The organism is Marinobacter vinifirmus, assembly GCF_002258215.1.
GTDB classification, from domain to species: Bacteria; Pseudomonadota; Gammaproteobacteria; order Pseudomonadales; family Oleiphilaceae; genus Marinobacter; species Marinobacter vinifirmus.
In genome coordinates this window covers 1-56,518 of sequence record NZ_NEFY01000005.1, presented here as the reverse complement: position 1 = coordinate 56,518, position 56,518 = coordinate 1, and the positions used below count along the sequence as shown (strand labels likewise).

At 59.5% G+C, this 56,518-nt stretch carries 56 protein-coding genes (1 of these 56 cut by a window edge); 31 read left to right on the top strand and 25 right to left on the bottom strand.

What is annotated here, in order from left to right; translation table 11 throughout:
• The 4 genes from B9Q17_RS08105 to B9Q17_RS08090 form a co-directional block, all read left to right on the top strand.
• Positions 1–1,194, top strand: partial view of a heavy metal translocating P-type ATPase gene (locus tag B9Q17_RS08105; RefSeq protein ID WP_094624828.1) — the end only. The gene continues 1,419 nt to the left of window position 1, outside the view; only the last 1,194 of its 2,613 coding nucleotides appear in the window; its start codon lies off the left edge, out of view; its stop codon occupies positions 1,192–1,194.
• A gap of 126 nt (positions 1,195–1,320) precedes the next feature.
• On the top strand, positions 1,321–1,770 hold the full coding sequence (locus B9Q17_RS08100) for a DUF411 domain-containing protein (protein WP_036220175.1): 450 nt from the start codon (positions 1,321–1,323) through the stop codon (positions 1,768–1,770).
• 135 nt (positions 1,771–1,905) lie between these two features.
• On the top strand, positions 1,906–3,624 hold the full coding sequence (locus B9Q17_RS08095) for a sensor domain-containing diguanylate cyclase (protein ID WP_094624827.1): 1,719 nt from the start codon (positions 1,906–1,908) through the stop codon (positions 3,622–3,624).
• A gap of 71 nt (positions 3,625–3,695) precedes the next feature.
• On the top strand, positions 3,696–5,681 hold the full coding sequence (locus B9Q17_RS08090) for a ribonuclease R family protein (RefSeq protein ID WP_094624826.1): 1,986 nt from the start codon (positions 3,696–3,698) through the stop codon (positions 5,679–5,681).
• A gap of 14 nt (positions 5,682–5,695) precedes the next feature.
• Here the strand turns inward: B9Q17_RS08090 and B9Q17_RS08085 are convergent, their stop codons facing one another.
• Positions 5,696–6,589 carry a 1-acylglycerol-3-phosphate O-acyltransferase, YihG family gene (locus B9Q17_RS08085; RefSeq protein WP_094624825.1) on the bottom strand — a complete coding sequence of 298 codons (894 nt, stop codon included), beginning with the start codon at positions 6,587–6,589 and terminating at the stop codon, positions 5,696–5,698.
• Between the two features lie 182 nt (positions 6,590–6,771).
• Here B9Q17_RS08085 and B9Q17_RS08080 point away from each other — a divergent pair, with 182 nt between their 5' ends.
• From B9Q17_RS08080 to B9Q17_RS08060, 5 genes are all read left to right on the top strand, one after another.
• The gene (locus B9Q17_RS08080; RefSeq protein WP_094624824.1) at positions 6,772–7,923 is read left to right on the top strand and encodes an alpha/beta fold hydrolase; all 1,152 of its coding nucleotides are present in this window, start codon (positions 6,772–6,774) and stop codon (positions 7,921–7,923) included.
• Between the two features lie 321 nt (positions 7,924–8,244).
• Positions 8,245–9,156: a LysR family transcriptional regulator gene (locus B9Q17_RS08075; protein WP_094624823.1), complete on the top strand. Its 912-nt coding sequence runs from the start codon at positions 8,245–8,247 to the stop codon at positions 9,154–9,156.
• A 222-nt stretch (positions 9,157–9,378) separates the two neighbouring features.
• On the top strand, positions 9,379–10,596 hold the full coding sequence (locus tag B9Q17_RS08070; protein ID WP_094624822.1) for a Bcr/CflA family multidrug efflux MFS transporter: 1,218 nt from the start codon (positions 9,379–9,381) through the stop codon (positions 10,594–10,596).
• 97 nt (positions 10,597–10,693) lie between these two features.
• Positions 10,694–11,194: a thiol peroxidase gene (tpx, locus tag B9Q17_RS08065; RefSeq protein ID WP_094624821.1), complete on the top strand. Its 501-nt coding sequence runs from the start codon at positions 10,694–10,696 to the stop codon at positions 11,192–11,194.
• Between the two features lie 324 nt (positions 11,195–11,518).
• Positions 11,519–12,841 (top strand): MATE family efflux transporter, encoded by a 1,323-nt coding sequence (locus B9Q17_RS08060; RefSeq protein ID WP_244177345.1) that lies wholly within the window; start codon positions 11,519–11,521, stop codon positions 12,839–12,841.
• A gap of 6 nt (positions 12,842–12,847) precedes the next feature.
• Here B9Q17_RS08060 and B9Q17_RS08055 read toward each other — a convergent pair whose 3' ends face one another.
• Positions 12,848–13,273: a thioesterase family protein gene (locus B9Q17_RS08055; protein ID WP_022989316.1), complete on the bottom strand. Its 426-nt coding sequence runs from the start codon at positions 13,271–13,273 to the stop codon at positions 12,848–12,850.
• A 288-nt stretch (positions 13,274–13,561) separates the two neighbouring features.
• Here B9Q17_RS08055 and B9Q17_RS08050 point away from each other — a divergent pair, with 288 nt between their 5' ends.
• Positions 13,562–15,199, top strand: coding sequence for an MBL fold metallo-hydrolase (locus B9Q17_RS08050; protein WP_094624820.1), 1,638 nt, complete (start codon positions 13,562–13,564; stop codon positions 15,197–15,199).
• Between the two features lie 8 nt (positions 15,200–15,207).
• Here the strand turns inward: B9Q17_RS08050 and B9Q17_RS08045 are convergent, their stop codons facing one another.
• Complete coding sequence (locus tag B9Q17_RS08045) at positions 15,208–15,366, bottom strand: YqaE/Pmp3 family membrane protein (RefSeq protein WP_022989318.1); 159 nt, start codon at positions 15,364–15,366, stop codon at positions 15,208–15,210.
• A 185-nt stretch (positions 15,367–15,551) separates the two neighbouring features.
• On the opposite strand from B9Q17_RS08045, the gene B9Q17_RS08040 reads away from it, so the two are divergent.
• Entirely contained in the window at positions 15,552–16,796 is a 1,245-nt protein-coding gene (locus B9Q17_RS08040) for a succinylglutamate desuccinylase/aspartoacylase family protein (protein WP_425268612.1), read from the top strand.
• 39 nt (positions 16,797–16,835) lie between these two features.
• Complete coding sequence (locus B9Q17_RS08035; protein ID WP_244177344.1) at positions 16,836–17,774, top strand: DMT family transporter; 939 nt, start codon at positions 16,836–16,838, stop codon at positions 17,772–17,774.
• A gap of 3 nt (positions 17,775–17,777) precedes the next feature.
• Here the strand turns inward: B9Q17_RS08035 and B9Q17_RS08030 are convergent, their stop codons facing one another.
• Positions 17,778–18,956 (bottom strand): MalY/PatB family protein, encoded by a 1,179-nt coding sequence (locus tag B9Q17_RS08030; protein WP_425268613.1) that lies wholly within the window; start codon positions 18,954–18,956, stop codon positions 17,778–17,780.
• A 127-nt stretch (positions 18,957–19,083) separates the two neighbouring features.
• Here B9Q17_RS08030 and B9Q17_RS08025 point away from each other — a divergent pair, with 127 nt between their 5' ends.
• The 3 genes from B9Q17_RS08025 to B9Q17_RS08015 all read left to right on the top strand — a co-directional run bounded on the left by B9Q17_RS08025 (position 19,084) and on the right by B9Q17_RS08015 (position 23,483).
• Positions 19,084–19,971: an AEC family transporter gene (locus B9Q17_RS08025; protein WP_094624984.1), complete on the top strand. Its 888-nt coding sequence runs from the start codon at positions 19,084–19,086 to the stop codon at positions 19,969–19,971.
• 44 nt (positions 19,972–20,015) lie between these two features.
• A complete protein-coding gene (locus B9Q17_RS08020) occupies positions 20,016–20,906 on the top strand; it encodes a prenyltransferase (protein WP_094624818.1) in 891 nt (296 codons plus the stop codon).
• A gap of 78 nt (positions 20,907–20,984) precedes the next feature.
• On the top strand, positions 20,985–23,483 hold the full coding sequence (locus B9Q17_RS08015) for an acyl-CoA dehydrogenase (RefSeq protein ID WP_094624817.1): 2,499 nt from the start codon (positions 20,985–20,987) through the stop codon (positions 23,481–23,483).
• 341 nt (positions 23,484–23,824) lie between these two features.
• On the opposite strand, the gene B9Q17_RS08010 is transcribed toward B9Q17_RS08015, so the two are convergent.
• Positions 23,825–24,772 carry a LysR substrate-binding domain-containing protein gene (locus B9Q17_RS08010; protein WP_094624816.1) on the bottom strand — a complete coding sequence of 316 codons (948 nt, stop codon included), beginning with the start codon at positions 24,770–24,772 and terminating at the stop codon, positions 23,825–23,827.
• Between the two features lie 244 nt (positions 24,773–25,016).
• Between B9Q17_RS08010 and B9Q17_RS08005 the strand changes: the two genes are divergently transcribed.
• Entirely contained in the window at positions 25,017–25,946 is a 930-nt protein-coding gene (locus B9Q17_RS08005; RefSeq protein WP_094624983.1) for a DMT family transporter, read from the top strand.
• Here the strand turns inward: B9Q17_RS08005 and B9Q17_RS08000 are convergent.
• Positions 25,927–26,355, bottom strand: coding sequence for a hypothetical protein (locus tag B9Q17_RS08000; RefSeq protein WP_094624815.1), 429 nt, complete (start codon positions 26,353–26,355; stop codon positions 25,927–25,929). The genes B9Q17_RS08005 and B9Q17_RS08000 overlap by 20 nt on opposite strands.
• A gap of 140 nt (positions 26,356–26,495) precedes the next feature.
• On the bottom strand, positions 26,496–27,080 hold the full coding sequence (locus tag B9Q17_RS07995; RefSeq protein WP_094624814.1) for a gamma-glutamylcyclotransferase: 585 nt from the start codon (positions 27,078–27,080) through the stop codon (positions 26,496–26,498).
• Between the two features lie 32 nt (positions 27,081–27,112).
• Here B9Q17_RS07995 and B9Q17_RS07990 point away from each other — a divergent pair, with 32 nt between their 5' ends.
• The gene (locus B9Q17_RS07990) at positions 27,113–27,910 is read left to right on the top strand and encodes a transporter substrate-binding domain-containing protein (protein ID WP_094624813.1); all 798 of its coding nucleotides are present in this window, start codon (positions 27,113–27,115) and stop codon (positions 27,908–27,910) included.
• On the opposite strand, the gene B9Q17_RS07985 is transcribed toward B9Q17_RS07990, so the two are convergent.
• On the bottom strand, positions 27,899–28,525 hold the full coding sequence (locus tag B9Q17_RS07985) for a MarC family protein (protein WP_022990652.1): 627 nt from the start codon (positions 28,523–28,525) through the stop codon (positions 27,899–27,901). The genes B9Q17_RS07990 and B9Q17_RS07985 overlap by 12 nt on opposite strands.
• An 88-nt stretch (positions 28,526–28,613) precedes the next feature.
• A complete protein-coding gene (gene rluF / locus B9Q17_RS07980; protein ID WP_094624812.1) occupies positions 28,614–29,543 on the bottom strand; it encodes a 23S rRNA pseudouridine(2604) synthase RluF in 930 nt (309 codons plus the stop codon).
• Positions 29,544–29,826: 283 nt separating this feature from the next.
• Here rluF and B9Q17_RS07975 point away from each other — a divergent pair, with 283 nt between their 5' ends.
• Entirely contained in the window at positions 29,827–31,338 is a 1,512-nt protein-coding gene (locus B9Q17_RS07975) for a succinyl-CoA:acetate CoA-transferase ScpC (RefSeq protein WP_094624811.1), read from the top strand.
• A gap of 44 nt (positions 31,339–31,382) precedes the next feature.
• On the opposite strand, the gene B9Q17_RS07970 is transcribed toward B9Q17_RS07975, so the two are convergent.
• Positions 31,383–32,966, bottom strand: coding sequence for a flavin-containing monooxygenase (locus B9Q17_RS07970; protein WP_094624810.1), 1,584 nt, complete (start codon positions 32,964–32,966; stop codon positions 31,383–31,385).
• Positions 32,967–33,566: 600 nt separating this feature from the next.
• Between B9Q17_RS07970 and B9Q17_RS07965 the strand changes: the two genes are divergently transcribed.
• Positions 33,567–34,208 (top strand): TetR family transcriptional regulator, encoded by a 642-nt coding sequence (locus B9Q17_RS07965; protein ID WP_094624809.1) that lies wholly within the window; start codon positions 33,567–33,569, stop codon positions 34,206–34,208.
• Between the two features lie 39 nt (positions 34,209–34,247).
• On the opposite strand, the gene B9Q17_RS07960 is transcribed toward B9Q17_RS07965, so the two are convergent.
• Positions 34,248–35,360, bottom strand: coding sequence for an NADH:flavin oxidoreductase (locus B9Q17_RS07960; RefSeq protein ID WP_094624808.1), 1,113 nt, complete (start codon positions 35,358–35,360; stop codon positions 34,248–34,250).
• Between the two features lie 91 nt (positions 35,361–35,451).
• Between B9Q17_RS07960 and B9Q17_RS07955 the strand changes: the two genes are divergently transcribed.
• Together B9Q17_RS07955 and B9Q17_RS07950 are read left to right on the top strand one after the other, a co-directional pair.
• Positions 35,452–35,916: a winged helix-turn-helix transcriptional regulator gene (locus B9Q17_RS07955; RefSeq protein ID WP_094624807.1), complete on the top strand. Its 465-nt coding sequence runs from the start codon at positions 35,452–35,454 to the stop codon at positions 35,914–35,916.
• A 158-nt stretch (positions 35,917–36,074) separates the two neighbouring features.
• On the top strand, positions 36,075–36,740 hold the full coding sequence (locus B9Q17_RS07950; protein WP_094624806.1) for an OmpW/AlkL family protein: 666 nt from the start codon (positions 36,075–36,077) through the stop codon (positions 36,738–36,740).
• 117 nt (positions 36,741–36,857) lie between these two features.
• On the opposite strand, the gene B9Q17_RS07945 is transcribed toward B9Q17_RS07950, so the two are convergent.
• Positions 36,858–38,189, bottom strand: a complete 1,332-nt coding sequence (locus B9Q17_RS07945) for a DEAD/DEAH box helicase (protein WP_094624982.1) — start codon at positions 38,187–38,189, stop codon at positions 36,858–36,860.
• 345 nt (positions 38,190–38,534) lie between these two features.
• On the opposite strand from B9Q17_RS07945, the gene B9Q17_RS07940 reads away from it, so the two are divergent.
• On the top strand, positions 38,535–39,374 hold the full coding sequence (locus B9Q17_RS07940) for a TlpA disulfide reductase family protein (protein ID WP_094624805.1): 840 nt from the start codon (positions 38,535–38,537) through the stop codon (positions 39,372–39,374).
• Here B9Q17_RS07940 and B9Q17_RS07935 read toward each other — a convergent pair.
• The gene (locus B9Q17_RS07935; RefSeq protein ID WP_094624804.1) at positions 39,349–40,656 is read right to left on the bottom strand and encodes a hypothetical protein; all 1,308 of its coding nucleotides are present in this window, start codon (positions 40,654–40,656) and stop codon (positions 39,349–39,351) included. The two genes, B9Q17_RS07940 and B9Q17_RS07935, sit on opposite strands and share 26 nt — an antisense overlap.
• Before the next feature lie 191 nt (positions 40,657–40,847).
• Between B9Q17_RS07935 and mltF the strand changes: the two genes are divergently transcribed.
• Positions 40,848–42,218, top strand: coding sequence for a membrane-bound lytic murein transglycosylase MltF (gene mltF / locus B9Q17_RS07930; RefSeq protein WP_094624803.1), 1,371 nt, complete (start codon positions 40,848–40,850; stop codon positions 42,216–42,218).
• A gap of 1 nt (position 42,219) precedes the next feature.
• On the opposite strand, the gene B9Q17_RS07925 is transcribed toward mltF, so the two are convergent.
• Entirely contained in the window at positions 42,220–43,746 is a 1,527-nt protein-coding gene (locus B9Q17_RS07925) for a flavin-containing monooxygenase (protein ID WP_094624802.1), read from the bottom strand.
• 145 nt (positions 43,747–43,891) lie between these two features.
• Entirely contained in the window at positions 43,892–44,434 is a 543-nt protein-coding gene (locus B9Q17_RS07920) for a YgjV family protein (RefSeq protein WP_094624981.1), read from the bottom strand.
• Positions 44,435–44,596: 162 nt separating this feature from the next.
• On the opposite strand from B9Q17_RS07920, the gene B9Q17_RS07915 reads away from it, so the two are divergent.
• Positions 44,597–45,268: a transglutaminase-like domain-containing protein gene (locus B9Q17_RS07915; RefSeq protein WP_094624801.1), complete on the top strand. Its 672-nt coding sequence runs from the start codon at positions 44,597–44,599 to the stop codon at positions 45,266–45,268.
• A 79-nt stretch (positions 45,269–45,347) separates the two neighbouring features.
• Here B9Q17_RS07915 and ahpF read toward each other — a convergent pair whose 3' ends face one another.
• From ahpF to B9Q17_RS07890, 5 genes are all read right to left on the bottom strand, one after another.
• Positions 45,348–46,913 carry an alkyl hydroperoxide reductase subunit F gene (ahpF, locus tag B9Q17_RS07910; RefSeq protein WP_094624800.1) on the bottom strand — a complete coding sequence of 522 codons (1,566 nt, stop codon included), beginning with the start codon at positions 46,911–46,913 and terminating at the stop codon, positions 45,348–45,350.
• 371 nt (positions 46,914–47,284) lie between these two features.
• On the bottom strand, positions 47,285–47,848 hold the full coding sequence (ahpC, locus tag B9Q17_RS07905; protein ID WP_094624799.1) for an alkyl hydroperoxide reductase subunit C: 564 nt from the start codon (positions 47,846–47,848) through the stop codon (positions 47,285–47,287).
• 272 nt (positions 47,849–48,120) lie between these two features.
• Positions 48,121–48,360: a sulfurtransferase-like selenium metabolism protein YedF gene (yedF, locus tag B9Q17_RS07900; RefSeq protein ID WP_173637056.1), complete on the bottom strand. Its 240-nt coding sequence runs from the start codon at positions 48,358–48,360 to the stop codon at positions 48,121–48,123.
• 1 nt (position 48,361) lies between these two features.
• Positions 48,362–49,549, bottom strand: a complete 1,188-nt coding sequence (gene yedE, locus B9Q17_RS07895; protein ID WP_094624798.1) for a selenium metabolism membrane protein YedE/FdhT — start codon at positions 49,547–49,549, stop codon at positions 48,362–48,364.
• 66 nt (positions 49,550–49,615) lie between these two features.
• Complete coding sequence (locus B9Q17_RS07890; RefSeq protein ID WP_094624797.1) at positions 49,616–50,017, bottom strand: GFA family protein; 402 nt, start codon at positions 50,015–50,017, stop codon at positions 49,616–49,618.
• A 168-nt stretch (positions 50,018–50,185) separates the two neighbouring features.
• Here B9Q17_RS07890 and B9Q17_RS07885 point away from each other — a divergent pair, with 168 nt between their 5' ends.
• The 4 genes from B9Q17_RS07885 to vapC all read left to right on the top strand — a co-directional run bounded on the left by B9Q17_RS07885 (position 50,186) and on the right by vapC (position 51,357).
• Positions 50,186–50,431 (top strand): type II toxin-antitoxin system CcdA family antitoxin, encoded by a 246-nt coding sequence (locus B9Q17_RS07885; RefSeq protein WP_082641119.1) that lies wholly within the window; start codon positions 50,186–50,188, stop codon positions 50,429–50,431.
• Positions 50,432–50,443: 12 nt separating this feature from the next.
• The gene (locus B9Q17_RS07880) at positions 50,444–50,635 is read left to right on the top strand and encodes a CcdB family protein (protein ID WP_227508365.1); all 192 of its coding nucleotides are present in this window, start codon (positions 50,444–50,446) and stop codon (positions 50,633–50,635) included.
• Positions 50,636–50,764: 129 nt separating this feature from the next.
• Complete coding sequence (locus B9Q17_RS07875; RefSeq protein ID WP_022990190.1) at positions 50,765–50,959, top strand: type II toxin-antitoxin system VapB family antitoxin; 195 nt, start codon at positions 50,765–50,767, stop codon at positions 50,957–50,959.
• Positions 50,956–51,357 (top strand): type II toxin-antitoxin system VapC family toxin, encoded by a 402-nt coding sequence (vapC, locus tag B9Q17_RS07870; RefSeq protein ID WP_094624796.1) that lies wholly within the window; start codon positions 50,956–50,958, stop codon positions 51,355–51,357. The genes B9Q17_RS07875 and vapC overlap by 4 nt, the downstream gene beginning before the upstream one ends.
• Positions 51,358–51,439: 82 nt before the next feature.
• Here the strand turns inward: vapC and B9Q17_RS07865 are convergent, their stop codons facing one another.
• The 5 genes from B9Q17_RS07865 to B9Q17_RS07845 form a co-directional block, all read right to left on the bottom strand.
• The gene (locus B9Q17_RS07865) at positions 51,440–51,727 is read right to left on the bottom strand and encodes a type II toxin-antitoxin system RelB family anti-toxin transcriptional regulator (protein ID WP_094624795.1); all 288 of its coding nucleotides are present in this window, start codon (positions 51,725–51,727) and stop codon (positions 51,440–51,442) included.
• On the bottom strand, positions 51,720–52,037 hold the full coding sequence (locus B9Q17_RS07860; protein WP_244177341.1) for a type II toxin-antitoxin system RelE/ParE family toxin: 318 nt from the start codon (positions 52,035–52,037) through the stop codon (positions 51,720–51,722). The genes B9Q17_RS07865 and B9Q17_RS07860 overlap by 8 nt, the downstream gene beginning before the upstream one ends.
• Before the next feature lie 122 nt (positions 52,038–52,159).
• Complete coding sequence (locus B9Q17_RS07855; protein WP_094624794.1) at positions 52,160–53,443, bottom strand: DUF6602 domain-containing protein; 1,284 nt, start codon at positions 53,441–53,443, stop codon at positions 52,160–52,162.
• A 103-nt stretch (positions 53,444–53,546) separates the two neighbouring features.
• Entirely contained in the window at positions 53,547–54,164 is a 618-nt protein-coding gene (locus B9Q17_RS07850; RefSeq protein WP_154707623.1) for a hypothetical protein, read from the bottom strand.
• Between the two features lie 118 nt (positions 54,165–54,282).
• Entirely contained in the window at positions 54,283–54,729 is a 447-nt protein-coding gene (locus B9Q17_RS07845) for a hypothetical protein (RefSeq protein ID WP_094624792.1), read from the bottom strand.
• A 93-nt stretch (positions 54,730–54,822) separates the two neighbouring features.
• Here B9Q17_RS07845 and tnpA point away from each other — a divergent pair, with 93 nt between their 5' ends.
• The 3 genes from tnpA to tnpC all read left to right on the top strand — a co-directional run.
• Positions 54,823–55,197 (top strand): IS66-like element accessory protein TnpA, encoded by a 375-nt coding sequence (gene tnpA / locus B9Q17_RS07840; protein WP_094624791.1) that lies wholly within the window; start codon positions 54,823–54,825, stop codon positions 55,195–55,197.
• Entirely contained in the window at positions 55,194–55,529 is a 336-nt protein-coding gene (gene tnpB, locus B9Q17_RS07835; RefSeq protein WP_022990718.1) for an IS66 family insertion sequence element accessory protein TnpB, read from the top strand. Before tnpA ends, tnpB begins: the two co-directional genes overlap by 4 nt.
• 75 nt (positions 55,530–55,604) lie before the next feature.
• A partial coding sequence (gene tnpC / locus B9Q17_RS07830; protein WP_154707622.1) for an IS66 family transposase occupies positions 55,605–56,518 on the top strand: 914 nt, incomplete at its 3' end.

Below are 56,518 nucleotides of genomic sequence, written 5' to 3'. Positions count from 1 at the left end.
TCGGCGCTGGTCTGGTACAACGTCGGGCCGGAGCCGGCGGTAGTGCACATGATGGTGGCCGCCACCACAGTACTGATCATTGCCTGCCCCTGTGCGTTAGGCCTGGCCACGCCCATGTCGGTGATGGTCGGTGTCGGCAAGGCAGCAGAGTACGGTGCCCTGATTCGCCAGGGCGATGCCCTGCAGACCGCCGGCAAGATTGACCTGGTGATTCTGGACAAGACCGGCACCATCACCGAAGGCCATCCGGCGGTCACCCGGGTGCATGCCGTCGATGGCGATGAAAACCGGTTGCTGGCGCTGGCCGCCGGGCTGGAGCAGCATTCCGAGCACCCTTTAGCGGAGGCGATTCTGGCGCGTGCCAAAGAAGATGAGGTCTCCGTGGAAGCCGTCAACGGCTTTGAAGCGTTGAACGGTAAAGGTGTTCAAGGTGAATTTAACGGCGAAACAGTGCGTCTGGGTAACCGGCGCTGGCTGGAAGCCGAAGGGCTGTCTGTAGACGCCCTGAATGAAGCCGCCCAAGCCATTACCCGGGAAGCCGGCACACCGCTGTTCCTCGCATCAGGGCAACAAGTGCTGGGTGTTATCGGCGTGGCCGATGCCATCAAACCGGATTCCGAAGCCGCTATCCGGCGACTACACGACGCCGGCATCAAGGTGATGATGGTCACCGGTGATGTCGACGCCACCGCCAAAGCCATTGCGGCCAAGGCTGGCATCGATGACTACCGGGCCGAGGTGCTGCCCGAGGACAAGGCCGAGGTGGTGAGCGAAATGCGGGGCAAAGGCTACACCGTGGCCATGGTCGGCGATGGCATCAACGATGCCCCGGCACTGGCGGCGGCCGATGTCGGCTTTGCCATCGGCACCGGTACCGATGTGGCCATTGAAAGCGCATCGATCACCCTGATGCGCGGCTCCCTGCACGGGGTACCGGACGCTATCGAGATCTCCCGGGCGACGGTGAAGAACATTCACCAGAACCTGTTCGGCGCCTTCATCTATAACTCCTTGGGTATTCCGGTGGCTGCGGGCCTGCTCTACCCTGTCTGGGGCATCCTGATGAGTCCGATCCTGGCCGGCGCCGCCATGTCACTGTCGTCGGTCACCGTGGTGACCAACGCCAACCGGCTGCGGTTGTTCAAGACCAGCCACAAACCGGCACACTCGTCTGAAAAAAGGGAGCAGAACTGATGGCAGCGTTTCTGGTCAATGCCACAGGAGTCGCCCTGATGGCCGCCATTGTCTGGTGGTTCTGGCTGCCCGGCTCTGGCAGAAAATCTGGCAATAACGAAGAACACCAACACTGAGGTAACCGCCATGAAAAAACACACCCTGGCCCTTGGCCTGATTGCTGCAATGGGTTTTTCCACAACCGCCCTGGCTGGCGGTGCCGCCCAGAGCATCCATGTATACAAATCGCCCACCTGTGGCTGCTGCGGCGACTGGATCGACCATCTGGAAGAGAACGGCTTCGAGGTAACCGCCACCAACAGTAACGACATGGGCAAGATCAAGGCCGAAGCCGGGCTGATTCCGGGCCTGGGCAGTTGCCACACCGCCTTTGTGGACGGCTATGTGATTGAAGGCCATGTACCGGCAGACGATATCAAGCGCCTGCTTGCCGAGGCACCCAAAGCTACCGGCCTGAGCGTGCCCGGCATGCCGGCAGGCTCTCCGGGTATGGAAATGGGCGACCGGAAAGATCACTACAAGGTGATTCTGTTCAATGAACAGGGCCAGACCCGGATCTTTAATCAACACAACTGATGGTTCGCCCTTCGGGGCTGTGTCGGGCGCAGGTTGCACACCTGCGCCCGAAATCTGCCTATTTTTTCTACACGACAGCCCCGCACTGTTCTATGATGGAACATGGATTCAGAACAATACTGGCAAGGAAACATTTTGAGCCTCAAAACCCGCATTCTCGGGCTGGCTGCGCTGTTGATCGTCGCGGCAGGTACCGCTTCCTGGCTGGCCTACCGGGCGTTATCGGAAGACATTATTGAGCGCTGGGGCCAGCAGGTGGCCGAGATCCAGGTGCGCTACGACAGCGCCCGGCTGCTGCAGTCCCTGGAACGGGAAATCGGGCTGGCCCGGCAGATGGCCAGTTCCTCGGCCCTGATTCAGTGGGCCCGGTCACCGGAAGACCCGAAACTGAAAGCCCAGGCCATCCGTCAGATGGAGAGCTTCCGCAGCAACTTCCGCGATAACAGCTACTTTGTGGCGCTGCGTGGTAACGGCCATTACTACTACAACAACGCTGACAACGACTACGCCGGCAACCAGTATCGTTATACCCTGAATCCGGACAAGCCCGATGACACCTGGTTTTTCCAGCTGATCGAGGAAGGCCGGGATTTTCACCTGAACGTCAATCCCGACACCGAGCTGGGCGTTACCAAGCTATGGATCGACGCACTCATGCGTGACGAAGACAACAACATCGTCGGCATGGTCGGCACCGGCCTGAACCTGGACGACTTTCTGCAAGACATAGTCGATATCGGCCAGGAAGGCATCACCACCCTGTTCGTGGACTACAACGGTGCCATCCAGCTCTACCGGGATCGCAACTACATCGACTTTGCCACCATCATCAAACCGGAAGGCCAGAAGAACACCGTAGACCTGCTGTTCGAAGACCCCCAGGACAAACAGCAAATTCTCGGCATGCTGCAGCTTCTAAAACAGCGCAATGGCGAATACGGCGCGGTAGAAAGCGGATTCGTTACGGTGGACGGTCGCAAACACCTCGCCGGCGTAGCCTTTTTGCCCGCCATCGGCTGGTTCGAGATTACCCTGCTCGACCTGGATGCGCTGATTCCCCGAAGCTATCTCTGGCCGCTGATATCGGTGTTCCTGGTCAGCCTTCTGGTGACACTGGTGCTGTTCCACCTGATCATCCAGTCCCGTATCCTGCGGCCGGTGGTCAGCCTTGAGGAAGCCGTGCACCGGTTAGGGGACGGCCGCTTTGACCTGCCCTACCTGCCCAAGCCAGACAACGAGATTGGCCGCCTGGTAGACCATTTCGAGAAGATGTCCCATTCCCTGCGGGATACCACCCGCGATCTTGAGCAGAAGGTGGCGCAACGCACCGAGGAACTGCAGCGCCTGGCCCGGGTTGATGCCCTGACCGGCCTGAAAAACCGCCGGGGGCTCGACGAAGCCATGAATGAGGAGATTCAACGCGCTGAGAGGGAGCAAAAAGGCTTCGGCTTGCTATGGCTGGACATTGATCACTTCAAGGCCATCAACGACAGCCAGGGCCACCAGGCCGGTGACCAGATCCTGTGTCGGGTTGCACTCTGGCTGAAAGCGGCTGTTCGGCCTTATGACCACCCCGGGCGCTGGGGCGGTGACGAGTTCGTGGTACTGCTGTCACCGTGCGATGCCACCACACTGGAGCAGATTGCCTGCCGTATTCGCGCCGGTGTCGAGCGGGAAAGCAAGCGTAGCGGAACACCGGTTACCATCAGCGTGGGCGGCTATTACTGCCAGCCTGGTGAAGATTTCGATACCCTGCTGCGCACTGCCGACCGGGCCCTGTACGAAGCCAAGAAAAAAGGCCGGAACCGGGTCTGCATCCTCTCGCCGACGGGCGAAGCCTTTCATCCGGCCTGACAGATCTGACTCCCTCTGGCAGAACCGTTATACTCCGCTGCATCACACATTTTTAGCCAGGTTATTTCTCCATGCTCAATGCCGACGCTCTCAATCAGTTGCGCCAGCTGAAAACCGATATCAAGCAGAACAAGGTGGTCTTCCCGGGTACCGTCAAGCCCACCAACGGGCGCTTCGGCTTTGTGGCCCTGGATGAAGGACGGGACGTGTTCCTGCCGCCCGAGGAAATGCAGAAGGTGCTGCCCGGCGACCGGGTAAACGTTACCGAACAGGAAGTGGAAAAGGGCAAAACCCAGGGCGTGGTGGACGAGCTTCTGGAATCGCACCTGACCACCTTCGTGGGCCGTTACCTGATCAAGGGCAAGGGCCACTTTGTGGCGCCGGAAACCCCGGGCATCAACCGCTGGATCTTCATTCCGCCGAAAGAGCGCATGAACGCCCAGCCGGACGACTTCATCTACTGCCAGATTCATCGCCACCCGTTCAAGGACGGCAAGGGCCAGGCCAAGGTACTTCGGGTTATCGGCAAGGCCGGTGAGCCGGGCATCGAACGGGCCTTCACCCTGGCCAACTTCGACCTGGCCGACGCCTGGCCGGACGAAGTGCAGAAGCAGGCCGATGCCCTGGGCGAAGAGTCTGTTTCCGCCCATACCGATGGCCGCGAAGACCGCACCGCACAGCCCTATGTAACCATCGACAGCCCGGGCACCCAGGACATGGACGATGCCCTGATGGCCACACCCAACGCCACCGGCTGGACCCTGTCCATTGCCATTGCCGACCCGACGGCGATGATTGAACCGGGCAGCCCGGCCGAGGAAGAAGCCTTCAACCGGGCCACGGCAATCTACTTCCCGGGCGAGCCGCTGCCCATGCTGCCAGACACCATCAGCACCCGCCTGTGCTCACTGATGCCGGATGTACCCCGGCTGGCGCTGGTGTGCGACCTACAGGTGAACAACGATGGCAGCCTGGGTGACTACAGCTTTCACCAGGCCACGATCTGCTCCAAGGGTAAGCTCAGCTACGAGCTGGTCTCGCACCTGATTGAAGGCCGGGAAGACGACGATATCAAGGCCCTGCCGGACGCGGTGGCCAACAGCCTGGACCAGCTGCACCAGGCCGCCACCGCCCTGCGTAAATGGCGCGCCGAACACGCACTGCTGAGCAACGACCGGCCGGAATTCCGCCTGCGGCTGGACGAGAACAAGCGCATCCGGCTGATCGAGCCTGCGGTCCAGAACGAAGCACACCGGCTGGTGGAAGAGTGCATGGTGGCGGCCAACCGCTGCGCCGCTGACTTCCTGAACCAGCAGGGGCAAGGGCTGTTTATCCAGCACCCGGGCCTGCGGGACGATCGGGCCGACAACATCCGCAAGCTGCTGGAAGGCTACGCGCCGCACCTGGCTGAGCACGATGCCAGCACCGCCGAAGGCTTCAAGGCCCTGATGAAACACACCGAGCAACTGGAAGCGGAAGTACCGGTTAAATCCATTCTGTCCCGCCAGCTGGCCCGGGCAGAGCTGGGTTTTGAAGCCGCGCCCCACCAGGGTATGGGGCTGGCCGCCTACACCACCTTTACCTCACCGCTGCGCAAGTTCTCGGATTTCTATGTACACCGGTTGATCAAGGCCGCGCTTTGGGATTGCCCCATCAAGGCCCTGAACAGCCAGCAGCTGGAAGCCCTGCAGAATACCCAGTTCCGCGCTCGCCAGGCCGCCAATACCCTGGAAACCTGGCTGAAGGCCGACTACGCCAAGACCCTGCCGGAAGACCCCATGGAAGGCACCATCAGCCGCACCATGCCCTCCGGTTTCTTTGTGCGGCTGGATTGCAACGGCCTGGAAGGGTTTGTCAGCTGCAAGGACCTGGACGGCAAGTTCAGCTTTGACCCGGTCACCCTGCGCCTGGTGCACAACAAGAACGGCCGCATCTTCCAGCTGGAACAGCGCGTAACCGTGAGCTTTACCGGGGTGGACGACGAGCGCCGGCAGATCAACTTCAAGCTGCTGAGCGTCGAAGAAATCCCCACTGGTACAGACAAAGAGGGCGGCTGACGCCGCCCTCTTACTTACTTCTCCAGCATTCTGGACAGGCGCTCATCCTTGGCGCGCCAGAGTTCGCCCAGCCAGTCTTTCATATTCCGGCGATGCTCGGCATCGCTGGAGTAGTCCCGCCCTTTCAGGTGCTCAGGAATGCTCCGGGTACTGATATCCAGCTGGATCTCCGGCACCCGACCACAGATGAAATCCCAGAAAGTGGGCGCCCCGTTGGGGTAGGCAATGGTGACGTCGACCAGCGTGTCGATGGAGTCGCCCATGGCATCCAGCACAAACGCCGCTCCGCCGGCCTTCGGCACCAGCAGGTGCTGGTAGGGTGATTTCTGTTTGTCGTGCTTGGCCTGGGTAAAGCGGGTGCCTTCGACAAAGTTCATCACGCTGACCGGGGTATAACGGAACTTCTCGCAGGCCTTGCGGGTAGCAATCAGGTCGTCACCGCGCTTTTCCGGATGCTTGATCAGGTACTCCCGGCTGTAGCGCTTCATGAACGGAAAATCCAGGCCCCACCAGGCCAGGCCGATCACTGGCACCCAGATCAGCTGCTGTTTGAGAAAGAACTTCAGAAACGGTGCCTTGCGGTTGAACACCCGCTGCATGGCCAGGATATCCACCCAGCTCTGGTGGTTACTTAACACCAGGTACCAGCTTTCGCGCTTGAGGTTTTCCGCACCGGTCACCTGCCAGCGGGTACCCTGGGTCAGTTTCATCCAGCCGGTATTGCAGGCCACCCAGGATTCCGACACCCAGATAATAGCCTTGGTGCACAGCACCCGGAAGCCCTTGTGGGGAACAATCAGTTTCAGGATAGCCGGAATGTACAACAGCAGGCACCAGAACAGGGTATTGATACCCAGCAGAATGGAATTGAGAATGCCGATCAGGGGCGCAGGCAGAAAACTCAGCATGGTAGTCCTGTTGTAGGTTGTTGGTTCCGAAGGCCTGCATCATAGCAATCACCGGGGCACTTGGGCAGTGGCCCGAAGTGACCATTGCGCCGGTCATCTGTGACGGATTTGCCATGGTGCCGGCACCACCGCCACCCTATCCTTACCCCATTCCCTGAACAGCAGTCGATAATGGAAGGCCCATGCCCAGTGTTCTGAAAACGGTCCGCAATACCGCCTCCGGCCTCACCCGGCAGGGTGCACTTTACGCCGGCAATGCCTTTGACCGGGTGTTCCGCGCCGCCAGCCTGGTACAGGCCGGGCAAACCCCTTTCGAAACCCTGCACAGTGACGGCCTGGTGAGCCTGCGTTATTACCCGCCGCTGCAGGAAGACTTCATCGAGCTGGACGGCATGGTGATTCCGGTGGAACGGAAAACCCACCGCACCCCGATTGTGATCATCCCGCCACTGGCGGTGAATATGCTGATCTACGATCTTTTCCCCCAGCGCAGCCTGGTGCGGTTCCTGCGGGCCAAGGGCTTCGAGGTGTACCTGATTGACTGGGGCATCCCGAAACGGGAACACACCCACTACAACATGCACACCTATGTGGCGGAGTTGCTGCCGGCCTACCTGAACCGGGTGCGCGACCACAGTGGCGAGCAGGAGTTGTCGCTGCATGGCTGGAGTATGGGCGGCATGTTCACCCTGTTCTATTCCGCCTTAAGCAAAGACCAGCATATCCGCAACGCCATCGTGCTGGGCCTGCCCATCGACAGCCATGCCTCGGGCGCCATCGGCTGGATGTACCAGCGCATTGCCGATGTGGCGGAGGTGGTGCGCAAGCGCACCGGGTTCAAGCTGCATGACCTGAAACCCCACTGGTTCTACACGCCTGGTTGGGCCAATACCATCGGCTTCAAGCTGACCAATCCGGTGGGCAGTGTGATGGGTTACTGGGAGCTGCTGGTGCGCCTGGGTGATCGGGAGTTTGTGACTAACCATGCCACGACGTCGGCGTTCCTGGACCGGATGGTGGCCTACCCGGGCGGGGTGATTCAGGACACGGTGGTGCGGGTGTGGATTGATAACCAGCTGGCGAAGGGGCGAATTCAGATCGGTGAGGATTTTGCGCGGCTGGAGAATGTGAATGCCAACTTACTGGCCATCGCCGGCCAGGAGGATACGTTGGCGACGCCGGGGGCGGCGAAGCGGGTGATGGACCATGTCAGCTCTGCGGACAAGACCTTCCGGGTGGCGCCGGGTGGGCATATGGGGATCCTGGCTGGGAGCAAGGCGCCGCGGGCTTCATGGTTGGAGCTTGCGGAGTGGCTTTCGGTTCGGTCTGACTGAATTGAGTTTTGGAGATTGCCGGCAGGTAGCAGGGGGGAGACTTTCCAAAGACCGCTCCTTGCGGCACATCCTTGTGGCGCTTCTGCTCCGCCTCTCAGTGCTAATTGCTCCTGCGTCGCACAGAGAGTCCTGGGCAGGCCATCCCTGGCCAGCCCGTGAAGCGCTAGCGCGCTCCACCCATGGCTCCGCACATTTTTGGAAAGTCTCCCCCCTGCTACCTGCCTCCGCCGACATCTTTAGAGCCTTCCTGCTCTTCTTACTACCTGTGGTTCTGGTCTTACAACGATGACTTGGGGGCTTTCCTGCCCTACACTTCCATCCATGAAATCCATTGATATATTGAACCTGGACTTGCGGTCTCTGGTGACCTTTCTGGCTGTGCTGGACGAGGGGAGTGTTTCCCGGGCGGCGGTTCGGCTTGGGGTTAGTCAGTCGGCGGTGAGTCATACCCTGGACCGGCTTCGGCAGGCGTTCGGGGATCCGTTGTTTGTGAAGTCCGGGCGGGGGATTGTGCCTACGGACTATGCCTTGCGCACCGGGCCTCATATCCGGCAGTTGCTGGACGATGTGCGCACGCTGCCTTCGGGGCCGCCGTTTGATCCGGCGACGGCGGAGTTTACGTTTACCGTTGCCGCCAACGACTATCAGCGGGATTTGTTGCTGCCGGGGTTGGCCGGGACTCTGCGGGAGCAGGCGCCGGGGATTCATTTGCAGGTGATTCCCTCCGGTATTCCCAATGCCGATCTGCTGCGCAAGGAGGCCTGTGACCTGGTGATCAGTCCGTTCGCGCCGGAGGCCACAGACATCATGCAGCGCGGGCTGATGGCGGACCGGATGGTGGTGTTTTACGACCAGAACGAACGACAAGCGCCGGCGGATCTGAAGGAGTACATGGCCGCGGACCACATCACCGTGCTGTTCGCCACCGGCGAAAAGCCAGGGCTCGACAGCACCATGGAAGCCCGCGGCATGAACCGGCACAGCGCGGTGACGGTGTCCAACTTCTCCGGGCTACCGGCGTTCCTCAAAGGCACCACCCTCCTCGCCTCCGCCCCCGAACGCATGAGCAACGGCCTGATGCGGGACTTCGAGTACGTGCCGCTGCCGTTCCAGTACAACCCGTTTACCCTGCTCATGCTCTGGCACCGCCGCCACCAGACCGACCCCGCCCACCGCTGGGTTCGTAACCAGGTGAATTCGGTGGCCGCCACCATGAATGGCTTGCACGCTTAATTAATCGATTTCATTCATATATTGCATGAAAGCTCAGGCCATTATTTTTCCCGACTGATCGCCCTAGACTTCCGCTTCACATGTCGCTTGTCAGGTTGGGGGACGGCTTTCCAAAACACGCTGTGAATACATCCTTGTACGCTCTGCTCCGCCATCCCTGGCTCCGCAAGGTTTTGGAAAGCCGTCCCCCAACCTGACACTCCACCGAAGTCAGGAACAAATGTGCTAGCACTAACAAGTATCTGGACAACCATTCTGCTGGCGGCTGCCGTGGCTCTCGCGCCCATGGCAATTGATATGTATCTGCCGGCACTGCCCCAGATCGGAGCCGATTTCAGCGCCGGCACCGATCAGGTCCAGCTTACCCTGAGCATTTACCTGATTGGCTTTGCCCTCGCCCAGCTCGTCTGCGGTCCACTGGCCGACCGCTTTGGCCGCAAGCCTGTGATGATCGGCGGCATGCTGCTGTTCGCCCTCGCCAGTGTCGGCTGCGCCCTGGCCAGCAACATCGAAACCCTGCAACTGTTCCGCTTCCTGCAAGCCCTGGGCGGCTCCGCCGGCCCGGTACTGGCACGCGCCATCGTGCGAGACGTTTACACTCCCAGAGACGCCACAAAAATCCTCGCCCTGCTCGCCGGCATGATGGCCCTGGCGCCGGCCATCGCGCCGACGCTCGGGGGCTTTATCGTTGCCTTTATGGACTGGCACTGGATCTTCATCGTCATGGCCGCCTACGCTCTGATCATGGTCGCCGTCATCGCCTTTGGCATCCCGGAACCCCTGCGCCCCGAACACCGCCAGCCGTTCCGCCTGTGCAGCCTGCTGCGTAACTACCGCCGCATCAGCACCGACAGGACCTTTATCGGTTACACCCTCACCAGTGCAGCCATCTACGGCGGCCTGTTCGCTTTCCTGTCCGGCTCCGCCTTCGTGCTGATCGACGTACTTGGCGTGGCCCCGGAACACTTCGGCCTGTACACCGCCCTCACCGCCGGCGGTTACGTGCTCGGTAACATGGCCTCCATCCGCCTGGCCAGCCGTTTCCAGCCGGACCAGATCCTGTTCTACGGCCTGATCATCACCGTCACCTCCGGCGCCACCATGGCCCTGCTGGCTTACCAGCAGGTATACAGCCCCTGGGCAGTCATCCTGCCCCAGGCCGTGTTCATGGCCGGAACTGGCATGGTGCTACCTCAAACCATGGCCGGCGCCCTGGCTAACCACCCTACAATGGCCGGCTCCGCCTCGGCCCTGCTCGGCTTCACCCAGATGACCAGCGCCGCCGGAGCCGGTGCCCTGGTAGGCTTGCTGCACGACGACACCCCGATGGTCATGGCCACCCTCATCGCCGGCTTCGCCGCCCTCGGCTTACTCGGCTACCTTCTGATGGTGCAACGCTACCCGGCACAAGACTTTAAAACTCAGAACGCCAGCTCCTGAACGAATAGCCCCACAAACCGCATGGATGAAAACTCATCCAAACTAGGCTACATAGAGTAAGTACAAATTCCCGAAACCAATCAGCAAGGAGCAAACCATGGCGAACAACGTAACCCTGGACGGCAACCCCATCGAAATCGACGGCAAATTCCCCCAGTCCGGTGACAACGCAGCCCCGTTCACACTGACCAGCAGCGGCCTGGAAGAAGTGAAACTCGATAACTGGGCCGGCAAGCGCAAAATCCTGAACATCATCCCCAGCATCGACACCGGCGTCTGCGCCGCCAGCACCCGAAAATTCAACGAAAAAGCCGGTGGCCTCGACAACACCGTCGTCCTCGTCGTCTCCGCCGACCTACCCTTCGCCGCCTCCCGCTTCTGCGGCGCCGAAGGCCTGGACAACGTGGAAACCCTGTCCACCTTCCGCAACTACGCCTTCCAGCAAGACTACGGCGTAGCCATCCAGAACGGCCCCCTCGCCGGCCTGTGCGCCCGTGCGGTAGTGGTTCTGGACGAAAATAACAAAGTTATCCACAGCGAACTGGTCAGCGAGATCAAGAACGAGCCGGATTATGATGCGGCGCTGAAAGTACTTTGATACCCCCAGCCCCGACCGAACCGCCTCTCGCTCTGGAGTGATGGCGGTTTCCCCCCAGTGCTGGGACGAAGGGGAGGGGATGGCTTTCCAAAACTGTGCGGAGCCATGGATGGCGGAGCTCAAGCGTCACATGGGCTCAGCCGAGCGCTCATGAAGCGAAGCTTCATGCGACAACTGAGCGACCGCAATCTGTGATTGCGGGCCGGACCCCGCAGGGGTGCCGAAGGAGCGTGTTTTGGAAAGCCATCCCCTCCCCTTTGCATGCACCAAAAGCCAGACCTGTTAGAATCCCGCCACACTCAGAACCAAGGCACCCAACTCGACGTGCACAAAAACCTGCAAAACGCCTCCCTGGGCCGCCAGCTCTACCACATGACCTGGCCCATGCTGTTCGGCGTGCTCTCCCTGATGACCTTCCAGCTCACCGACAGCTTCTTCGTCGGCCAACTTGGCCGGGACCCACTGGCAGCCCTGGGCTTCACCGTGCCCATGCAACAACTGGTCAGCGGCATGTACGTGGGCCTGGGCATCGCCACCACCGCCATCATCTCCCGAACCCTCGGCCAGGGCGAAGACCTGCGCGCCCAGCGCCTCGGCGGCCTGGTGATCGCCATTGGCGCCGGCCTTGCGCTGACGCTTTGCCTGTCGGTCTGGCTACTGCAAAGCGTGATCCTGGACCTGCTTGGAGCCGAACAGGCCCTGCGCCCGGTGATTCGCGAATACTGGGCACCCTGGCTGCTGTCGGCCTGGACCGGCGCCATGGTGTACTTCAGCTACGCCGTATGCCGGGCCAACGGCGACACCCGCCTGCCCGGCTACATGATGATCATCACCAGCCTGCTCAACATCGCCCTGGATCCGCTGTATATCTTTGTCTTCGGCTGGGGCCTGCCCGGTGCCGCCTGGGCTACCATCACCGCGTTCAGCATCGGCGCCCTGATTGTGTTTCCCACCTTGCTCAAACGGGCCTGGCTGCGCTTTGACCTGCTCCAGCTGCAACTGGCCCAGGCTGTCCGCCAGCTGGGTGGCATCATGGCCCCGGCGATGGTCAGCCAGCTGATGCCACCCATCTCGGCCATGCTGGCCACCGCCCTGGTGGCCAGCTTTGGTTCCGCCGCCGTGGCGGCCTGGGGCCTGGGTACCCGGCTGGAGTTTTTTTCCATTGTGGTGGTGCTGGCGCTGACCATGTCCATGCCGCCGATGATCGGGCGTATGCTCGGGGCCGGTGAGCTGGAGAATATCCGCAAACTGGTGCGTATTGCCGTGCGCTTTATCCTGGGCTGGCAGTTGTTTATCGGGCTGGTGTGGCTGGGCGCCTCGGGCGTGGTATCAACCCTGTTCAGCCCGGATGCCGATGTACAGGACACTCTGCTGAGCTATCTGCTGCGGGTGCCGCTGAGTTACAGCGGGCTGGGAGTGTGCATTCTGATGGTGTCGGTGAACAACGCCCTGGGCATGCCCATGCGGGCGCTGCTGATTTCCACCTTGAGGCTGTTTACCTGCTACCTGCCGCTGCTTTGGATTGGCGGGCAGGTATCCGGGCTGACCGGCCTGATGACCGGCGCGCTGATTGGCAACCTGCTGGCCGGTGCCATGGCCTATAGCCTGTACCGGCAAGGTATGAACCGGCTGCGCCGGCCCGCATGATGCAGCTCAGGCGAAGCGGGCGCGGAAGCTCTCGGGCATGGGGGTGACTTCGCGGGTTTTGTAGTTAAAGAACACAAAGCCGTATTTGGCCAGGGCAACGGGCTGGCCGCTGTCGGCCTTGGTCACCCGGAATACGAAGTCGCCGCCGTATTTGTTGAAGTCCATGAGGCCCACTTCAAAGCGCAGCATGTCCGGGTAGAAGGATTCGCCCTGGTACATGGTCGCCAGGTCGGTGACGATGATGCCTGAGCCGTCCTCGCCGCCTTCTTCAACGCCGTATTCCACCAGGAACTGTGCACGGGCTTCGGAGAGCATGGAGATCAGGGCGTCGTTGCCCAGGTGGTTGGCGCCGTTGATGTCGGTGATTCTGACCGGCATCCTTGTTTCGAAGCAGAAGGCGTTGTCCGGGAATTCGAGTTTGATTCTGGCCACGGCAGGGATCCTTGGTTTGCGCTTTGGTGTTGGGGCTGCATCATACTCCTACCTTTGTCCCTTCTCATCCTGCGGGTTATTCGGGTATCTTGCTTTGTATCCCTGCGCTTGATATTGCGGTGTAAGCGGCGATTGGCGGTAGGCCTTCCAAAACACGCTCCTTCGGCACATCCATGTGACGCTTGGGCTCCGCCATCCATGGCTCCGCACAGTTTTGGAAGGCCTACCGCCAATCCCCGCCCAGACCCCGTGCGCGCACCTTTTGATATTCAAAAACAAGAGTACGTTATGAACGTTCGCCCTGCGGCCACCCTGGCTCTGACCCGAGATACTGACAACGGCATTGAAGTCCTGCTCCTGCAACGCACCTGGGAGGCAGTGTTTCTGCCGGGGTATTTTGTGTTCCCCGGCGGGGCGGTTAACCAACAGGAGCCGGAGGCGCGGGCGCATTCGATCGGGGTTGAAGATGCTGACATCAGTCAGACCATGAGCCTGGATGAGGGCGGCGCGGATTATATGTTGGCGGCGGTTCGGGAGTGTTTTGAGGAGGCGGGGATTCTGCTGGCTCAGGAGGGTTCCGGGAAGCTGGTGGATTCCGGTCATGCGGTGCATGGTGAGCGGTTTGCGTTGTTCCGGGAGGAGGTTTCGCTGGCGCAGTTGTGTGAGAAGCATCAGCTGACGTTGCCGCTGGACCGGCTGGCGTATCTGAGCCACTGGGTGACCCCGCCTGGGCCGCCGCGGCGGTTTGATACGCGGTTTTTTGTGGCGGTGGCGCCGGAGGGTCAGGTTGCCAGTCATGATGGCACCGAGACCATTGACCATGTGTGGATTTCGCCGGCCCAGGCGCTGGAGGAGCATCGGGGCGGGCAGCGGTTGTTGGGGTTGCCGACGATTCGCACGTTGCGGGTGTTGTGTGATTTCAGCACCACCGCCGAGCTGATGCGCTATGCCCACGCCAATCCGCCGGAGGCATTTCCGACCGACCCGTGGCCGGCGCTTCGCAAGGGCCAGCCGGTGCTGCTGGAGCCCAATGCCCCAGCCTACGACGAAGCGGTGAAGCTGGATCCGGAAGGCGAAGGGTCCACCCGGGCTGAGATTGTGCCAGGTGAGCCGGTGGAGGTAGCAGCTGGTGTGGTGCGGCTGACGGCGCCGAATCCGGGCATGATGACCGGGCCGGGTACCAACACCTACATTCTGGGCCATGAGCGGTTTACGGTGATTGATCCGGGGCCGGCGAACGAGGCTCACATCGAGCGGATTCTGGAGCTGACTGGCGGGGTGGTGGATCAGGTGCTGACCACCCATACCCATATGGACCATTCGCCGGCGGCCCGGGTTTTGAAGGAACGCACCGGCTGCCGGGTGTTCGGCTGGCCGGCGCCGGATGCGCCCAGCCACGACAAGGCGTTCACCCCGGACGATGAACCGGGGCATGAGGACCTGATTGTTACCGAGGCCGGGGTTCTGAAGGTGTTGCACACGCCCGGCCACGCTTCGAACCATCTGTGTTTTCTGTTGCTGGAGCAGGAGTTGCTGTTCGCCGGCGACCACATCATGCAAGGCTCAACGGTGGTGATCAATCCGCCGGACGGCGATATGAAGGCGTATGTGGAGTCTTTGTACGAACTGCTGGAAGAGCCGGTACGGTTTATTGCCCCCGCCCACGGCTTTCTGATGGGCAAGCCGGAGGCGGTGATTGATTATCTGATCACCCACCGGTTGTCACGGGAACACAAGATTTTCCGGGCGCTGGAAGCCCTGGCACCGGTTTCCCTTAAAGATCTCACCGCCAAGGCCTATGACGATGTACCCGCGGCCATTCATGGCCTGGCGGCCCGTTCGGCCCTGGCGCACCTGCTGAAACTGGAGGCCGAGCACAGGGCGTTCCAGAAGGATGAGCTCTGGCACACTGTGCACCCGGCCTGACCGACGGGCTACTTCTTGGCGATCACCCAGACGGCGTGAACAATACCCGGGATATAACCGAGCAGGGTGAGCACAATGTTAATCCAGAAGTGCTTGCCGATACCTACCTGTAAAAAAACACCTAACGGCGGTAACAGAATCGCAATCAGAATTCGCAAAAGGTCCATACAGTTATCTCCTTGGTGAGCGTATAACGGTTCATATCATTGCAAGATAGCACTGTTATACACAACAGGCCGGCCAATATCCGGCCATGAATCATGAAAGTGGCATTAAAGCTTCGTCACAGCGGTATTCATGACACCCCGCGGGCCCTATGCTTGGGCCGATTGGTCAAGGTACTTGAGGACTTATGCTGTTTCCCAAACGCGACTACTCCGCAAACCACACCCTGCTCACCTGCTTTTTGCTGGCGCTGGTGCCAATGGGCGCTGTTGCTGATGCCCGCAGCTCTCAGACCGGTACGGCGCTGCCGGCCCCACTGATCGCGCAGCTCGCGGAAGATGAAAATGTCGAAGATGTGGTTCAGTCCGAGCCGCGCAAGATTGCCCCCAACGTCGACTTGAAGAAAGTGGCGCCCATGCCGGAACCGGAGCCAGAATCGGAATCGGAACTGGCAGGGCCCGAACCGGTACCCTCGGAAACCTTCACCCTGCTGGGCAAGGAAGTCTTGCCCGGAACCTCTACCCGCCTGGCATGGTCCCCTAATATCCAGATTGCCGGGCTGTCCCAGACTACGCCGGTTCTGGTGGTGAACGGTGCTCACACCGGCCCCACCCTGTGCCTGACCGGCGCGATTCACGGTGACGAACTGAACGGTATCGAAATCGTGCGCCGGGCCATGTACGACCTGGACCCGGCCAAGCTGAGCGGCCGCGTGGTGGGAGTTCCCATCGTCAACCTGAGCGGTTTCCAGCAGGGCAGCCGTTACCTGCCAGACCGGCGAGACCTCAACCGGTACTTCCCCGGCCGCCCCGACGGCACCCTGGCAGACCGGATTGCCCATTCCCTGTTCACCGATGTAATCGGCCACTGCGACATGCTGGTGGATATCCACACCGGTTCCCTCAAGCGTACCAACCTGCCCCAGCTGCGGGCCGATATGAACAACCCGGAAGTGGCCGAGTTCACCCGGGGCTTTGATCGCATGGCGGTGGTGCACAGCAGCGGTTCACCGGGCATGCTGCGCACGGCTGCGGTCAACGCGGGCATTCGCGCGGTAACCCTGGAAGCGGGGGAATCGCTCCGCATCCAGGAACACCAGATTGAAGCCGGCGTAAACAGCCTCAACAGCCTGATGGAAAAGCACGGCATGATTTCCCGGATGTTTGTCTGGGGCGATCCGCAGCCGGTTTACTACGACTCCACCTGGATTCGCGCCCAGCATGGCGGCATTCTGTTCAGCGATGTGGATCTGGGTGACCGGATTTCCGAGGGTGAAATCCTCGGCTACGTGGCTGACCCGATCACCAACGAACAATACCCCATCCGCTCGAATTCCAACGGCCGGGTAATCGGTATGGCGGTAGACCAGGTGGTGATGGCCGGCTTTGCCGCCTACCACATTGGTACGGAGGCAGAAGTCCCGGGAGAGTAGTATGCTAGGCGTTTGATGCACTGATCCCAAGGACTCTCCGTGGCTGCAGATAACGCCGGCATGCTGTCGAAAATTCCGGGCCTGGCCTATATCGGCCTGGTGCTGACGCCGCTGTTCTGGGCCGGCAATGCCGTGGTCGCCCGGGCTACCGTGGAACACATTCCGCCGTTGTCCATGTCGTTCTGGCGCTGGGTGATCGCCCTGGCACTGATCCTGCCATTCGGGCTACCCGGGCTTTGGCGGCACCGGCAGGTGATCCGCCAGCACCTGGTGACACTTCTGGTGCTGGCCACCTTCAGCGTAGCGGCCTTCAACTCCCTGCTGTATTACGCGGCGATGACCACCACCGCCACCAACATCGCCCTGATCAATTCCACCATCCCGATCTTTGTCGCCCTGCTGGCCTGGCTGTTGCTGGGGGAACGCACGCGGCCGGTCCAGGCCCTGGGTATCGGGCTGGCCATTGTCGGCATACTGATCGTGATCGGGCGGGGGGATCTTCGGATTATTGCCCAGCTGCAAGCCCAGCCCGGGGACCTGATCATGGTGGCGGCGGTGTTCAGCTGGGGCGTGTTCTCGGTGCTGCTGCGCAAACACGTCGTGCCCCTGCCGGCGCTGACCTTTCTGACCGCCCAGATTCTGCTGGGCACCCTGGTCATCCTGCCGTTCTATCTGGGTGACCTGCTGTGGTTCAGCGGCGGTTTCGAACTGTCCGGAAGCACCGCCCTGCCACTGGCGTTCTTTGCCATCTTCCCGGGCATTCTGGCCTACGCGTTCTGGAACCACGCCGTGCACGAAATCGGCCCCGCCAACGCAGCCATTTTCATGTACCTGACGCCGGTGTTTGCTTCCATCCTCGCCATCCTGTTCCTGGGTGAGACACTGGGGCTTTTCCACCTGTTCGGCGCCCTGCTGATCCTGGCCGGCCTGCTGCTGGCCACCCGGGTGGTGCGGCGGTCGCCGGTTTACCAGGAGTAGGCGTCAGCGCTGGTTCAGGGCGGATTCAATACGCTCCAGCACCTGCGCCAGAACGGCTCTGGGGCAACCGATATTCAGGCGCATGAAGCCACTGCCCGGCTCACCAAAGGAAATACCCGGGTTCATGCCCACCCCGGCTTGCTGCACGAAGAATTTTTTCAGCCCGGTATCATCCAGCCCCAGCGCCCGGCAATCCAGCCACATCAGGTAGGTGCCTTCGGGCCGGGATACCTTGATTCCCGGTAGCCGCTCCGCCACCTGGCCATGCACGTAATCCCGGTTGGCCTGCAAATAGGCCATCAACTGATCCAGCCACTGCGCCCCGTGGCGGTATCCGGCTTCAAAACCGGTCACGCTGAACGGGTTGCACTGGGGCAGGTGCATGGAATCAAACACCGCCTTCATGGCCTGGCGCTGCCCGGGGTCGGCAATCACCAGGGCAGACAGCCCGAGGCCCGGCATATTGAAGGTTTTACTGGGGGCTACGGCGGTGACCACCGCGTCCTCCGGCCCGGCCAGTTTGGCCAGCACGGTATGAGCCGGCTTGTCGGGAAAAGTCAGGTCACAGTGGATTTCATCCGAGAGAATCACCAGCTGGTGCCGGCGGGCAATATCCAGCACCGCTTCCAGCTCTTCCTCCGACCAGACCCGGCCCACCGGGTTGTGAGGGGAGCAGAGCATCAGAACCCGGGCATCGGCCCGGGCGGCACACTGCTCCAGGTGTTCCAGGTCCATCCGGTACTGGCCGCTGGTTTCATCCAGCCACAGCGGGTTCTCGATCACTTCCCGGCCGCTGTCCCGCACCGAGCTGAAGAACGGCGGGTAAACCGGTGGCTGGATAATCACACCCTCACCGGGCCCGGCGTAGGCCATGCAGGCGGCATGCAGTGACGGCACCACCCCCGGCGCCATCAGAATCCAGTCCCGCTCGATGTGCCAGCCGTGGCGATTGGCAAACCAGTCGATCATGGCCTGGTAGAGGCTGTCCGGAAACAGTGTGTAGCCGTACACGGGATGCTCGGCCCGGGCTTTCAGGGCCTGGGTGACCGCCTCCGGGGCGGCGAAATCCATGTCCGCTACCCACACCGGGATCACATCCTCCCGGCCGAACACGGCCCGGCGCACATCGAACTTCACGGAATGGGTGTTTTCCCTCGGGATCGGCTGGTCAAAATCCGCAATCACAGGCGTTCTCCATTGATGGTTTTTCGCTGCCCGATACCAACGGCCACTTGCCCAATGGCCGGGGACTTGCGAACCTGTCGGCTTTGCTAACAGGCCGCTTCGGCACTCGCTATCGGAACCCGCTATGATCGCGCAAATCCTGTCCACCATGCTACCGGTGTTCCTGATCGCCGGCTGCGGAGCCCTGTATGGCCGCTACCGCACGCCCGATATCCAGGGCCTGAACGTGCTGAATATCGAGCTGTTTGTGCCCATGCTGGTGTTTGCGGTGCTCGCCGACCAGCAGGCTCCCTTGCAGGAATACGGCGGGCTGGCACTGGCCGCCACGGTGATTGTGCTTGGCTCCGGGGTTGTGCTCTACCCGCTGGCCAGGGCCCTGGACCTGAACCTGAAAACCTTCCTGCCCCCCATGATGTTCAACAACTCCGGCAACATGGGCATCCCCCTGCTGGTGCTGGCCTTTGGCGAAGCAGCGCTGCCGGCCGCCATTGTGCTGTTTATCGTGGAAATGCTGCTGCACTTCTCGGTGGGCCTGTACATGCTCGACCCCCATACCTCGATCGTGAAACGTCTGCGCCTGCCCATCGTATTTGCCAGTATTGCCGGCCTGGCGGTGAATTTCAGTGGCGTAGCCCTGCCCGGCTGGCTGCTGGAAACCCTGAACATGCTGGGCGGCGTGTGCATTCCGCTGATGCTGTTTGCCCTGGGGGTGCGCATGCTGGATGTGGACTTCAGCGACTGGAAACTGGGGCTGATCGGCGCCATCGCCTGCCCCGCCAGCGGGCTGCTGCTGGCCTGGCCGATGATTGCCATGCTCGACCTGCCGGGCCTTCAGGTCGCCAGCCTGTGGGTGTTCGCGGCACTGCCGCCGGCGGTACTGAACTACATGGTGGCAGAGCAGTACCGGCAGGAACCCCACAAGGTGGCATCGCTGGTATTATTGAGCAACCTCGGCAGCCTGGTGGTAATGCCGGTGGTGCTCGGGCTGGTATTTTCCGCCGGCTACGTCTAACCGGGTTTCAACGCACGATTTCGATTTACCAGGTACGGTATTCCATGTCTGAAGCAGTAGCAGTTGTTCGCGCCTCCCGCCCCAATTTCCTGGTACTGGCACCGCTGTGTGTCGGGCTCGGGCTGGCCGTGGCCTGGCAACAGGGTGAACCACCCGCCTTGCTGGATACCCTGCTGGTGTTCATCGGCGCGGTTCTGGCCCATGCCGCCGTTAACCTGCTGAACGAGTATGAAGACTTTGTCTCGGGCCTCGACCTGACCACCCGGCGAACGCCGTTTTCCGGCGGCAGCGGAGCCCTGCCGGAAACCCCCTCGGCGGCCAAAAGGGTGCTCCTGGCCGCCCTTGGCACCCTGGCCCTGGTGATTGCCATTGGCCTGTATTTTCTGTGGCTGCGCGGCCTGCCGATGTTTGTGCTGGGCGCCGCCGGCGTAATGCTGGTACTCACCTACACTCGCTGGATTACCCGCTCCCCCTGGCTGTGCCTGCTGGCCCCCGGTATCGGCTTTGGCCCGGTGATGGTGCTGGGTGCACTGATTGCCCTGGGCGCCCGTCTGGATGCCACCGCACTGGTGTGCGCCGGCGTCGCCCTGCTGCTGGTGAGCGAGCTGCTGCTGATCAACCAGATCCCCGATGCCGAGGCCGACCGCAAAGCCGGCCGCCGGCACCTGGTGATCACCCTGGGCCCCCGCGCCGCCAGCAAGCTGGTCGCAGCACTGTTGTTGGGCAGCTTCGGGCTTATTGCCACTGCCGCCTGGCTCAACCTGATACCAGCCTGGAGCCTGCTGGCGCTGCTGCCACTGCCCGTTGCACTGTGGCTGAGCCGGCAACTGCCAGCGTGCCTGGATAACCCCGCCGCGCTGAATCAGGTACTCGGTGCCAACGTCGCCGTACTGCTGTCCACTCTGGCCTTGCTGGTGCTGGGCATCAGCCTCTGAAAGCCGGTGGTTTCACTTGCAACTGACTGATCTATAGCCGATGGTTAGAGGCAAACATTTTGATATGGAGATCTGTTGATGAGCGTCCTGCTTCTGGTTCTCAGTGCCCTGGTGCTGATCTATTTCAGCATTGGTGGCAAAACCACCGCGATCGTGATGTCCGTCGCCACCCTGATCGGGGTGGCCAACGACGACTGGCACATCCTCAGCTTTCTGGTTGGCGGTATCCTGCTGGCACTGGCCCTGCTGATCACCCTGCCCGGAGACCTCCGCCTGGACAAGCTCAGCCGGCCATTGCTGGGCTGGGTCCGCAGCCGCTTGCCCAAGCTGTCGCCGACCGAACAGGAAGCCCTGGCCTCTGGCTCTGTAGACTGGGACGGCGAACTGTTCTCCGGCAAGCCGGAATGGAACAAGCTGCTGGACGCCGCCCCCGCGCACCTGACCAGTGAAGAGCAGGCATTTCTCGACGGCCCGGTGGAAGAGCTGTGCCAGATGCTGGACGACTGGCAGATCACCCACGAACACTACGACCTGCCCGAAAAAGCCTGGAAATTCATCCGTGAAAACGGCTTCTTCGGCCTGGTCATTCCCAAGGAAGACGGCGGCCTGGGCTTCTCCAACACCGCCCATTCCGAAATCGTGATGAAAATCTCCACCCGCAGCGTATCGGCTGCAGTCACCGTGATGGTGCCCAACTCCCTGGGCCCGGGCGAGCTGCTGATGCACTACGGCACCGACGACCAGAAGCAGCATTACCTGCCGCGCCTGGCCGGTGGCGAAGAGATTCCCTGCTTTGCCCTCACATCCCCGGTGGCCGGCTCCGATGCCGGCGCGATTCCGGATAAAGGCATCGTCTGCAAGGGCGAATGGAACGGCAAGGAAGTACTGGGCCTGAAGGTCACCTGGAACAAGCGCTACATCACCCTGGCCCCGGTGGCGACCCTGATCGGCCTGGCCATCAAGGTGTATGACCCGGAAAAACTGCTGGGCGGCGAAGATGACATTGGCGTTACCTGTGTGCTGGTACCCCGGGATACCGACGGCGTGCACGCCGGCGCCCGCCACCTGCCCATGAACACGGTATTCATGAACGGCCCCACCTGGGGCAATGAAGTCTTTATTCCCATGGAACAGGTCATCGGCGGCCAGGACATGCTCGGCAAGGGCTGGAAAATGCTGCTGGAATGCCTGTCCATCGGCCGTTCCATCTCCCTGCCGGCGCTTGGCACCGGTGCCGGCAAACTGGCCAGCCTGGCTACGGGATCGTACGCCTACACCCGGGAGCAGTTCGGCCGCTCCATCAGCCAGTTTGAAGGCGTGCAGGAAGCCCTGGAACCCATTGCCGGCTACACCTACATGATGGACGCTGCCCGCCTGCTCACCGCCGGTATGCTGGACCGGGGCGTACGGCCGTCCGTGCCCTCGGCCGTGCTGAAATACCGCAACACCGACCTGATGCGCGAAGTGATCAACCACGCCATGGACGTAGTAGCCGGCCGCGGCGTGATCACCGGCCCCCGCAACTTCCTGGCCCGGGCCTACCAGGCCGTGCCCATCGGAATTACCGTAGAAGGCGCAAATATCCTGACCCGCAGCCTGATGATCTTCGGCCAGGGCGCCATCCGCTGCCATCCGTTTATCGTCGAAGAAATCGAAGCGGCCGGCATGGAAGACGAAGACAAGGCTGCCAAGAAATTCGACGGCATCTTCTACCGCCACCTGGCCCACACCACCCGCAATGCCCTGCGTGCACTCGTGCTGGGCCTGAGCAAGGGCTGGCTGGAAACCGCGCCACGCCACGGCGACATCGAGAAGTACTACCGCCAGCTGGGCCGTTTCTCTGCGGCCTTCGCCCTGATGACCGACGTCACCCTGCTGACCGTCGGCGGTGGCCTGAAAGCCCGCCAGCGCTTGTCTGGCCGCATGGCCGACTGCCTGGTGCAACTGTACTACGCCACGGCGGTGATCAAGCAATGGCACGAAGAAGGCTACCCGGACGACCAGCGAGACCTGGTGGAATGGTGCCTGCAAACCTGCCTGCACGACCTGCAGAACTCCATGCGCGAAGCCATCATCAACTTCCCGGTCCCGGCCCTGCGCTGGCCGCTACGGTTGCTGGTGTTCCCGCTCGGCGCCACCGGCCTGAACGGCCCGAATGACAAACTGGGTGCCAGAGTGGCCGCCACCATTGTGAAAGACACCCCGGTACGCCAGCGCATCAGCCGCGGCACCTTCGTAAACCTGGACCCGAACGATCCGCTGGGGCGGGTACTCAACGCCTACAAACTGGCCAACGAAACCGCCGGCATGCGCCAGCGGTTGCACGAAGCCATCCGCAGCCGCGACGAAGACGAGCTGGACGGCATCGCCCTGTTGATGGGGCATCAGCGCAAGGAGCTGGTGGACTGGGCCTGTGCCCAGGGTATCGTAACAGCCGACGAGTGCCCGAAACTGGAAGAAGCCCTGACAGCCCTGTACGACGTGATCCGCGTAGATGCGTTTGATGCTGATGGCCTGAAAGCACTGGCCAAAGCGGCGACCGGTAAGCGTAAAGTTGTCGAGCGGTCTTCGGAGTAGGGTTACTTGTATGGGTGGAGGTCAATCCTTGGCGGGAGGGGGCTCCAAAAACCGCTCCTTACGGCACATCCATGTGGCGCTTCTGCTCCGCCATCCATGGCTCCGCACATTTTTGGAGCCCCCTCCCGCCAAGGCTTTCCCCAGACCATGTGCAGGCCGCCCCGAAAATCCGACTTTAACAAAGCGAACTGCACAAGGCATAGCTGAACAGGGCGGGCGAGCCTTTCCAGAAATTTGTGGAGCCATGGATGGCGGAACATAAGCGCCCATGGAAGGCTAGAGCGCTTTCTGGAAAGGCTCGCCCGCCCTGTTCAAAGCACCGAAGCAGCAGGCTAGGAGGATCACTCCCCCCGAAGCCCACCCCGAATCGCCTCATCAACCAGCCACCGGCGCAGGGTCTGAATCCCACGTTCCCGCCGGCGGCTGGTTTTCCAGGCAAAGTAGAACTTATCGCCGGTCACCACCGAATGGGTCGGTAAACGAACGAAGTCTTGGGAATCCTTCCGGGTACTCAGCATATAGTCGTTGGTCAGGGCGATTCCCTGATGGAACCGCGCAGCTTCCAGCGCCAGCAGCATGTGGCTGAAATGCTGAACACGGGCAGCAGACGGCAACGGCTGCTCCACATCCCGGAACCACGCCTGCCAGTCACCGGCAGGTTTGTCGAAAATGCTGTGGGTCGATAACAACGGAAAACGCGCGATATCCTCCGGCGACAGGGGATCCTCATACCGCCCCTCCGGCTCCGCGTCACGCCCTAACTCCCGCCGGATACGCTGCCAGTAATCCTGACTGCACACCGGAAACAACCGCTCCGTGTACAAATGCTCGTAGCTGTAGGCCGGCGCCGTGGTGTGGATGGTGATAAAACAATCCGCCACCCGATCCGACAACACCGGGTTCTCGCTGCTCATCTCCAGCGCCAGGTCAATCTGCGGGTGCAACCGCTGCAAATCCGGCAACCGCGGCACCAGCCAGCGCACCGCAAACGAACTGAACACCGACAACCGCAACCGGGACTCCTCATGCCCCAGTAACTGCTCACTGGCCCGTTCAATCTGCAACAGCGCCGACCCGACCGCATCAAAATACTGCCGGCCTTCGTCGGTCAGCGTCACCGCGCGACCGGAACGCCAGAAAAGCCGTTCGCCCAGATAAGTCTCCAGCTGTTTGACCTGGTGACTGACTGCACTCTGGGTGATCGACAGTTCCTCGGCGGCAGCCGAAAAGCTGTTCAGCCGGGCAACGGCTTCGAATACGGGGAGGGCTTTCAGTGGGGGTAGTCTCATTGACGCCAGCTATCTATTTTTCTAATGACTGTTCAATAATGATCATTTTATCGGATAGTAGCACTTCATTAGACTCACCACAGAATTTCGCGGATCAGTCCGGGTTGTCCCTCCGAAAATGTTCGTAGCCATGGATGGCGGAGACAAGCGTACATGGATGTACTCGCAGCGGTTTTCGGAGGGACAACCCGGACTGATCCTGCCACCAAACGATGAAGGCTGGATAAAGGAAGGAAACACCAAAGTGTCAGGCAAAACCGTCAACAGCGCCATTCTGCTGCTGGTCATCGGCAACGCCATGGCCATACTCTCGGACGTCTTCATCAAACTGATGGACCCCGGCGCCCCCGTCTTCCAGTTCGCCTTCCTGCGCTGCGTACTCACCCTGGTGTTCCTGCTGCCGCTGGCCCGCAAACTCGACACAGGCAACCTCTTCGGCGGCCTGAAAGTCCACGCCATCCGCGCCCACATCCACCTGGTCGGCATCGTATGCATGGTGATCGCCCTCACCAACCTGCCGCTGGCTACCGCTAACGCCCTGTTCTACGCCGCGCCGATACTGGTGATGGTGCTGTCGGCCGTATTCTTCCGGGAAAAACTCACCCCCCTAAGCGTCACCGCCGTGTTCAGTGGCTTTGCCGGCATCATCGTGATACTGCGCCCGGTGGAGTTCAACTGGGCCGTCATCGCCGCCCTGGGCTCGGCCTTTGCCCTGGCCATCAACGCCGTCATGGTGCGGCAGCTGCCGAAAGAACAAACCACCGTGCACAAGCTGTTCCTGAACTACCTGCTGATCATACCGGCCGCAGGCGCACTGGCATTCTGGGAAGGGGCAACGTGGAACCTGCAGATCCTGGTCAGCGCCGCCGGCTCCGCCCTGTTCATCCTGGGTTACAACATCACCGTGTTGCTGGCCTACCGGCAGGTGGATGCCAACCAGGTCACCAGCGCCGAATACACCGGGCTGATCTGGGCGGTGGCCATTGGCTGGATCTGGTTTGGTGAGGTGCCGGACCTGTGGTTCCTCGCCGGCAGCATGATGATCGTGGTGCCGTTGGTACTGATTGGCCTGCGGCACCGGAGACGGCGTTCACCGGCCCGGGGCTTTAACCCCGCCAGCCGGGAAACACCGCAGAAAGAGCTGGAACCCGGGTTCAGCGGGTCTGCTCAATGATCGCCTGGGTATCGCGGATAATCCGCGCTACCCGATGCTCCGGCGCCAGACGGTCGTCGTAGCCGTAGCTGGTGCGGTATCCGTTCCGGTGATCGTCACGATACCGGTAGTGATCGTGGCGGTCCCGGTATTTTTCGCGGTACTTTTCCTGTTTGTAGCGCGCTTTTTGCCGCTTTTCCCAGTATTTTCGATCATGGTCCCGGCTGTAGTGCCGGTCGCCACGATGATCGCGGTCCCGCCATTCCGAGCGCAGGTACTTCTTCTGATGCCCCGGCGGCAGCGCCTTGCCCCGTTCCAGCTGTTTCTGGATGCCCGGCGGGTGGCCGTGGCCACGGTAGCCGTCTGCCTGTGCCAGGCCGGCAAAGCCCAGGGCGACAATCAGGGTACTGCTGATCAGTAGTCGTTTCATGATGACTCTCCCATCTGTTGACCGACTGAAACCATGCTATACGGAAACTTTCCGTGAAGCCTTGCCGTCAGATTACCGAACAGAAGGGTGTTGTCAGCGCCCGAAGGGCGAATTTGCACAAGCTTTACACCGGTTGACGTTTAACGGTCCTTAACCGCGACAGGTTCGTTGCCAAGCAGGTGCGTTTCTATCGCAAAGGTATGCACACAGTCGTCGCCCAATGCCCGCAAAGACTCCGCCAGCCGCAGCAGATACTCGGAATTCGGGCCGCTGGGCCCGGCGGCAGCGGCAATCTGGGCGGCGATATCCGCTTCCGGAGCCTCTCCCAGAAACGCCTCGTTATCCTCCGTGGCGATGTACACCAGCCCCTCGGCGTGGCTGCCGTCGTCGAAGGTCATGGTGGTGCTGAAGCGCAGGTAGCCGTTCTTCTCCCGCACATCCAGGTACTCGAACACATTGGGCGATACCCGGTAGGCCATGCCTTTGCATCGGGCTCCGGGCTGCTCAATCAGGGTAACCACCCGCCCCGGTGCTTCCGGTGTACCCCGATGGTCGTGGGAACCCTGCCAGAACCGCCGCGCCCAACCGCGAATAGTGGCCGGGCGTTGTTCCAGAAACGGGAAATCCACCTTGTAAATCAGCGAGCCATAGCCAAACAGCCATACCGATTCGATACCCTCAAAGTTGTACCGGGCCCGATTGTGGTCGATAGTATTAGCAGTCATTCCTGTCCTGACATATCCGGGAGACGTTTCAATTGCAGGTTTTTCATTCAATCCGGCTGGCGCTTCTGGCCAGCTTTGCCGGCTGGCTCATCCAGTGTCCGGTTAGCGCAGCCGAGCCGGACAGCCAGCCAATACCCACCTACAGCGTGGTGGTTCAGGATATTGATTACTATCCCATCTACAAGGCTGATTTAGCCAGTAACGAGTATTCCGGTTACCTGCGGGACCTGATGGATGCCTTTGCTGCGGCCGAGGCTATCCGCTTCGAGTACAAGGTGCGGCCGGTGCGCCGGATGATCTGGGAGTACACCCGGGGCCTGTATGACTTCGCCCTGCCCGATCACCCCAACTGGAACAAATCCGAAAAACTGGGCATGGAGCTGAGCTATTCGCCGCCGCTGCTGCACTTTGCCGATGGCCTGTACGTGTTGCGGGAAAACGCCGGCATCACCCGGGAGCAGATGGCCGATTACGGCACCATACACGGCTTTACCCCGTGGAAATTCCAGGACCGGATCGACCAGGGCAATGTTGAACTGATTACCGCATCATCGCCGGAAAACCTGGTGCTGATGGCGCTGGCCGGTCGGGTAGAAGTGATCAACCTGGCGGCGCCGGTGGCGGAGTACCATTTCCGCAACCTGGACGCGACAGGGCGCTTTGAAACCGCGGCCCACCTGCTGCCGGTCAGCCTCAGCAGCTACCATCTGTCATCTGCCCGGCACCCGGACATCATCAACGCACTGGCCGATTTTCTTGAGCAGAACCCCGAAATCCCACAGCAACTGCAGGAAAAATACCGGTTTCCGGCCTTACCTTCAGGCGACTGATGCCATAAACCCGGCAATACCGGTCAGAACGATTTCCGCCGCCATGGCCGAGAGAATCAGGCCGCTGATCTTCGACATGATGTTCAGGCCGGTCTTGCCCAGGGCTTTTTCCAGGTAGCTGGACAACCGCAGCAACACCGCCAGGATCAGCAAGCCAGACACCAGCCCCAGCAAACCGCCCGCCACTTCCGGCACCGCCTTGAGTTCAGCACCGTAAACCAGGATGGCACCAATGGTTGCCGGGCCGATCATCACCGGAATGGCCAGGGGCACCACGGCGATGTCATCGCGGTCTTCATCCGGCAGGCCGGTGGCATGGTTGCGGGTACCGCTGTTCACCAGGCTGATGGCGGTGAGGAACAGCAAGCTGCCGGCCCCGATGCGGAACGAATTCAGGGTAATGCCGATGGCGTTGAACAGCAGCGGGCCGGCAAAGAACAGGATCACCCCCAGAATAAACGCCGACACACAGGCCCGGCGGATGATCGACGCCTTCTCGGCTGCCGGTAACCCCCGGGTAAGCGCCAGGAACATGGTGACCACGAAAAACGGCGCCAGCAGGAACAGGAAGCGAATGGTGCTGCTGAGGTAGGTCGAGAAAAACGTTTCAAGCATTGAGGCAAATCCGGCACAGGTTTAAAGCCGGTAAGCATAGCGCCGGTTTGCCGGTTCTGCCGTAAGGAAGAGAACCTATGATGGGTGTTCAGCGCTTCTTGATGGATGGTTTGCGGGGCTTTCCGGGTTTCGACGGTTTGCCCTTCGGGCCGGGGCCTTTGCGGCCTTTGCCTGCGGGGGCTTTTCCGCCGGGCTTTGCTCCGGCCCTGGCCGGCTTACCACCAGGACCCGGGCGACCGCCCTTCGCTGAAGCAGGCTTTTTGCGGGGCTTGTTACCGGCCGGCTGCGAGGCCTCCGACGACGAATCCCGGATGGCATCGAACAGCACCGCCAGTTCTTTTTCTGTGAGATCCCGCCAGGCCCCCACCGGCAGGCCCTGCAGGCTGACGTTCATGATCCGCACCCGCTCCAGCCGAGTGACCTCGTAGCCAAAATGCTCGGCCATGCGGCGGATCTGGCGGTTCAGGCCCTGTACCAGGATGATGCGGAACACAAACCGGGAAACCTTCTCGACCTTGCAGCGCTTGGTCATGGTGCCCAGGATTGGCACGCCGTTACTCATGCCCTCGACGAATTCCCGGGTGACCGGCTTATCCACCGTCACCAGGTATTCTTTCTCATGGTTATTACCGGCCCGCAGGATCTTGTTCACCAGGTCGCCGTTACTGGTGAGGAAAATCAGCCCCTGGGAGTCTTTATCCAGCCGGCCGATGGGGAAAATCCGTTCGCTGTGGCCGACAAAGCGCTGGATATTGTCTTTCTCAGCACTGTCGGTGGTGCTGACAATGCCCACCGGCTTGTTCAGGGCGATAAAGACCAGGTCTTCCTCATCCCGGGGTTCCACCACCTGGCCGTTCACCTTCACCACATCGCCCGGCAACACCTGGTCGCCCACCTGGGCCCGGCGGCCGTTGATGTGAACATTACCCTGCTCGATATAGCGGTCAGCATCCCGGCGCGAGCACATGCCGCTCTCGCTGATGTATTTGTTCAGTCGGGTGGAGGTTCTGGTGTTCATGGAGCCCTGCCGGATGCCTGGAAATGGGATAACTCACGGTCGAATGCGGGCATCATCCCACCGGGTGGCCGCTACGGCAACCGGCAAACCGCGGCTCGCCCTCCAAACTATCCCAGTGTTATCTGGAACTTACACCAGCATTAGACTAAAGAATTAGGTAGTTTCACTAACACCATTAAGCATGCTTTCTTGTTTCGCTGTTAGAATATGGCGCTTTTCTGTTCGCCCCATTGCCGACAAGGTCAGGAACCGGGGCCGTTAACCGCATAACAAGAGGTGGATCATGTCGACCGAATCCAGGATTCGTTGCCCAAAACTTAGCAAGCGTATTATGAGTGCACGAGACGCTGCCAGCCTGATCCCCTCCGGCGTGAACGTGGGCATGAGCGGCTTCACCGGCGCGGGCTACCCGAAAGCCGTGCCCCAGGCCCTGGCCGAGCACATCCGTGACCACCGCGCCCGTGGCGAGAACTTCCGCATCAGCGTATGGACCGGTGCCTCCACCGCCCCGGAACTGGACGGCGCGCTGGCCGAAGTGGACGGCATTGAAATGCGCCTGCCCTACCAGAGCGATCCCACCTGCCGCCAGAAGATCAACGAAGGCAAGATGGAATACATGGATATCCACCTGTCGCACGTGGCCCAGCACGCCTGGTCCGGTTTCTTCGGCAAGCTGGATATTGCCGTCATCGAGGTGGTAGGCATTACGGAAGATGGTCGGCTGATTCCGTCGTCATCCATCGGCAACAACAAAACCTGGATTGACCAGGCCGACAAGGTCATCCTCGAAGTGAACCACGGCCAGAGTGCCGGCCTGGAAGGCATGCACGACGTCTATTACGGCACCGCCCTGCCGCCGCGCCGCAAGCCGATCCCGATCACCAAACCGGACGAGCGCTTTGGTGAGAAGTACCTGATGTGCCCGCCGGAGAAAGTGATTGCGGTAGTGGAAACCAACTCGCCGGACCGCAACTCCCGTTTCAGCGACCCGGACGAAAACTCCCGTCGCATTGCCGGCCACCTGCTGGACTTCTTCGCCAGCGAAGTCGAAAAGAAGCGCCTGCCGGCCAACCTGCTGCCGCTGCAATCCGGCGTCGGCAACATTGCCAACGCTGTGATGGCTGGCCTGAACGAAGGCCCGTTCAACAACCTGACCGCCTACACCGAAGTACTGCAGGACGGCATGCTGGAGATGCTGAAATCCGGCAAACTCGCCAAGGCCTCAGCCACCGCCTTCTCCCTGAGCCCGGAAGCCAACCAGGAGCTGGCCGACAACATCGATTTCTACCGGGACCGCATTGTGCTGCGTACCCAGGAAATCAGTAACCATCCGGAAGTGATCCGCCGCCTTGGCATCATTGCCATGAACGGCATGATTGAAGCCGACATCTACGGCAACGTGAACTCTACCCACGTGATGGGCACCCGCATCATGAACGGCATCGGCGGTTCCGGCGACTTTGCCCGTAACGGCTTCCTGTCGGTGTTCATGACCCCGTCGACCGCCAAGGGTGGCTCTATTTCCACGATTGTGCCGATGGTGTCCCACGTGGACCACACCGAACACGATGTGCAGATTGTCGTGACCGAACAGGGCCTGGCCGACCTGCGAGGCCTTCCGCCCCGCCAGCGGGCGCTGAACATCATCGAAAAGTGTGCGCACCCGGACTTCCGCCCGCGCCTGCGGGACTACTTCGAACGCGCCTGCAACAGCGGCCGCGGTATGCACACCCCGCACCTGCTGGAAGAAGCCCTGAGCTGGCACCACCGCTTCGAAGAAACCGGGCAGATGTAACCCGGTTTACAGGGCCAGCCACTGCGCCGGCCCTGTTGCAATGGTCAGCCGGCCAACGCCGGCTCGCCACCCTGCTCCATCACCTCTGCTGCTTCACACACATACTGCTCGGCATCAAAGAGCCGGGTCTGCTGCCGGAACTGCCAGGTGAAGCCCGGCCACAGGGTGGTGTTCTTGCCGTTCTCGTTCACGTACCAGCTCTTGCAGCCGGTCTGCCACACGGAATCGCCGAGCTTGGCGTGAATCGAGGCGTTGTACTGGCTGAAGGCATCGTCTTTCACTTCCACGGTTTTCCAGCCCCGGTGCTGCATTTTCTTCAGGGCATCCAGCACGTACTGAACCTGGGATTCGATCATGTACACCATGGAACTGTGGCCGAGGCCGGTGTTCGGGCCCATCAGCATGAAGAAGTTGGGGAAGCCGGCCACCGTGGTGCCCTTGTAGGCTTCCGCACCCTCTCGCCAGGCATCCAGCAGGTCCTGGCCGCCACGGCCGAAGATCACGCCCCGGGGAATCGGCTCCTGGGCCTTGAAGCCGGTGCCGTACACGATGCAGTCCACCTCACGTTCAGTGCCGTTGTTATCCACAATGGTGTTGCCCTTCACTTCACGGATGCCATCGGTGAGCACATCCACGTGATCCTGGTCCAGCGCCGGGTAGTAGTTGTTGGAGATCAGCACCCGCTTGCAGCCGAAGTGGAAATCCGGCGTGACTTTCTTGCGCAGCGCCTTGTCCTTGATCTGGTTGCGGATGTGGCGGCGGGCCTGCAGTTCACCGATTTTCAGGATGCGCGGGTTACCCACAAAGCCCAGCACCCGGGCTTCCAGCATCCAGTAAATGCTCTGGCGGAAAGCGTTCAAAGTTTGCGGGAACTTGCGGAACATCATCCGCTCCAGCGGGCGGATTTCCCGATCCGGCTTGGGCATGATCCACGGCGGCGTGCGCTGGTACAGGTCCAGGTGGGCCGCACTCCTGGCAATCTCCGGCACAAACTGGATGGCCGAGGCGCCGGTACCGATAACGGCCACCCGCTTGCCCCGGAAATCATAGTCGTGGTCCCAGTTCTGGGAGTGGAAGCGAGTGCCGGTGAAAGACTCCATGCCCTTGATGTCCGGGTACGCCGGCGTGCTCAGGCCACCCATGCCGGACACCAGCACCCCGGCGTGCAGTTTGCGGAATCTGGGCAGGGTTTTGTCACTGCAATCCAGTGAATCACCGGGCTTGAGGCCCTGTTTTTCCATATAGGCCCAGAGTTCGGGGCTGTCGCAGGTTTCGATGGTCCAGGCACCGGTTCTTTCATCCCAGCGGGCACCGGCTACGTGGGTGTTAAGCTGGATGTGCTCCATCAGGCCGTACTTTTCCGCGCAGTGGCGCAGGTAGGCTTTGATCTCCGGCTGGGTGGCGAACATCCGGCTCCAGTTGGGGTTCTGTTCGAAGGAGAAGGAGTACAGCGCAGATTGCACGTCGCAGGCGCAGCCGGGGTAGTGGTTTTCGTGCCAGGTGCCGCCGATGTCGTCGCTTTGTTCGAGGATCACAAAGTCGTGGAATCCTGCTTCCTTGAGTTTGATGGCCATGCCGAGGCCGGAGAAGCCGGTGCCGATGATGGCGATCTGGGCGGTTTGTGTCATTGCAGCACTCCTGTGTGGCCTGTTTGGGCCTTGCCTGTTGTTGTTTCGGTGGTCATCATGACCGGTAGACACATGTATACCGCCATGAGTAGACACTTGTATACTCCGGTTCGGGTGTTTGGCCTTGGGTGACAGATTGTTGGCCTGTGTGGCGCCTTGCTGGGGTGATCGGGATCTACTGGCCGCTGGCTTCGGGGGGTTGGTTGGTTTGGGGGGAGGCTGTCCAAAAACCGCTCCTTGCGGCACCCCTTCGGGGTCCGGCCCGCAATCACAGATTGCGGTCGCTCAGCTGTCGCATGAAGCTTCGCTTCATCAGCGCTCGGCTGAGCCCATGTGGCGCTTCTGCTCCGCCATCCATGGCTCCGCACATTTTTGGACAGCCTCCCCCCAAACCAACCTTCAAACTTATGTGTCGGCCGTCTCCCAAATGCTGAATCTGAGAAGGCATGCATACTCACTGTTAGAACGGCCGGGCGGTGGGCCTTGTTCACAGACTGTTGAAGGCCAGGGACGGCCTGAAACAAGCGCACAGGGATGTGCTCGTAGCGTGTCTGTGAACAAGGCCCACCGCCCGGCCCAACTCCAGAATATGAGGCTAAAATGAACACACTGGCCGGTGGAAAACTCAAACTGGTTCAGGCCGCTCTGCGGTTGATTACCGAAACGCGGAGCCTGACGTCGTTGGGGCTGCGGGAGCTGGCTCGTGAGGCGGGGTTGAATCCGAATACGTTTTACCGGCACTTCAAAAGCCTGGATGAATTCGGGCTGCAGGTGCTGGGGTATATCGCCGAGGATATGAAAACCGGGGTGCGGCAGCTGCGGCAGATGGCGGATTCTTCCGAGCAGGCGTCACACGATACCGTCACTTTTGTGTACCGCTACTTCCTCGCCAATCCGGCTGCCACCACCGTGGCTGTTCGTGAGCTGCACGGGCCGTCGCCGGTGTTGCGCCGGGCTTTGGAGGCGCAGCTGGATGCCAGTGCCCGGGAGATGGCGGAGGATATTCTGGAGCGGGGTCTGGTGCCGGGGGTAGACGCCGCGGTGGTGCACGAGATTTCCCACATGACCATTCGCTACATCCTGTTCCGGGCCATGGATTACATCGAGAAGCCGGAGCAGCGGGAGCGGATTCAGCTGGAGACAGAGCGGTTTATCAACCGGCAGTTTCGGGGTGCGCTGCTGGAGGGGGTTGAAGTAGAAAATCTCCTGGCGCTGCAGGAACAAAAAAGCCGCGGGGCCTGAGCAGGCGCCGCGGCAAGCAGGATCGAAGGAGTAGTTCGATCAGTAAAGCTTGGCCAGGGATTTCTTGGCGAAGGCTTCCACTTCGTTCAATCGGCCTTCTTTCACTTTCACCAGCCATTCCGGGTCTTGCAACAGGGCGCGGCCGACGGCAATGAGTTCAAATTCGCCGTTGGTCATACGCTCAACCAGCTCGTCGATGCCGGACTGTTCAACGGCTTCTTTCTTGCTGGCAAAAGTGCCGCTGATGAAGTCTTCGGTCAGGCCTACGCTGCCAACAGACATGGTCGGCTTGCCGGTGAGTTTCTGGGTCCAGCCGGCCAGGTTCAGGTTGGAACCTTCAAATTCCGGTTCCCAGAAGCGACGGGTGGAGGCGTGGAAGATATCCACACCGGCATCCACCAGCGGCTTCAGGAACTGTTCCAGTTGTTCCGGGCTGTCGACCAGTTTGGCTTCATAGGCTTGCTGCTTCCACTGGGAGAAACGCAGCATGATCGGGTAATCCGGGCCTACGCGGTGGCGGACTTCTTCGACGATTTCCACTACGAAGCGCAGGCGGTTTTCCATGCTGCCGCCGTATTCGTCGTCGCGTTGGTTGGTGCCTTCCCACAGGAACTGGTCCAGCAGGTAACCATGGGCACCGTGGATTTCCACGCCGTCAAAACCGAGGGCCTTGGCATCCTGGGCAGCATCGCCGAAGGCTTTGATCACATCCTGGATGTCTTCCTTGCTCATCACCTTGCCGTTGGGCTTGCCCGGGGCAAACAGGCCTGAAGGGCTGTAACCGGGAACAGACGGATCCGGCTCGATACCTTCTTTGCGCACCGCGCCCACGTGCCACAGCTGCGGGAAGATGGCGCCGCCGGCTTCGTGCACGGCATCAACCACCTGCTTCCAGCCCGCCAGGGCTTCGTCGCCATAGAAGGCCGGCACGTTCGGGTAACCGTTGGCCGCCGCGTGATTCACTACGGTGCCCTCGGTAATGATCAGGCCAACACCGGCTTCGGCACGGCGGCGATAGTAATCCACCACATCCTGCCCCGGCACGCCATTGGGCGAGAAGTTGCGGGTCATCGGAGCCATGGCTACGCGGTTACGCAGCTTGAGGTTGTGCAGTTCAAACGGTTCAAACAACGGGCCTAGATTCATGCTCATAAACAGTATGCAACCTTCTTAATTTGGTTTCGTAAAGCAACCCTATTCAATCCGGTTTCAAAATGCAACCCTATTGGGTACACTCCCTGACATGGCCAGAAAACGTTTTGATGATTCCAGTTGTTCCGTCGCCCGCGCCCTCAATGAAGTGGGCGACTGGTGGTCCCTGCTGATTGTGCTGCATGCAATGTACGGTACCCGGCGGTTTGTGGACTTCCAGCAGCAGCTGGGCATCGCCAAGAACATCCTGTGCGACCGCCTGGCCAAGTTGGTGGACAACGAAGTGCTGCGCAAGGAAGATGTGGGCGAGCATGGCTCCCGCTTTGAATACCGCCTGACCGAAAAAGGCCGGGACCTGTTTCCGGTGGTGGTAGCCCTGCGCCAGTGGGGCGACAAATGGAACCCGGCACCAGACGGCCAGCCGCTGGATCTTCGTGACCGGGAGAGTGGCCAGCCTATCCAGGCCGTGACGGTTCAGAACGCCAAAGGCGAACCCTTGAGCATCCGGGATGTGTTGGTGGCGGAAGACCTGGAGAAGGCCAGCAACCAGGGCTGACTATACGAAGTGTCCGAAGCGCCTCCGTTTTTTTGAGTTGGGTCAACCGTGCCGCCGAAGCCTGCCGGGGTGGCGTCCTTAATTGTCTTAAATCAAGTTTTCCCTTTCCCCAGCGATTACCCTCACTCCATCGACTTTTAATAAGTGAGGAAATGGCTATGTCTCGTACTTTCAAACTCGGTGTTCTGGCTGCGGCCGTGATGGCTGTTGCGCCCGCTGCTCAGGCCTTTGAAGCAGGTGATTTCATTGTTCGCGCGGGTGCTGTACATGTCGCACCAGATGATTCTAGTGATGTCATTACCGTAGGCTCTGTTGCTGCTCTCGGTGCGGACGCCCGTGTTGCAGTTGATTCCAACACACAGCTGGGTCTTCGTGGCACCTACATGTTCACCAGCAACCTTGGCTTGGGTGTACTTGCGGCTACGCCGTTCAAGCACAACATCAGTGGCGCTGGTGATATTGCAGCCTTGGGTGACATTGGTGAAACCAAGCACCTGCCACCAACCATTACCCTGCAGTACTATCCGATGAAGAGTTCATCTGCAGTACAGCCCTATGCAGGCGTAGGCGTTAACTACACGACTTTCTTCGAAGAAAAAACGGTTCTGGGTGAGCTGGATCTGGATGACAGCGTTGGTGTGGCCGTGGAATTCGGTGTGGACTATATGCTGAGCGAACAGTTCGGTCTTAACGCCGCCGTATGGTGGGCAGATATCAATACCGATGCACAAGTGACTCTGGCAGACGGTGTCACTAAAACCGACAAATTCGAAGTAGAAATCGACCCCATGGTCTACATGGTAGGTTTCACCTACAAGTTCTGATCCGGAGTCTCCCCGGCAGCTCGCAACTCACGGAGCTGCCGCAGGAACCACTCTCAGAACACAAAAAAGCGGGACTCTTCAGCCCCGCTTTTTTATTGTCCGGAAAACCGGATCAGATCACGCGCTCTGGCGCTGGGCCGGGCGGCCAGTTCTGCCCTGCCCCTGGCCACGGCCTTGTCCTTCGCCCTGACCACCGCGACCACGACCGCCGCTGCGAGCAGCCGGTTTCGGGCCAAAGTTCTTGCCAGCGCCACCCTGCGGGCGACGGCTGCGGGCCTTGCTCGGGTCTGCCTTGGCTTTGGGCTTCAGCGGCAGGTTGTTTTTCGGCTCGAAGCCTTCCACTTCCTTGCGCGGCAGCTGCTTCTTGATCAGCTTTTCGATGCCCGCCAGCAGTTTGCCTTCATCGGCACTCACCAGCGACAACGCATGGCCACTTTCGCCGGCGCGGCCGGTACGGCCGATGCGGTGCACGTAGTCTTCCGGCACGTTCGGCAGTTCAAAGTTCACTACCTGCGGCAGCTGTTTGATGTCCAGGCCACGGGCAGCGATATCAGTGGCTACCAGCACACGGACTTCGCCAGCCTTGAAGTCGGCCAGCGCACGGGTACGGGCACCCTGTGACTTGTTGCCGTGAATGGCGGCGGCGGTGATGCCGTCTTTTTCCAGCTTCTGGGTCAGGCGGTTGGCGCCGTGCTTGGTGCGGGTGAATACCAGCACCTGGTCCCAGGCGTTGTCACGCACCAGCTTGCTCAGCAGCGCGGTCTTCTGGCTCTGGTCAACCGGGTATACCGACTGCTTCACTTTCTCGGCGGTGGTGTTGCGGGCAGCCACTTCCACCTGTACCGGATTATCCAGCAGGCCCTGGGCCAGGGTGCGGATCTCGTTGGAGAAGGTGGCAGAGAACAGCAGGTTCTGGCGCTTGGCCGGCAGCAACGCAAGGATCTTGCGGATGTCGCGGATAAAGCCCATGTCCAGCATGCGGTCGGCTTCGTCCAGTACCAGGATTTCCACTTCGTTGAAGCGCACAGCGTTCTGCTGGTACAGGTCCATCAAACGGCCCGGTGTTGCCACCAGTACGTCCAGGCCCTTGCGCAGCTTCATCATCTGCGGGTTGATCTTTACACCACCGAAAACCACGGCGGCCTTGGTGGGAACGTATTTGCTGTACAGGTTCACGCTGTCGTGTACCTGCGCGGCCAGTTCACGGGTAGGTGTGAGAATCAGGGCGCGGGGGCCTTTGCCGGTGCGGGGATTTTCCGCCAGGCGCTGCAACAAAGGCAGGGTAAAACCAGCGGTTTTACCGGTGCCGGTCTGGGCCGCGGCCATTACGTCTTTGCCAGACAAAACGGCAGGAATTGCCTGCAGCTGAATGGGAGACGGGGTTTCATAACCCTGATCGGCGGTGGCACGGACCAGCTGCTCGGACAAACCGAGGGAAGAAAAACTCATATACGGTGTACTCTTGATTGATTCTGCCTCCACGAACACCGGATACGGCGAATGCGGGCAGATGCCATGAACATTCATGGAATAAAAGACGACTACGGTCACGCGCCGGGTTCGGGGTGACGTCCTCTGACAGGTCGTATGGATGGTTCGCAAAGCGGCCGTTGGCCGGAAACTGCGGAATCCCTAGAGGCAGGATGCAGGCACGGTAACAGAGCACCCGGCAAATAGCTATAGGTGGTTTTTATTAGCAGGCTTTCATTTATGCAAAAACATGGAACTCCCATGAATGTCTCCGGTCACTAGCCGCCGTATGCCAATAAAAACCCACTGGATTCCGGAGATTCCATGCTCAGCGTAGGCGTTGGCCCCCTCAGCCTGTCCATCGGGCACCTGCTTCTGGTGCTGGCCTTTGTGGTCGCCCTGATTGTAGGCGCCCTGACCGGCCGTAAAGAAAAAACCCCGGTCGCCGGCACCCTGGCCGATATCTTCCTGGTCGCCATGGTCAGTGCCCGTATCGGCTTTGTGGTGCGGTATTTTGGCGAGTATCAGGGCGACTGGCTGGGCATGATCGACATCCGCGATGGCGGCTTCGATATGGTGACCGGCCTGCTGGCTGCCCTGGCGTTCACCGGCTACCTGATGTGGAAACGGGCCGCCATGCGCCGGGCACTGGGCTCGGCCGTCGCCGCCGGGCTGATCACCTGGGGCGGCATCAGTGGCCTGATCGCCCTGATGAACCAGCAAACCCAGGGCCTGCCGGAAGTCGCTCTGACCGATCTGAACGAGCGCCCGGTAGACCTGGCCAGCCTGGCCGGTGACAAGCCTACGGTGGTGAATCTGTGGGCCACCTGGTGCCCGCCCTGCATCCGCGAGATGCCGGTGCTGGAAGAAGCCCAGCAGCGTTATCCGAACGTGAACTTTGTCTTCGCCAACCAGGGCGAGCACCCGGAAACCATCCGCAAGTTCCTGATGGAACAGAACCTGAACCTGAGCCACGTACTCAGCGACAGGCAGAACCGTTTTGGCCGGGTAGTCGGCAGCCACGGCTTGCCAACCACCCTGTTCTATAACGCCCAGGGCCACCTTGTGGATACCCACATGGGCGAACTGTCCCGCGCCAGCCTGGCCCGGAGCCTCGAACGCTTCGACCCGGCTTACCTCAGGCCAGCCAGATCGTCAGGCTGAAGCCCAGCAGGCTGGCCGCGCCCAAACCGCACAGAGACAGCGGCAGGCTCCAGCGGAAGGAGGCATCCCGGGCCCGGTATCCGGTCAGCCGTTCCATGATCAGGGCGTTGGCCGCAAAGGGTGTGCCGAAGGCAGTAATACCCCAGCCGGTAACCATGGCAATCGCCAGGCCCAGCTGGGCCGCGGCTGGCCACAGGGAACCCAGAATGCCGCCCACCAGGGTGGCAATAATAATGGGGTTCATACCCGCCAGCCCGGCGGCAAAGAACACCCAGGGCACACCGGCGGCCAGCAGGGCCCAGAGCCACACCGGCAATTCCGGCTGACCACTGATCTGGCCCAATACCACGCCACTGAGCACCGCCCCGATAAAGGCCGAGCCACCCACAATGGCCAGCTCGTTACTGACATTGGCCATGCTGGTCATGGGCGGATTTTGCCCTCGCAGCCATCCCAGAACCCGGTACAACAGCACCGCCCCCAGGCAGCTCAGAGCCACCGCATGGGCATAGCTCAGCCCGAACTGATGGCTGAGCCAGAGTACGCCCACACACACTGCCAGAATCAGGCCACCAAACCGCAGCCAACTGCCCGCGCCGGCACCAGTACCGCCCTGCTCGGTGTTTTCCAGCGGTTCTGGTTCACGCCAGCGTAATCCCGCCAGCAGCATCAACACAGAAAACGGCACGGCCAGGGACAACAGTGACAACAGGCTCACCTGTGGCAGCAGCGTCAGGGTGAGCACCACCGAGATAGACAGGGGCGAGAACGAGGGTGCCACGCCGAACCCCCGCAAAACAGCTCGCGTGGCATTGCGGGTAGATTCGGAATCGCCATTGCGACGGATACGCTCCCCCACCAGGCTGCCCACCACAGCGACCGAACCAAAGTTCAGGGGAATGGATACCAGCGCGGTACCGAAGGCCAGGCTCAGATAACGGGTCAGCGGCTTGCCACCAAACAGGCTGGAAGAAATCTGTTGCAGGTCCTGTGTGCGGGCCAGCACGTTCGACAACAGCATCACCGCCAGCATCAGGCCCGCCAGGCGGGTCATGTTGCCGGCGGCGGTTACGATCAGCGCCGGGTCGTAGCCCAGGGCAAAGATCAGCATGGCCAGGGCCACCACAAACACCGCCCGGGGCACGTTACGCATGTCCTGCCAACCCAGAAGTATCGCCATACCAGCCGCCGCCGCACCCAGCAACGGCATACCGGGCAGCAGCGAAAGCACGGCCGCAGTCAGGGCAAGGTAGGCAAAGGCCGAACGTAATCCGGTAGGCAAGGTGGTGTCCTTATTCGAACAACGGGAAGCCGTTATCGTAAGGATGCTAAGGGCCCTTGCCTATCAGCATTTGTGATAACACAGCCCTGAGCTATGCCGGGGAGGAAATCCACAGGGTTGATCGGTGCGTAGTTTTAACAGAGAGTAAGATCTATATAAATTCACGACATAAGAAAAAAGGATGATCCATCATGCAGTCCGGATGGAAATTCACCCTCGGCCTGTCCGCCGTTTTAATGATGCTGGGCGGGTGCAGCGAGCAGCAAAAAACGCCCGCCCAAAGCACCGGGCTCAAGCCGCCCTCGGAAACCGGTATTCTGAAAGTCGCCACCCGTAACGGCTCGACCACCTACTACCTTGACCGACACGAGAACCCTGTCGGCCCGGAGTACGCCCTGGTCTCCGACTACGCCCAGGCCCGTGGCTGGGAGGTGGAATGGACCATGCTGGACTCCACCGCCGATGTGCTCGCCGCCCTGGAAGCCGGTACTACCCACCTGGCGGCCTCCGGCCTTACCCATCTGCACAGCCGCAACGAGTTGTTCACGCCGGGGCCGGCCCACACCGAGATCACCGAGCAACTGGTCTGCCACCGTGACGATCGCCCCCTGCCCCGCAAACCTGAAGACATTCAGGGAATCGATATTGCGGTCACCGCCGGGTCCAGCTATGTGGACACACTGAACGAACTGGCCGGACAGCATCCGGAAATTGAGTTCCGGGAAGACAGCGAGCGCACCACCGAAGTGATCCTGGCCGAAGTGGCAGACAGGAATGTGGGCTGCACCGTGGCAGACTCCAACATTGTGCAGGTGATGCGCCGGCACTTCCCGCACCTGGAAGTGGCCATGAACCTGACTGAAGGGCGCAATCTGGGCTGGTACCTGCCGGCCGGCTCAGACGAGCTGGCAGCAGACACCCGAGAGTGGATGAACAGCAAGGAAGGTGACGAAGCCCTGGGCCGGATGGAAAACCTCTACTACGCCTACATTGGCGACTTCGACTTTGTCGATTTGCGGGCCCTGAACCGGCGGATTGAAGACCGGCTGCCGAACTACATCGATCTGTTCCGGGCGGCCGAGCAGAAAACCGGCATACCGGCTGACCTGCTGGCAGCGCTGGCCTACCAGGAATCCCACTGGAACCCGAAAGCCAGGTCGCCCACCGGCGTGCGGGGGATGATGATGCTGACTTTGAACACCGCAAAATCCCTGGGGGTAACCAACCGGCTGGACCCAATTGCTTCCATTGACGGCGGTGCCCGCTACCTGGCCGACCGCCATCGCCGCCTGCCGGAAACCATCCCGGAGCCGGACCGCACCTTCCTGGCCCTGGCCAGCTACAACATCGGCCGCGGCCACCTGCTGGATGCCCGGCAATTGGCCCGGGACCTGGGCAAGAACCCGGATTCCTGGGACGACATGGAAAAGGTACTGCCCCTGAAAGCCGACAAACGCTACTACCCCAGCACCCGCTATGGCTACGCCCGGGGTTACGAACCGGTGCACTACGTGCAGCGTATCCGCAACTACCGGGACATTATCCGGCCAGCGTTCCAGTAACTCAGGAGCCGAACAGGGCCGAGCGCAGGGGCCGCAGGAAACCGGTACTCTGGGGCTGTCCGGCCAGGCTGCGTTGGCCGTCGAATTCCAGGTAGCCATCTTCGATGGGCTCGAAGCGCAGAATCTTCACATCGGTGAGGTAATCCTGCGAGGCCTTCCAGGGGCCATGGGTGCCCTGGCGGGGAAGCCGGTCTTCGGCTCGTTTGATGTAGCCGGCGTCCAGCGAGCCCAGAATGGTTTCATCACCGCCACTGTTCTCGGTATCCCGTGGCACCGCCACCTCATAACCCTTGCGGTCCATATGGTTGATCAGCCGGCACAGGTACTCGCTGGCGATATCCGCTTTCAGGGTCCAGGAGATGTTGGTGTAGCCGAAGATCATGCCGGCATTGGGCATGCCTTCCAGCATCACGTTCTTGTAGATCACCTTGTCTTTCAACACCACCTCCCGGCCATCAACCCGGGGTTTGATGCCACCCAGCATCTGGATATCCAGGCCGGTGGCCGGAACGATGATGTCGGCTTCCAGTTCCTCGCCGGACTTCAGGCGAATGCCGGTTTTGGTAAAGCACTCGATGTGATCGGTTTTGATCGACGCGGTGCCGGCCTTGATGGCCTCGAACAGGTCGCCGTCTTTCACCACGCACAGGCGCTGGTCCCAGGGGTTGTAGTCCGGGCTGAAGTGGCGCATGTCAGCCTTGCCGTTGAGCTGGCGTTTGATGATCGACAGGAACAGGCGGCGCATGGCTTTCGGGCTCTTGCGGGAGCGCTCGAACAGGAACCGGGAAATGGAAATATTACGGGCCCGGGTCAGCCGGTAGGCGGTCCTGGCCGGCAGTACTTTCTGCATGGCCAGGGTGATTTTATCGGTTGACGGCAGCGGCATCAGGTACGTGGGCGAGCGCTGCAGCATGGTTACATGGGCCGCGTTCTCCGCCATGGTGGGCACCAGGGTAATGGCCGTGGCACCACTGCCGATCACCACCACTTTCTTGCCGGTGTAGTCCAGGTTTTCCGGCCAGTGCTGGGGGTGCACAACCTGGCCCTTGAAGTCGCTCTCGCCGGGGAAATCCGGTTTGTAGCCCTGGTCATAGTTGTAGTAACCGGTACAACCCACCAGGAAGTTAGCGGTGTAGGTTTCCTGGTCGCCGGTCTGCTCATTCTCGGCGGTCACTGTCCAGCACTTATCTGCGCTGGACCACTCGGCGGTTTTTACCGCCACACTGTACCGGATGTGCTTTTCGACATCGTTTTCCTTCGCGGTTTCCGCCACATAACGCTTGATGGATGCGCCATCGGCCAGCACCTTGCCGCCGGTCCAGGGCCGGAAGTTATAGCCGAAGGTGAACATGTCAGAATCCGAGCGGATGCCCGGGTAACGGAACAGGTCCCAGGTGCCGCCCAGCGACTGGCGGCGCTCCAGGATGGCAAAGCGCTTGCCGGGGCATTCCCGTTTCAGATGGCAGGCCATGCCGATGCCGGATACCCCGGCACCGATGATCAGGACATCGTAGTGTTGTTGGTTCATGCGGAGGTCTCCCGGGCGTTATCTTTCTTGTTGAATAACGCCCACGTTACGCCGCCGGCCCGCTACTTCAATTGGCCTGACAACCCCCGTGAAGCCGTATGCAGGGCCAAACCACCTGCACACGTCCGGCCGGAACCTGCTTGTCTCACGGCTTTAACCCCGGGTACTTTTTCTGCAACCGGTACAGCCGGACGATGGTAATGATGTTGGTAACCAGCACCATGCCCTCGGCCAGAATGCCGCCCACCGAACCGATCACGATGTTGTTGAGCATCCACGCCAGGGCGGCCAGGCCAAGCACAATGCGAAGCGGTATCCCCCGGAGCATGAACATACCCACGGTGCCCAGGGTGGCGGCGGTCAGGGGGAACACATCGGTGGCGGTTTTCCAGGTGGCCCAGGCCACCAGCAGATTGACGGCGAGTATGCCGGCCATGATTTTCCAGTTGCCCTGGTAGCTGCGCGCCAGGGCGATGCGCAGGATGACCAGCACCGTCAAGGCGGCAGCGGTCCAGCTCTGGAAGAAGGCAAACATCAGGGCGAAGGCGACATTGGCAGAGATCAGCAGCACCATCAGCCGGTCGTCGTTCTTGTTGGCAAAGCCGGCAATACAGAAAGCCAGGGCCACCAGGCCCGCCAGCTGGCCAAGCAGTTGTGCCAATGTCATGCCTGCGATCAGATCTGCCATCGCGCCCTCATCGTCAAAACCACCAGACTGCCATATTTGCCGGCGCTGAACCACGCAGTTGGTGGTGCCTGCGAGCAATACCTTTGGTACAAAATGCCATTGCCCTTAGTTTGCTAATCAGGCCATCATCGTTCAATCACGCGCACACCCTGGAATCCGGACATGGACAACTACCTGAAAGCCACGCCCTTCTTCGACTACAACCATCCCGCAGTTAGCGCCTGGCTCCAGGAGCAGCTGGCCGGTGTTCCGGATGACCCGGTAGAGCAAATGAAGGCGCTGTACCTGGCGGTGCGCGACGGCATCCAGTACAACCCCTATGTGTTCCGGGCGGAACCCCACACCCTGTCCGCCAGCTATGCCCTGGAATCCGGCGAAACCTACTGCATCCCCAAAGCCGTTCTTCTGGGCGCGGCCGCGCGGGCCCTGGGCATCCCCAGCCGCCTGGGCCTGGCCGATGTACGCAACCACCTGTCCAGCCCCAAGCTGATTGAATGGCTGCAGTCGGATGTGTTCCGCATGCACGGGTTTATCGAGCTGTACCTGAACGGCCGCTGGGTGAAGGCCACGCCGGCGTTCAACCAGCAGTTGTGCCAGATGATGAAGGTAGACCCGCTGGAGTTCGACGGCGTGAACGACTCGGTGTTCCAGGAATTCACCGAGGATGGCCACGCCCATATGGAATACATCAACGACCACGGTGTGTTCGACGACGTGCCCTTTGATTTTATTCTGGAAGGCCTGCAGGCGGCCTACGGCCACCTGTTCACCCCGCAGGGCGAGGCTGGCCCGGTAAGCGGTAGCCTGGAGCAGGACATGGCGGGCGGCTCGTAAGCCCATAAAAAAACCGGTATCCACATCCCGCAGATACCGGTTTCAGGGGTCAGCCTGAGGCTGTCAGACTTGGGTAAACTTACTGCGCAGAGTTGCGGATCAGGAAGTCAAAGGCACTCAGGGAAGCCTTGGCACCTTCGCCCATAGAGATCACGATCTGCTTGTAGGGCACGGTGGTGGCATCGCCGGCCGCGAACACACCCGGAATGGATGTTTCGTTACGGTCGTTGACGATGATCTCGCCGTGCTGGCTCAGCTCGATATCACCTTTCAGCCACTCGGTGTTCGGCACCAGGCCGATCTGCACGAAGATACCTTCCAGCTCGATGTGGTGCGCTTCGCCGGTGGTGCGGTCGGTATAGTTCAGGCCGCTTACCCGGCCGTTCTCGCCCACTACCTCAGTGGTCTGGCCCGAGGTGATGATCTTCACGTTGTCCAGGCTGCGCAGTTTCTTCTGCAGCACTTCGTCTGCACGCATCTGATCACCAAACTCGATCAGGGTAACGTGGCCAACAATACCGGCCAGGTCGATGGCTGCTTCCACGCCGGAGTTACCGCCACCGATGACCGCCACGCGCTTGCCTTTGAACAGCGGGCCGTCGCAGTGCGGGCAGTAAGCCACGCCCTTGTTACGGTACTCTTCTTCACCCGGCACACCCATCTGGCGCCAGCGGGCACCGGTGGACAGAATGAGGGTACGGGACTTCAAAGAAGCACCATTGGCCAGCTTCACTTCGTGCAGGCCGCCCGGCTGCGCTGCCGGAATCAGCTTCTCGGCGCGCTGCATGTTCATGATGTCGACTTCATATTCGTTAACGTGCTGCTCCATGGCGGAGACCAGCTTCGGGCCTTCGGTGTAAGGCACGGAAATCAGGTTTTCGATACCCATGGTATCGCTCACCTGGCCACCGAAACGCTCGGCCGCAATACCGGTGGAGATTCCCTTACGGGCCGCGTAGATCGCCGCCGCAGCGCCAGCCGGGCCACCACCGATGACCAGAACTTCGAAGTCGTCTTTCTGGTTCAGCTTCTCGGCCTCTTTCTCGGCAGAGTTGGTGTCCAGTTTGGCTACGATTTCTTCCAGCGTCATGCGGCCCTGGCCCCAGGGCTGGCCGTTCAGGTACACACTCGGTACCGCCATCACTTCACGCTGCTCGACTTCGTCCTGGAACAGGGCGCCATCGATGGAGGTGTGCTTCACCTTCGGGTTCAGCACGCTCATCAGGTTCAGGGCCTGTACCACGTCCGGACAGTTCTGGCAGGACAGGGAGAAGTAGGTTTCGAACTCGAACTCGCCGTCCAGCTCCTGGATCTGCTCGATCAGCTCCTGTGACGCCTTGGACGGGTGACCGCCTACCTGCAGCAGCGCCAGTACCAGTGAGGTGAACTCGTGACCCATGGGGATACCGGCGAAACGTACGCCAACATCGGAACCAATACGGTTGATCGCGAAAGACGGGCGACGCACGTCGGTTGATTCTTCGGTGCGCAGGCTGATCTTGGAGGACATCGGCTCCAGTTCTTCCAGCAGCTCTTTCAGCTCCTGGGACTTCTTGCTGTCGTCATAGGCTGCCACCAGCTCGATCGGCTGCTGCAGCTTTTCCATGTACGCCTGGAGTTGTTGCTTGATGTTTGCATCCAACATTTAGGGGGTCTCCTTGATGTCTGTCGTAGCCAAGTGGCTGAATTCAAAGTGAATCGTTAAAAGAAGTTGTGTGTACGATACGGCCCTGCAATACAAAGCTCAAATTAATTGATGTAAAACGATTAATAGGGCAGAGCTATAGTATGCGCGTTAACCCATCCCCACTCTGAACCCCGGCCACCACAGCCGCTCGAATACCCCAAGCTTCACTTCAACAGTAGACGATATCGGAAGCCCAGGGCATGACCGGTGGCAAGATTGCGGGTTTTGCGGACACCACAACGCAAAAACCCCGGCAGAGCCGGGGTTTTCGGAGGATCGAGGCCTGCGGACAGGCCTCTTTCCAGTCAGTTTTTCTGTGGCAGAAAAACTTAGATCTTGCCAACCAGGTCCAGAGACGGAGCCAGTGTTTCTTCGCCTTCTTTCCACTTGGCCGGGCAAACTTCACCAGGATGGTTGCGAACGTACTGGGCAGCTTTAACCTTGCGCAGCAGGTCGTCTGCGTCACGGCCGATGCCTTCAGCAGTGATTTCCATGGCCTGGATAACGCCATCCGGATCGATCAGGAAAGTAGCACGGTCTGCCAGGCCCTGGCCTTCACGCATAACACCGAAGTTGTTGGTGATGGTGCCAGTCTGGTCGCCTACCATGTAGTACTGGATCTTGCCGATGGTGTCGGAAGTATCGTGCCATGCTTTGTGGGTGAAGTGAGTGTCGGTAGACACGGAGAACACTTCAACGCCCAGCTTCTGCAGCTCTTCGTACTTGTCAGCTACGTCGCCCAACTCGGTCGGGCAAACGAAGGTGAAGTCAGCCGGGTAGAAGAAGAAGATGGCCCACTTGCCTTTAACATCTGCTTCGGAGATTTCTACAAACTCGCCCTGCTTGAATGCGGTTGCGTTGAACGGTTTGATTTCGCTGTTAATAATACCCATCTCAGAATAGCTCCTGTTGATAGTTTGGGTTGATGGCTAAGAATCGGTGCAAAGAATACTGCTTTTGCCAATTCGGTAAAAATTGATTATTTCCAACCTCAGGATAGGCTCAGCCTATCCTGATAAAAATCCTGCCTCTCGGCCCGCAGCGGTACGGCGTTATCCTGCTACCCAACCAGATATGGGGCCTCGCCCCGCCGTTTCAATCCTGTGGAAAACCAGTATGTGTTGTTCCGGTGACGGTTTGATGGCGGCAGTAACCCCCGGATTCACTAGGCATAAATATAAAAAAGGTATTCCTGTCCGTTCTTCACCGGATCCTGGGCAAAGGTATAACCGTGGGCGATGGCTTCTTCCGGCACATTGCGGAAAGAACCCGGGCAATCGGTGATCACCTGCAACAGCTCGCCCTTGTTCATGCCTTCCAGCGCTTCCAGGGTATAAATCACCGGATAGGGGCAGGATTCGCCCCGCAGATCCAGCGTGAAGTCTGCCTCTTTCATGGCTTCCATATTATGCAACGCCCCTTTTCAGCTCGAAATTACGGTGGTAGCTCTTCTCCCGGTACACGGTCAGGGCGTACAAAACACCCAGCATTACCAGGGTACTCAGGATGGCACCGGCCGGGCCCAGCGTGGCGATCAGGTTGATCTTATCACCACCTTGCACCAGCACATCATAGATGCCGAGGTTATCCCAGCCATAGGCCAGTACCGTAGCACCGATCACATTGCCGGCAAATACCGGCAGGAACAGCACCTGACCTTCCATCAGCCGGTACATCATGCCGGTTTCACAACCCGAAGCCATCACAATGCCCAGGCCGAATAAAACACCACCCACCAGGGTGCTGAGCGCCGCAATCTGGGTGATGGGCGTCATGTCATAGACAGAAATGACGACGAAGGTGATCACCGAACTGGCCGTCATCCCGATAATGATGGCCTTGGTCATCAGGCTGCGCCCGACCAGGAACAGATCCCGGAAGGCGGAGGTAAAGCAGATCTGGCCGCGCTCAATCAGCACACCGAAAGCCAGGCCAAACAGCGCACCCAGGCCGAGCAGCTTCTGCCCGGTAGAGAACAGGTACACCACAAAGCCCAGATAAACGAGGGCAATAGCACCACCCACATAAGGCTGGATAACCCGGGTTTTGGCAACGGAAGGTTTACCCGCACCCCGCGCCAGCGACGGCTTGCCCTTCCACCAGCGCATCTTCGTTAACTTAGCCCCGAAAAACGTACCGATGCCGGTGGCGACAATGAAAATCCAGGAGTGGAACGAGAACTGCGGCACCCCGGTAAAGAAGGCCGCCAGGTTGCACCCCAGCGCCAGGCGGGCACCAAAACCGGCAATAATGCCGCCGACAAAGCCCTGCACATAACGGCGCCTCTGTTGCGGCAATCGAACCTTGAAGCTGTTACTCAGCAGCACCATCATCAGCGCCCCGACAAACATACCCCAGACAATCCAGCCATCCGGGCGGGTCCAGGTGGAACCGTCCAGCTTGACCATCTGGTAGTACTCCCACCCGGACACATCCACCCCGAACACCTGCAGGATCTCGCCCCCAAGCCGGGTAAATTCACCGGTGACCGCCCAGACCGTTGAGGTCAGGCCGAAGTACAGTGCGCTGAGCAAGCCAGCGACGATGAGCACAACATAGGGGTTCCAGTGGCGCTGGAAGACGGATTGAAACATGAAGCGGAAGTCCTTTTGGTCTTGGGCTTGATTGGCGAATCATTTTACTAGGATACGACTGATTAGCTACTCTGGCAGCCCCGCGAACGCGGGCACCTCCCCTAACCTCTCTTCCCAGACAGCTTTGCTCGACGAGAAGATATGCGCCGTAGGCAACATGGCAATGTCTGTGTCCAAACACCCTGCTGGCACGACAAGCAAACCTGCAACCTGGGTGTTTGGCAATGCTGAACCACACACCTGACAAAAGCTCCTGTTATGACGAGTGCCAGGAAGCGTAAAGGACGTTACGGCATCTGCACCCGACAGCCAGACCAACCTGGCTGAGTGCGAAAACAGATTTGCCGCATGGGCCGAACCTGTATCTTTTTGGCAATGCTGACAGTGGCACAGGTAAAAGCTGTCGAACTCGCCTTTTACCTCAAAGGTTACGGTGCCGCACAGGCAAGAACCGGAATGATCAGTCATCAGAACTCCTTCCATGGACTGTGGGGAAGAGACGTAACGCGGAGCTTCACGGCGTGCCGGAGCGCCAGCGCAGGCGCGTCCGACAACAGCCGTTGGTTAAATGCTTGTATGCGCATGGTCATGCGCATAAGATCAAGCTGTGTATTCTAGATCTTCTCGGAGGCCCTCATGGCAGAACTCTATAATTCAGCCGCCCCCAAAAAAGCAGCGAACCTCTCAATCAACAGCGATCTGCTGCGTAGAACCCGGGAACTGAACATTAATTTGTCTGCCACCCTGGAACGAGCTCTGAAAGAAGAGCTTTCGAAACGCGAAGCCGCTCAATGGGTTGAAGAGAATCGCGCTGCGATAAAAAGCTACAACGATTTCGTCGAACAACATGGATGCTTCGGCGACGAATTCAGGGAGTTCTGATGGCACAATTCGATGTGTACCCCAACCCGAGCAAAATCAGCAAGGCTCACTCCCGAAATCAGCTTCGCCGATCAGGAGCTGTTGCTATTAACTCCCCAAATTTCCTCCGTGCCTGAAAAACATCTCAAGAGCCCTATTGGCTCCCTCTCACATTTCAGAGACCAGATTGTTGGAGCTCTGGACCTGGCTGTAACCGGCATTTAACGCCCGGCTCACGCGCCGGCTTGGAGCCGCGAAGCGGCGTAAAATCGGTCGCTGTGCAGCCGATTGTTATGTTTTCCCCGAAGTGCTAGATTGTGTATAGAAACTGCAAACTATACACATAGGTGCACCATGAGAACGAACATTGTCATTGACGACCAGTTGATGGCCGAAGCCCTCAAAGCCTCTGGCTACGAAACCAAAAAAGAAGCTGTTGAGCAAGGCCTGAAACTTCTGGTCCAGTTGAGCAAGCAGCAGGAAATTCGAAAGCTGCGCGGCAAGGTCAAGTGGGAAGGCGACCTGAATGAAATGCGGAGCGCCGGATGATCCTGGTGGATACCAGCGTCTGGATTGACTATTTCAACGGAGTCACTAACCCACATACTGACCTGTTGGATGCCTCGATAGTCCAAGGATCTGTCGCTATCGGGGACCTCATATTTCTGGAAATACTGCAAGGCATCCGCAACGACAAACAATATCGTCAGACCAAACAAAGCCTGATGGCGCTGGATCAATATGAAATGTTTGGCAAAGATATGGCAGCCAAGTGTGCCGACAATTATCGAGCGCTTCATAAAAAGGGCATCACGATCAGAAAGACTGCCGATGTGATCATCGCGACATTTTGCATAGAGAAGGAGCTACCTCTGTTGTTCCTGGATCGTGACTTTATCCCCTTTGTTGATCATCTTGGACTTGAGCCGGCCCTGAGAGAAACATAACGCCTACCATCACTGGTGACAGAACCGCAGCGAAGCGGAGGTTTTGGCATCCGGTGCATGGCCTGGTGACACCTCACTCTGGTCAGTGAAGCTGATTGAAAACTTCCGGGTGTTGCTCAGCAATGCGCAGAAGCGCAACCGCCGGCCCCTGCGGCTCGCGCCGACCCTGTTCCCAATCCTGAAGGGTTCGCACACTCACACCCATAAGACCGGCAAACGCAGATTGCGACATGTTCAACTTCAGCCTGATCACTTTAGGCGGTGAAGGCTCTGATAGCTCATGAGTTCGTAGAGCCAATTCGCCCTTCTTGAATTGCTTGATTTCATTGATGCCATCAAGAATCTCTGCCCCAAGGTTCCTGTCACCCATTTTTGATTGCCTCTGCTATCTGCTTGAGCGTATGGCCAGGAATACTGGCGCGCCCTGATTTACTGTACAGCGTGAGCATCCATATCTCGTGGTCAGACTTCTTCCAGTAGTAAATGGCTCTGATACCACCGCTCTTTCCCGAACCCGCTGGTGCCCATCGAACTTTACGAACGCCACCCGAGCCTTTGATTAGATCCCCGGCATCCGGCTTCTGCAAAAGGTAGGTTTGAAGCCCACGATATTCCTCGTCCGTGAGGTAGTTCGGCAATAGCTTGGTGAACGTTGAAGCTTCGATGAATAGTATTGCCAAAATGTACGGCGTTGCCGTACAGACGTCAAGGTCGGATCAGTGAGGTGTAACGCTTGCAGCATGCGCGCCTATGGAATGGAGCCGAAGGCGCAATGTAATGGGCGTCGCCGTGCCTGCACTGGTTATATTTTTTTACCCAAGGATTTTTCAATCCAAGCTTCTACCCTTCCAGTATTGTTTTCGGCAACCAAGAATTTTCCATCCGGAGAAATCACTGCAACAAGACTCTCCGTGGTTAGCTGCAGTAGTGAACCATCAAGAGCCACATGGCCAGAGGCAATCATAGGCTTGAGAAATTCATCGACTGACCCAGCTTCTTTTTCTGCAAACTCTTTGAAATCCGGGTCGTTAATATCCACATCTTCATTGGTCAATCTCGAGAAGATAACGTATTGGGAACTTGTCACCTCCAAAGGCTTCCAGTCCGATGTTGTGGCTCGGGATTCGAGAGTCTTTGGTGAGAGTTCGTCATACATCAGTTGCCAACCACTTTTCTCCTCACCATAAACAGGCTTGGCTCTCAAAAACTCGTTCAACGTCTCAACTTCGAGATCATCACCCCATGGCATCCGAACATTGAACTCAAGCTCCAACTTCGTCCAAATGAGCTCTAGAATAAAAGCAATTGGATTAGCTCTGCTTGAGCACATGAAGTCCCAGTATCCATCGCGCATCGGGGACAAATAGGGTCTTCCATTCGCCTTTACAAGGGAATTGCCGCCACAAACAATTAGCTGCGGAAACGAACCCACGCCAAACCCTGGGCCACTACCTTGCTCTTCCAAAAACTTGACCAACCCCTCTCTTAGGCTGTGCTCCGTTGAGTAACCATGATAGCCAAGAACAATTCTGAGTGGTGTCAGCTGTTCCATGAATACAGCCGTGTAGATCAATTCATTCTCTTTACTAAGCTTTTCTCTCTCATGGTAGTTTGGTGCAGCAATCCCGGTGATCTGGGAAAATATTCGATAAGAGGAGGATAGATCGACTCGCCGATCATTCTCGTGCTCTCCTTCGAATAGATATTTTGAATAGCTCTCGGATACTTGGCGAAGCTTAAAAAAGGAATCCATTAGGTCTTTAGAGTAAAGATTCTTTTTTATTTCTAAGACTGCAAGAACATCACGCACATGCCATTTGTACGCATTTGTGTAAGGGACTTTCTCACCCTTTCCCTGAACAAGCATGCAATCCATTTGACCAGAAAGATGCTGACCTCCATCTGTCACAAAGCCACTGACAATACTCAAGTCAAGCTGCTCGGGAATAGATTTATTAAGAAGCTCAGCAGACAAGCCTTCATACATGTCGCCGATAGTCGGGCCGTGCTTCATAGCGTACGCATCAAGCTTTTTTGTCTCCTCCTGGACGAATCCTTGGAGCATTTCTGCGACAGTTTTTATCATTGAGCTCCCTTAAAAATATAACGCTTGCAGCATGCGCGCCCATGGAATGGAGCCGAAGGCGCAATGTAATGGGCGTCGCCATGCCTGCACTGGTTATACAGGCTCACCACTGGCGCCGCCGTTTTTTAGACCTAGGAGGCGGAGTGTAGCCAGGCTTCTTGCCGAGAACCTTATCGATTGCTTCCAAAGGCCCCAGTGATGCACCATTGCTTGCACTGCCGAGCAGTTGATCAAATGAAAGCCCTTTGTACTTTTTCATACCGTCCTGCTGGATGTTCTCATCCGTCGTAGGTGCCGATATTAAAACGTCGAAGAGCTGAAAAAATATGAGAGCGAGCTTCTCATACATAAGATCGTCGCCAGCGGCTACGCTGAACTCGCCGTCATTAGCTTCCACATATTCAACAAGAGCGTCTTCCGTTTCTTCTAGCTTTGCAGGCTCAAGCTGATGCGCAAGCTGATTCCTGATTTGATTCGCTTTGCGAAGGGCCTTCCAGATCCAATCGATTCGAGCGTTAAACTCAAGACAAGAGGCAAAATCGATCAAACTTGCGAAGCTCATTTGCTTCTTTTCTAATCTTTCAGGGAGAGAAACTCGGCGGTAAATATACTCTCTCAAAGCTGTCTCGAGTAACAAGTGTCCCTTTAGTGCAATCAAGGTTTTATCTCTTGACCCCACGGGGAGATGCTTCATGAAAGCCTCATAGCGCTCCATCGACAACCTCGAGTCTCCTCACTTTATAACGCTGAGCTTAGCGGCGACCTTGTAATGGAGGCGCAGCCGCAATGAAAAGGGCGTCCGGCGGCCATCGGCCGCGTACTACAGCGACTTGTTAAATTTATCTCTTGCCATAGTAGGCATTAAGCAATTTCGCATCATCCTCACAGAGGTGTTGCCGCTTACGAACAATGAAACTCTCATAGTCATGATCTTCTGCTTTTACCAAAAGATAGCAGGACCAACCGCCACTCCGGCCTATCGATATGGACCAGAAACGTTCTATTTTTTCTGGATCTAATGAGACACGCTGCCCATTTTTCTGCTCCAGAGTTACACCGCTCTCGTCGTATGCGAGTCTCCCAAATTTATTGCTTAGCGCGTCATATTCCCAGTAAAAAAGCAACGATGCCGTACACAAGGCCCAAAAAAGCTTCAGTAGAGACCCTCTACGCTTGTGGTAGCTATAGATGAGTGCGAAGGGAATGAGCCAAAAGTAAAAGCGCAACATCCCCAAGCCCGCGTAAAAGACATTTTCCGAAAAGCTATATGCGTACTCGATTTCCATATCAATTTAACGTAACCGTCCGGTAAACCCATCTTGAGCCAGGCGCTGCGGCCGTCAGGATAGTGTCCACTTATTTTTAAGTGGACACTTAACATGACCAACATAAGCGTAACCAAGCCCTACCAAAAACGTCGTCGTTACTCCAAAGAGCTGAAGGCTCGTATCGTCGCCGAATGTCTGAAGCCCGGGGCGTCTGTTTCCCGGATTTCGCTGGATAACGGTCTCAACGCCAACATGGTCCGGCGCTGGATGAGCGAAGCGCGAAGGGCGGCTAAAACTCCGGAAGCACCTGGATTCGTTCCGGTCCGTCTGCCAGCCGTAGCGCCTGTGCCGGACACCCTGTCAGTCTCGAATCAATGTAGCACCATCCGCATCAAGATTCCCCGCGCCGGTGGTGCGGTTGTGGTGGAGTGGCCTGCGGAGCAAGCCCATCAGTGTGCGGCTTTGCTTCGGGATCTGTTGGGATGATCCGCATTGATGAGATCTGGCTGGCCACCGAACCGCTGGATATGCGGGCCGGACCCGACAAGGCCCTGGCGCGGGTTATTCAGGTATTCGGTTCGGCTAAACCCCATTGCGCCTACCTGTTCGCCAACAAGCGAGGCAATCGGATGAAGGTGCTGATCCATGATGGCCTGGGCATCTGGTTGTGCGCCCGCCGGCTGAACCGGGGTAAATTCCACTGGGGCGAAACCTGGCGCGGTGACCAACTGCGCCTGACCGAGGAACAGTTGTCTGCCTTGGTTCAGGGCCTGCCCTGGCAGCGCATTGGCGCGGAGGGCGTCATCTGCATCCTGTAATCACAAGTGCTGTGATGCCGCTATAGCCAGAACCGCGAATCGCCTGCCGAACAGGGACTTGGCATACTAGGCGGCATGACTCAGCGCCCCGATATCAACCAACTCTCAGCCGATCAGCTCCGCGCTCTGGCGACGGAACTGATGGACTCTCTGGACGCCAAGGATCAAGCCTTGGGCCGGAAGGAGCGGGAGTTGGTGCGCCGCAATGCCATCATCGAGAAGCTGACCCACGAAGTCGCCGTCCTCAAACGTCACAAGTTCGCCCGCCGCAGTGAGCAACTCGATGCCGTTCAGGGCAAGCTCCTGGACGAGCTGATCGACAGCGACCTGGCCGCCATCGAAGCCGAGCTGGACCAGGCGATGACTGAGGAGCAGAAGGCCGCTCGACCCAAGCAGAAGCCCAAGCGCACCCCGCTGCCACCGGAGCTGCCCCGTACCCTGATCCACCACGAACCGGACAATACCCGGTGCCAGTGTGGCTGCCAGCTCAAGCGTATTGGCGAAGACATCAGCGAGAAGCTGGATTACGTCCCGGGCGAGTTCACGGTGGAGCGCCACATCCGGGGCAAGTGGGCCTGCAACCAGTGCGAGACCTTGGTCCAGGCACCGGTACCACCGCAGGTGATCGACAAGGGCATCCCCACCGCCGGCCTGCTGGCTCAGGTGTTGGTGGCCAAGTACGCGGACCACCTGCCACTGTACCGTCAGGAACGCATCTTCGGCCGTGCCGGCCTGGAAATACCCCGTTCAACACTCGCCGAATGGGTCGGTGCCTGCGGTGTGCAGTTGCAGCCCCTGGCAGATGCGTTGAGAAACGCCTTGCTGGAACACAACGTTCTGCACGCCGATGAAACGCCGGTCAGCATGTTGGCTCCGGGTAAGAAGAAAACCCACAAGGCCTACGTCTGGGCTTACTGCACCACACCGTTCTCGGACCTGAAAGCCACCGTTTACGACTTCGCCCCAAGCCGGGCGGGTGAACACGCCCG

Excerpts from the sequence above, each read along its gene's own strand:
- B9Q17_RS08100 (WP_036220175.1), top strand. The coding sequence starts at position 1,321 with ATGAAAAAACACACCCTGGCCCTTGGCCTGATTGCTGCAATGGGTTTT.
- B9Q17_RS08090 (WP_094624826.1), top strand. The coding sequence starts at position 3,696 with ATGCTCAATGCCGACGCTCTCAATCAGTTGCGCCAGCTGAAAACCGAT.
- B9Q17_RS08085 (WP_094624825.1), bottom strand. The coding sequence starts at position 6,589 with ATGCTGAGTTTTCTGCCTGCGCCCCTGATCGGCATTCTCAATTCCATT.
- B9Q17_RS08080 (WP_094624824.1), top strand. The coding sequence starts at position 6,772 with ATGCCCAGTGTTCTGAAAACGGTCCGCAATACCGCCTCCGGCCTCACC.
- B9Q17_RS08075 (WP_094624823.1), top strand. The coding sequence starts at position 8,245 with ATGAAATCCATTGATATATTGAACCTGGACTTGCGGTCTCTGGTGACC.
- tpx (WP_094624821.1), top strand. The coding sequence starts at position 10,694 with ATGGCGAACAACGTAACCCTGGACGGCAACCCCATCGAAATCGACGGC.
- B9Q17_RS08050 (WP_094624820.1), top strand. The coding sequence starts at position 13,562 with ATGAACGTTCGCCCTGCGGCCACCCTGGCTCTGACCCGAGATACTGAC.
- B9Q17_RS08045 (WP_022989318.1), bottom strand. The coding sequence starts at position 15,366 with ATGGACCTTTTGCGAATTCTGATTGCGATTCTGTTACCGCCGTTAGGT.
- B9Q17_RS08040 (WP_425268612.1), top strand. The coding sequence starts at position 15,552 with ATGCTGTTTCCCAAACGCGACTACTCCGCAAACCACACCCTGCTCACC.
- B9Q17_RS08025 (WP_094624984.1), top strand. The coding sequence starts at position 19,084 with ATGATCGCGCAAATCCTGTCCACCATGCTACCGGTGTTCCTGATCGCC.
- B9Q17_RS08020 (WP_094624818.1), top strand. The coding sequence starts at position 20,016 with ATGTCTGAAGCAGTAGCAGTTGTTCGCGCCTCCCGCCCCAATTTCCTG.
- B9Q17_RS08015 (WP_094624817.1), top strand. The coding sequence starts at position 20,985 with ATGAGCGTCCTGCTTCTGGTTCTCAGTGCCCTGGTGCTGATCTATTTC.
- B9Q17_RS08010 (WP_094624816.1), bottom strand. The coding sequence starts at position 24,772 with ATGAGACTACCCCCACTGAAAGCCCTCCCCGTATTCGAAGCCGTTGCC.
- B9Q17_RS08000 (WP_094624815.1), bottom strand. The coding sequence starts at position 26,355 with ATGAAACGACTACTGATCAGCAGTACCCTGATTGTCGCCCTGGGCTTT.
- B9Q17_RS07995 (WP_094624814.1), bottom strand. The coding sequence starts at position 27,080 with ATGACTGCTAATACTATCGACCACAATCGGGCCCGGTACAACTTTGAG.
- B9Q17_RS07985 (WP_022990652.1), bottom strand. The coding sequence starts at position 28,525 with ATGCTTGAAACGTTTTTCTCGACCTACCTCAGCAGCACCATTCGCTTC.
- rluF (WP_094624812.1), bottom strand. The coding sequence starts at position 29,543 with ATGAACACCAGAACCTCCACCCGACTGAACAAATACATCAGCGAGAGC.
- B9Q17_RS07975 (WP_094624811.1), top strand. The coding sequence starts at position 29,827 with ATGTCGACCGAATCCAGGATTCGTTGCCCAAAACTTAGCAAGCGTATT.
- B9Q17_RS07970 (WP_094624810.1), bottom strand. The coding sequence starts at position 32,966 with ATGACACAAACCGCCCAGATCGCCATCATCGGCACCGGCTTCTCCGGC.
- B9Q17_RS07965 (WP_094624809.1), top strand. The coding sequence starts at position 33,567 with ATGAACACACTGGCCGGTGGAAAACTCAAACTGGTTCAGGCCGCTCTG.
- B9Q17_RS07960 (WP_094624808.1), bottom strand. The coding sequence starts at position 35,360 with ATGAGCATGAATCTAGGCCCGTTGTTTGAACCGTTTGAACTGCACAAC.
- B9Q17_RS07955 (WP_094624807.1), top strand. The coding sequence starts at position 35,452 with ATGGCCAGAAAACGTTTTGATGATTCCAGTTGTTCCGTCGCCCGCGCC.
- B9Q17_RS07950 (WP_094624806.1), top strand. The coding sequence starts at position 36,075 with ATGTCTCGTACTTTCAAACTCGGTGTTCTGGCTGCGGCCGTGATGGCT.
- B9Q17_RS07945 (WP_094624982.1), bottom strand. The coding sequence starts at position 38,189 with ATGAGTTTTTCTTCCCTCGGTTTGTCCGAGCAGCTGGTCCGTGCCACC.
- B9Q17_RS07940 (WP_094624805.1), top strand. The coding sequence starts at position 38,535 with ATGCTCAGCGTAGGCGTTGGCCCCCTCAGCCTGTCCATCGGGCACCTG.
- mltF (WP_094624803.1), top strand. The coding sequence starts at position 40,848 with ATGCAGTCCGGATGGAAATTCACCCTCGGCCTGTCCGCCGTTTTAATG.
- B9Q17_RS07925 (WP_094624802.1), bottom strand. The coding sequence starts at position 43,746 with ATGAACCAACAACACTACGATGTCCTGATCATCGGTGCCGGGGTATCC.
- B9Q17_RS07920 (WP_094624981.1), bottom strand. The coding sequence starts at position 44,434 with ATGGCAGATCTGATCGCAGGCATGACATTGGCACAACTGCTTGGCCAG.
- B9Q17_RS07915 (WP_094624801.1), top strand. The coding sequence starts at position 44,597 with ATGGACAACTACCTGAAAGCCACGCCCTTCTTCGACTACAACCATCCC.
- ahpF (WP_094624800.1), bottom strand. The coding sequence starts at position 46,913 with ATGTTGGATGCAAACATCAAGCAACAACTCCAGGCGTACATGGAAAAG.
- ahpC (WP_094624799.1), bottom strand. The coding sequence starts at position 47,848 with ATGGGTATTATTAACAGCGAAATCAAACCGTTCAACGCAACCGCATTC.
- yedF (WP_173637056.1), bottom strand. The coding sequence starts at position 48,360 with ATGGAAGCCATGAAAGAGGCAGACTTCACGCTGGATCTGCGGGGCGAA.
- yedE (WP_094624798.1), bottom strand. The coding sequence starts at position 49,549 with ATGTTTCAATCCGTCTTCCAGCGCCACTGGAACCCCTATGTTGTGCTC.
- B9Q17_RS07890 (WP_094624797.1), bottom strand. The coding sequence starts at position 50,017 with ATGACTGATCATTCCGGTTCTTGCCTGTGCGGCACCGTAACCTTTGAG.
- B9Q17_RS07885 (WP_082641119.1), top strand. The coding sequence starts at position 50,186 with ATGGCAGAACTCTATAATTCAGCCGCCCCCAAAAAAGCAGCGAACCTC.
- B9Q17_RS07880 (WP_227508365.1), top strand. The coding sequence starts at position 50,444 with ATGTGTACCCCAACCCGAGCAAAATCAGCAAGGCTCACTCCCGAAATC.
- B9Q17_RS07875 (WP_022990190.1), top strand. The coding sequence starts at position 50,765 with ATGAGAACGAACATTGTCATTGACGACCAGTTGATGGCCGAAGCCCTC.
- vapC (WP_094624796.1), top strand. The coding sequence starts at position 50,956 with ATGATCCTGGTGGATACCAGCGTCTGGATTGACTATTTCAACGGAGTC.
- B9Q17_RS07865 (WP_094624795.1), bottom strand. The coding sequence starts at position 51,727 with ATGGGTGACAGGAACCTTGGGGCAGAGATTCTTGATGGCATCAATGAA.
- B9Q17_RS07855 (WP_094624794.1), bottom strand. The coding sequence starts at position 53,443 with ATGATAAAAACTGTCGCAGAAATGCTCCAAGGATTCGTCCAGGAGGAG.
- B9Q17_RS07845 (WP_094624792.1), bottom strand. The coding sequence starts at position 54,729 with ATGGAAATCGAGTACGCATATAGCTTTTCGGAAAATGTCTTTTACGCG.
- tnpA (WP_094624791.1), top strand. The coding sequence starts at position 54,823 with ATGACCAACATAAGCGTAACCAAGCCCTACCAAAAACGTCGTCGTTAC.
- tnpB (WP_022990718.1), top strand. The coding sequence starts at position 55,194 with ATGATCCGCATTGATGAGATCTGGCTGGCCACCGAACCGCTGGATATG.